51 protein-coding genes (1 of these 51 only partly in view) are annotated in these 56,868 nt (G+C 67.3%); 26 read left to right on the top strand and 25 right to left on the bottom strand.

What is annotated here, in order from left to right; translation table 11 throughout:
- Window positions 1-599, bottom strand: the 5' portion of a protein-coding gene (locus AC0CH3_RS08970; RefSeq protein WP_354303202.1) for a zinc-binding alcohol dehydrogenase family protein. Its footprint begins 415 nt before the window's first position; only the first 599 of its 1,014 coding nucleotides appear in the window; it begins with the start codon at window positions 597-599; its stop codon lies off the left edge, out of view.
- A gap of 148 nt (window positions 600-747) precedes the next feature.
- Between AC0CH3_RS08970 and AC0CH3_RS08965 the strand changes: the two genes are divergently transcribed.
- From AC0CH3_RS08965 to AC0CH3_RS08950, 4 genes are all read left to right on the top strand, one after another.
- Complete coding sequence (locus tag AC0CH3_RS08965; RefSeq protein ID WP_354303200.1) at window positions 748-1,956, top strand: toxic anion resistance protein; 1,209 nt, start codon at window positions 748-750, stop codon at window positions 1,954-1,956.
- 3 nt (window positions 1,957-1,959) lie between these two features.
- A complete protein-coding gene (locus tag AC0CH3_RS08960) occupies window positions 1,960-2,673 on the top strand; it encodes a hypothetical protein (RefSeq protein WP_354303198.1) in 714 nt (237 codons plus the stop codon).
- A 145-nt stretch (window positions 2,674-2,818) separates the two neighbouring features.
- Complete coding sequence (locus AC0CH3_RS08955; RefSeq protein ID WP_056020323.1) at window positions 2,819-3,199, top strand: hypothetical protein; 381 nt, start codon at window positions 2,819-2,821, stop codon at window positions 3,197-3,199.
- Window positions 3,200-3,314: 115 nt separating this feature from the next.
- Complete coding sequence (locus tag AC0CH3_RS08950) at window positions 3,315-3,629, top strand: DUF3297 family protein (RefSeq protein ID WP_056022094.1); 315 nt, start codon at window positions 3,315-3,317, stop codon at window positions 3,627-3,629.
- A 75-nt stretch (window positions 3,630-3,704) separates the two neighbouring features.
- Here the strand turns inward: AC0CH3_RS08950 and AC0CH3_RS08945 are convergent, their stop codons facing one another.
- Window positions 3,705-6,452 (bottom strand): [protein-PII] uridylyltransferase, encoded by a 2,748-nt coding sequence (locus AC0CH3_RS08945; protein WP_354303195.1) that lies wholly within the window; start codon window positions 6,450-6,452, stop codon window positions 3,705-3,707.
- A gap of 98 nt (window positions 6,453-6,550) precedes the next feature.
- On the opposite strand from AC0CH3_RS08945, the gene AC0CH3_RS08940 reads away from it, so the two are divergent.
- A complete protein-coding gene (locus tag AC0CH3_RS08940) occupies window positions 6,551-7,840 on the top strand; it encodes a homoserine dehydrogenase (RefSeq protein WP_159512341.1) in 1,290 nt (429 codons plus the stop codon).
- 236 nt (window positions 7,841-8,076) lie between these two features.
- Here AC0CH3_RS08940 and AC0CH3_RS08935 read toward each other — a convergent pair whose 3' ends face one another.
- The 4 genes from AC0CH3_RS08935 to AC0CH3_RS08920 form a co-directional block, all read right to left on the bottom strand.
- A complete protein-coding gene (locus tag AC0CH3_RS08935) occupies window positions 8,077-8,520 on the bottom strand; it encodes a hypothetical protein (RefSeq protein ID WP_354303193.1) in 444 nt (147 codons plus the stop codon).
- Window positions 8,521-8,647: 127 nt separating this feature from the next.
- A complete protein-coding gene (locus AC0CH3_RS08930; RefSeq protein WP_354303191.1) occupies window positions 8,648-9,064 on the bottom strand; it encodes a hypothetical protein in 417 nt (138 codons plus the stop codon).
- A gap of 62 nt (window positions 9,065-9,126) precedes the next feature.
- Window positions 9,127-9,570 carry a CoA-binding protein gene (locus AC0CH3_RS08925; RefSeq protein WP_354303189.1) on the bottom strand — a complete coding sequence of 148 codons (444 nt, stop codon included), beginning with the start codon at window positions 9,568-9,570 and terminating at the stop codon, window positions 9,127-9,129.
- Between the two features lie 147 nt (window positions 9,571-9,717).
- Window positions 9,718-10,668 carry an Mrp/NBP35 family ATP-binding protein gene (locus tag AC0CH3_RS08920; RefSeq protein WP_354303187.1) on the bottom strand — a complete coding sequence of 317 codons (951 nt, stop codon included), beginning with the start codon at window positions 10,666-10,668 and terminating at the stop codon, window positions 9,718-9,720.
- 69 nt (window positions 10,669-10,737) lie between these two features.
- Between AC0CH3_RS08920 and hflK the strand changes: the two genes are divergently transcribed.
- The 5 genes from hflK to AC0CH3_RS08895 all read left to right on the top strand — a co-directional run bounded on the left by hflK (window position 10,738) and on the right by AC0CH3_RS08895 (window position 17,632).
- Entirely contained in the window at window positions 10,738-11,880 is a 1,143-nt protein-coding gene (gene hflK / locus AC0CH3_RS08915; RefSeq protein ID WP_354303185.1) for a protease modulator HflK, read from the top strand.
- A 23-nt stretch (window positions 11,881-11,903) separates the two neighbouring features.
- On the top strand, window positions 11,904-12,743 hold the full coding sequence (gene hflC, locus AC0CH3_RS08910) for a protease modulator HflC (RefSeq protein WP_443019376.1): 840 nt from the start codon (window positions 11,904-11,906) through the stop codon (window positions 12,741-12,743).
- A gap of 117 nt (window positions 12,744-12,860) precedes the next feature.
- Window positions 12,861-14,414, top strand: a complete 1,554-nt coding sequence (locus AC0CH3_RS08905) for a Do family serine endopeptidase (protein ID WP_056020346.1) — start codon at window positions 12,861-12,863, stop codon at window positions 14,412-14,414.
- A 109-nt stretch (window positions 14,415-14,523) separates the two neighbouring features.
- Window positions 14,524-16,173, top strand: a complete 1,650-nt coding sequence (locus AC0CH3_RS08900; RefSeq protein ID WP_465237786.1) for a helicase HerA-like domain-containing protein — start codon at window positions 14,524-14,526, stop codon at window positions 16,171-16,173.
- A gap of 226 nt (window positions 16,174-16,399) precedes the next feature.
- A complete protein-coding gene (locus AC0CH3_RS08895) occupies window positions 16,400-17,632 on the top strand; it encodes a M20 metallopeptidase family protein (RefSeq protein WP_354303181.1) in 1,233 nt (410 codons plus the stop codon).
- A 148-nt stretch (window positions 17,633-17,780) separates the two neighbouring features.
- On the opposite strand, the gene AC0CH3_RS08890 is transcribed toward AC0CH3_RS08895, so the two are convergent.
- Complete coding sequence (locus AC0CH3_RS08890; protein WP_465237785.1) at window positions 17,781-18,737, bottom strand: isopenicillin N synthase family dioxygenase; 957 nt, start codon at window positions 18,735-18,737, stop codon at window positions 17,781-17,783.
- Between the two features lie 178 nt (window positions 18,738-18,915).
- Between AC0CH3_RS08890 and AC0CH3_RS08885 the strand changes: the two genes are divergently transcribed.
- The 6 genes from AC0CH3_RS08885 (at window position 18,916) to AC0CH3_RS08860 (ending at window position 23,799) form a co-directional block, all read left to right on the top strand.
- Window positions 18,916-20,172: a multidrug effflux MFS transporter gene (locus AC0CH3_RS08885; protein WP_354303177.1), complete on the top strand. Its 1,257-nt coding sequence runs from the start codon at window positions 18,916-18,918 to the stop codon at window positions 20,170-20,172.
- A 74-nt stretch (window positions 20,173-20,246) separates the two neighbouring features.
- Window positions 20,247-20,588 carry a hypothetical protein gene (locus AC0CH3_RS08880; protein ID WP_056020361.1) on the top strand — a complete coding sequence of 114 codons (342 nt, stop codon included), beginning with the start codon at window positions 20,247-20,249 and terminating at the stop codon, window positions 20,586-20,588.
- 76 nt (window positions 20,589-20,664) lie between these two features.
- On the top strand, window positions 20,665-21,315 hold the full coding sequence (locus AC0CH3_RS08875; protein ID WP_354303175.1) for a hypothetical protein: 651 nt from the start codon (window positions 20,665-20,667) through the stop codon (window positions 21,313-21,315).
- Window positions 21,316-21,573: 258 nt separating this feature from the next.
- Complete coding sequence (locus AC0CH3_RS08870) at window positions 21,574-22,239, top strand: outer membrane protein (protein ID WP_056020366.1); 666 nt, start codon at window positions 21,574-21,576, stop codon at window positions 22,237-22,239.
- A gap of 250 nt (window positions 22,240-22,489) precedes the next feature.
- Window positions 22,490-23,296, top strand: coding sequence for a thermonuclease family protein (locus AC0CH3_RS08865; protein ID WP_354303173.1), 807 nt, complete (start codon window positions 22,490-22,492; stop codon window positions 23,294-23,296).
- Between the two features lie 230 nt (window positions 23,297-23,526).
- Window positions 23,527-23,799, top strand: coding sequence for a type II toxin-antitoxin system RelE/ParE family toxin (locus AC0CH3_RS08860; RefSeq protein WP_354303171.1), 273 nt, complete (start codon window positions 23,527-23,529; stop codon window positions 23,797-23,799).
- Window positions 23,800-24,560: 761 nt separating this feature from the next.
- Here the strand turns inward: AC0CH3_RS08860 and AC0CH3_RS08855 are convergent.
- The 3 genes from AC0CH3_RS08855 to AC0CH3_RS08845 are packed head-to-tail and all read right to left on the bottom strand — an operon-like array spanning window position 24,561 to window position 26,142.
- Entirely contained in the window at window positions 24,561-25,616 is a 1,056-nt protein-coding gene (locus tag AC0CH3_RS08855) for a ribonucleotide-diphosphate reductase subunit beta (RefSeq protein ID WP_465237784.1), read from the bottom strand.
- A 36-nt stretch (window positions 25,617-25,652) separates the two neighbouring features.
- Window positions 25,653-25,928, bottom strand: a complete 276-nt coding sequence (locus tag AC0CH3_RS08850; RefSeq protein WP_056020382.1) for a hypothetical protein — start codon at window positions 25,926-25,928, stop codon at window positions 25,653-25,655.
- A 10-nt stretch (window positions 25,929-25,938) separates the two neighbouring features.
- Complete coding sequence (locus tag AC0CH3_RS08845) at window positions 25,939-26,142, bottom strand: hypothetical protein (protein WP_056020385.1); 204 nt, start codon at window positions 26,140-26,142, stop codon at window positions 25,939-25,941.
- 56 nt (window positions 26,143-26,198) lie between these two features.
- On the opposite strand from AC0CH3_RS08845, the gene AC0CH3_RS08840 reads away from it, so the two are divergent.
- Window positions 26,199-26,447 (top strand): DUF2171 domain-containing protein, encoded by a 249-nt coding sequence (locus tag AC0CH3_RS08840; protein WP_056020388.1) that lies wholly within the window; start codon window positions 26,199-26,201, stop codon window positions 26,445-26,447.
- Window positions 26,448-26,904: 457 nt separating this feature from the next.
- On the opposite strand, the gene nhaA is transcribed toward AC0CH3_RS08840, so the two are convergent.
- Window positions 26,905-28,305 carry a Na+/H+ antiporter NhaA gene (gene nhaA, locus AC0CH3_RS08835; protein ID WP_354303166.1) on the bottom strand — a complete coding sequence of 467 codons (1,401 nt, stop codon included), beginning with the start codon at window positions 28,303-28,305 and terminating at the stop codon, window positions 26,905-26,907.
- A 114-nt stretch (window positions 28,306-28,419) separates the two neighbouring features.
- Here nhaA and AC0CH3_RS08830 point away from each other — a divergent pair, with 114 nt between their 5' ends.
- From AC0CH3_RS08830 to AC0CH3_RS08815, 4 genes are all read left to right on the top strand, one after another.
- The gene (locus AC0CH3_RS08830; protein WP_354303164.1) at window positions 28,420-29,022 is read left to right on the top strand and encodes a hypothetical protein; all 603 of its coding nucleotides are present in this window, start codon (window positions 28,420-28,422) and stop codon (window positions 29,020-29,022) included.
- An 82-nt stretch (window positions 29,023-29,104) separates the two neighbouring features.
- Window positions 29,105-29,308, top strand: coding sequence for a DUF5818 domain-containing protein (locus AC0CH3_RS08825; RefSeq protein WP_056020395.1), 204 nt, complete (start codon window positions 29,105-29,107; stop codon window positions 29,306-29,308).
- Window positions 29,309-29,419: 111 nt separating this feature from the next.
- The gene (locus tag AC0CH3_RS08820; protein ID WP_354303162.1) at window positions 29,420-31,228 is read left to right on the top strand and encodes a DUF885 domain-containing protein; all 1,809 of its coding nucleotides are present in this window, start codon (window positions 29,420-29,422) and stop codon (window positions 31,226-31,228) included.
- Window positions 31,229-31,422: 194 nt separating this feature from the next.
- Window positions 31,423-33,690 carry a GAF domain-containing hybrid sensor histidine kinase/response regulator gene (locus AC0CH3_RS08815; protein WP_465237783.1) on the top strand — a complete coding sequence of 756 codons (2,268 nt, stop codon included), beginning with the start codon at window positions 31,423-31,425 and terminating at the stop codon, window positions 33,688-33,690.
- Window positions 33,691-33,711: 21 nt separating this feature from the next.
- On the opposite strand, the gene AC0CH3_RS08810 is transcribed toward AC0CH3_RS08815, so the two are convergent.
- Together AC0CH3_RS08810 and AC0CH3_RS08805 are read right to left on the bottom strand one after the other, a co-directional pair.
- The gene (locus AC0CH3_RS08810; RefSeq protein WP_457325877.1) at window positions 33,712-34,755 is read right to left on the bottom strand and encodes a cache domain-containing protein; all 1,044 of its coding nucleotides are present in this window, start codon (window positions 34,753-34,755) and stop codon (window positions 33,712-33,714) included.
- 135 nt (window positions 34,756-34,890) lie between these two features.
- Window positions 34,891-35,439 (bottom strand): peptidoglycan L,D-endopeptidase MepK, encoded by a 549-nt coding sequence (locus AC0CH3_RS08805; protein ID WP_235532316.1) that lies wholly within the window; start codon window positions 35,437-35,439, stop codon window positions 34,891-34,893.
- Between the two features lie 196 nt (window positions 35,440-35,635).
- On the opposite strand from AC0CH3_RS08805, the gene AC0CH3_RS08800 reads away from it, so the two are divergent.
- Window positions 35,636-37,066 (top strand): L,D-transpeptidase family protein, encoded by a 1,431-nt coding sequence (locus AC0CH3_RS08800; protein WP_354303158.1) that lies wholly within the window; start codon window positions 35,636-35,638, stop codon window positions 37,064-37,066.
- Window positions 37,067-37,141: 75 nt separating this feature from the next.
- Here AC0CH3_RS08800 and AC0CH3_RS08795 read toward each other — a convergent pair whose 3' ends face one another.
- The 10 genes from AC0CH3_RS08795 to AC0CH3_RS08750 all read right to left on the bottom strand — a co-directional run bounded on the left by AC0CH3_RS08795 (window position 37,142) and on the right by AC0CH3_RS08750 (window position 50,582).
- Window positions 37,142-39,022 (bottom strand): ribonucleoside-diphosphate reductase subunit alpha, encoded by a 1,881-nt coding sequence (locus AC0CH3_RS08795; RefSeq protein WP_457325880.1) that lies wholly within the window; start codon window positions 39,020-39,022, stop codon window positions 37,142-37,144.
- A 472-nt stretch (window positions 39,023-39,494) separates the two neighbouring features.
- Window positions 39,495-42,149 (bottom strand): EAL domain-containing protein, encoded by a 2,655-nt coding sequence (locus AC0CH3_RS08790; protein ID WP_465237782.1) that lies wholly within the window; start codon window positions 42,147-42,149, stop codon window positions 39,495-39,497.
- 102 nt (window positions 42,150-42,251) lie between these two features.
- On the bottom strand, window positions 42,252-43,250 hold the full coding sequence (locus tag AC0CH3_RS08785; RefSeq protein WP_333996083.1) for an inorganic phosphate transporter: 999 nt from the start codon (window positions 43,248-43,250) through the stop codon (window positions 42,252-42,254).
- 165 nt (window positions 43,251-43,415) lie between these two features.
- Window positions 43,416-44,534 carry a DUF47 family protein gene (locus AC0CH3_RS08780; RefSeq protein WP_056020419.1) on the bottom strand — a complete coding sequence of 373 codons (1,119 nt, stop codon included), beginning with the start codon at window positions 44,532-44,534 and terminating at the stop codon, window positions 43,416-43,418.
- A gap of 100 nt (window positions 44,535-44,634) precedes the next feature.
- Window positions 44,635-45,258, bottom strand: coding sequence for a glutathione S-transferase (locus AC0CH3_RS08775; protein ID WP_354303152.1), 624 nt, complete (start codon window positions 45,256-45,258; stop codon window positions 44,635-44,637).
- A gap of 108 nt (window positions 45,259-45,366) precedes the next feature.
- Window positions 45,367-47,535: a TonB-dependent receptor gene (locus AC0CH3_RS08770; RefSeq protein ID WP_354303150.1), complete on the bottom strand. Its 2,169-nt coding sequence runs from the start codon at window positions 47,533-47,535 to the stop codon at window positions 45,367-45,369.
- Window positions 47,536-47,711: 176 nt separating this feature from the next.
- A complete protein-coding gene (locus AC0CH3_RS08765; RefSeq protein WP_056020426.1) occupies window positions 47,712-48,080 on the bottom strand; it encodes a hypothetical protein in 369 nt (122 codons plus the stop codon).
- Complete coding sequence (locus AC0CH3_RS08760; RefSeq protein WP_354303148.1) at window positions 48,080-48,493, bottom strand: hypothetical protein; 414 nt, start codon at window positions 48,491-48,493, stop codon at window positions 48,080-48,082. The genes AC0CH3_RS08765 and AC0CH3_RS08760 overlap by 1 nt, the downstream gene beginning before the upstream one ends.
- Window positions 48,494-48,566: 73 nt before the next feature.
- Window positions 48,567-49,295, bottom strand: a complete 729-nt coding sequence (gene gloB / locus AC0CH3_RS08755; RefSeq protein ID WP_465237781.1) for a hydroxyacylglutathione hydrolase — start codon at window positions 49,293-49,295, stop codon at window positions 48,567-48,569.
- Window positions 49,296-49,427: 132 nt separating this feature from the next.
- Window positions 49,428-50,582: an acyl-CoA dehydrogenase family protein gene (locus tag AC0CH3_RS08750; RefSeq protein ID WP_354303144.1), complete on the bottom strand. Its 1,155-nt coding sequence runs from the start codon at window positions 50,580-50,582 to the stop codon at window positions 49,428-49,430.
- 158 nt (window positions 50,583-50,740) lie between these two features.
- Between AC0CH3_RS08750 and AC0CH3_RS08745 the strand changes: the two genes are divergently transcribed.
- On the top strand, window positions 50,741-51,757 hold the full coding sequence (locus tag AC0CH3_RS08745) for a fumarylacetoacetate hydrolase family protein (RefSeq protein WP_354303142.1): 1,017 nt from the start codon (window positions 50,741-50,743) through the stop codon (window positions 51,755-51,757).
- A gap of 12 nt (window positions 51,758-51,769) precedes the next feature.
- On the opposite strand, the gene AC0CH3_RS08740 is transcribed toward AC0CH3_RS08745, so the two are convergent.
- On the bottom strand, window positions 51,770-52,171 hold the full coding sequence (locus tag AC0CH3_RS08740; RefSeq protein WP_354303140.1) for an MmcQ/YjbR family DNA-binding protein: 402 nt from the start codon (window positions 52,169-52,171) through the stop codon (window positions 51,770-51,772).
- A 152-nt stretch (window positions 52,172-52,323) separates the two neighbouring features.
- Between AC0CH3_RS08740 and AC0CH3_RS08735 the strand changes: the two genes are divergently transcribed.
- Genes AC0CH3_RS08735 through AC0CH3_RS08725 form a run of 3 tightly spaced genes read left to right on the top strand, consistent with a single transcriptional unit; the run spans window position 52,324 to window position 56,053 of the window.
- On the top strand, window positions 52,324-53,631 hold the full coding sequence (locus tag AC0CH3_RS08735; RefSeq protein WP_354303569.1) for a thiamine pyrophosphate-dependent enzyme: 1,308 nt from the start codon (window positions 52,324-52,326) through the stop codon (window positions 53,629-53,631).
- A 56-nt stretch (window positions 53,632-53,687) separates the two neighbouring features.
- A complete protein-coding gene (locus tag AC0CH3_RS08730; RefSeq protein WP_031394420.1) occupies window positions 53,688-54,695 on the top strand; it encodes an alpha-ketoacid dehydrogenase subunit beta in 1,008 nt (335 codons plus the stop codon).
- Window positions 54,695-56,053: a dihydrolipoamide acetyltransferase family protein gene (locus tag AC0CH3_RS08725; protein ID WP_354303138.1), complete on the top strand. Its 1,359-nt coding sequence runs from the start codon at window positions 54,695-54,697 to the stop codon at window positions 56,051-56,053. Before AC0CH3_RS08730 ends, AC0CH3_RS08725 begins: the two co-directional genes overlap by 1 nt.
- A gap of 19 nt (window positions 56,054-56,072) precedes the next feature.
- Here AC0CH3_RS08725 and AC0CH3_RS08720 read toward each other — a convergent pair whose 3' ends face one another.
- Complete coding sequence (locus tag AC0CH3_RS08720; RefSeq protein ID WP_354303136.1) at window positions 56,073-56,744, bottom strand: peptidylprolyl isomerase; 672 nt, start codon at window positions 56,742-56,744, stop codon at window positions 56,073-56,075.
- Window positions 56,745-56,868: the final 124 nt, after the last annotated feature.

Below are 56,868 nucleotides of genomic sequence, written 5' to 3'. Positions count from 1 at the left end.
ATCACGTGATGCGCGCCGAGATCCTCGACCCAGCTGCGCGTTTCGTCGCGCGAGGCGGTAGCGATCACGGTCAGGTCGGTGAGTTGCCGCGCGAGCTGGATCGCGATCGAGCCGACTCCGCCCGCGCCGCCGATGATCAGGATCGCGTTCGCCGCACCGGGCACCGGCTTGCGCACGTCGAGCCGATCGAACAGCGTTTCCCACGCGGTGATCGACGTCAGCGGCAGCGCCGCCGCCTGCGCCCAGTCGAGCGACTGCGGCTTGTGGCCGACGATGCGGTCGTCGACGAGGTGATATTCGGCGTTGGTGCCCGGCCGGTCGATCGCGCCTGCATAGAAGACGGCATCGCCGACCGCGAACCCGGTCACCGCATCGCCGACCGCGACGACGGTCCCGGCCGCGTCCCAGCCGAGCACCTGCGGCGTGCCATCGGGATCCGCGCGGCGCTGGCGGATCTTGGTGTCGACCGGGTTTACCGACACCGCCTTCACTGCGACAAGCAGGTCGCGGTCGGTCGCTTCGGGCTTGGGCAGGTCGAGATCGACGAGCGACTGCGGATCGTCGATCGGGAGCGAGGTGGTGTAGCCGATGGCGCGCATGCTGTGTCTCCTGGAATATGGGGACAAAGCCGCCGACGCCCCTCCCTGGTTCCACGCAGCGGTTGGCAAGCGGGGTGTATTATCTATATACGCCACTTGAACGCGGCGCGGGTTGCAGCCACCATGCGCTATCGAACGGAGACACTTGATGGCCACGACCCCGGAAACGCTGACTGAGCCGAGCCTGGTGCTGACGCCGCCCGATCCGGTGCCGACCGTCGCCGCCGCCAAGGCCGCCGGGCTGGTGCCCGTCGATGCCGGCGTGAAGTCGCAGCTCGACGAGCGCGTGTCGGGGTTCGTCACCGATCTCGTCGCGCAGGACGTGAATTCGCCCGAATTCGGCAAGCGCGTCGACGCGATCACCGCGATGGGCGCCAAGGAAATCCGCGAGGCGGCGGGCCAGTCGAACCGGTTCCTCGATCGCCCGGTCAAGGCGATGGATCAGGAAACGGGCGTCGGCAAGGATCTGGCCGAGCTGCGCCGCGTCGTCGAGGATCTCGATCCGGGCAAGAAGGGCAACCTCACCGCGCCGCAGAAGCTGTTCGGGATCATCCCGTTCGGTGGCAAGGTGCGCAATTATTTCGACGGCTATAAATCGTCGCAGACTCACATCGCGCAGATCCTGAAGAGCCTGTCGTCGGGCAAGGACGAGCTGCTGATGGACAATGCCGCGATCGACACCGAGCGCGCGAATCTCTGGGCGGCGATGGGTCGGCTCGAGCAGATGATCCATCTGTCGAAGACGATGGACGCGAAGCTCGAGGACGTCGCGAACGAGCTCGATCATAGCGATCCGGCCAAGGCCAAGGCGATCCGCGAGACGGCGTTGTTCTATACGCGCCAGCGCACGCAGGATCTGCTGACGCAGATGGCGGTCACCGTGCAGGGTTATCTCGCGCTCGATCTGGTCAAGAAGAACAATGTCGAGCTGGTGAAGGGCGTCGATCGCGCCTCGACCACGACCGTGTCCGCGCTGCGCACCGCAGTGACGGTGGCGCAGGCGCTGACCAACCAGAAGCTGGTGCTGGAGCAGATCACCGCGCTTAACACGACGACCGCGAACATCATCGATTCGACCGGCAAGCTGCTGAAGTCGCAGACCGCGCAGATCCACGAACAGGCGGCATCGGCAACGATCCCGCTCGAGACGCTGCAACGCGCGTTCCAGAACATCTACGACACGATGGATGCGATCGACGTGTTCAAGCTGAAGGCGCTCGACAGCATGAAGACGACGGTCGGCGCGCTGTCGAACGAGGTCGACAAGTCGCGCGGGTATATCGCGCGGGCGGAAGGCGCGACGCAGGGGCAATTGGGCGGACCGTCGCCGAGCGCGTTCAAGCTGGAGGCGATGTAGGGCGTGAGCGAAGTCGACGACGCCATCGCGAGCGCCCGCGCCTCCTGGTCGCGGATCTCGGACGACCGGACGGGCGCCATCGTTCCGCGCGCGCCGTCGAGAGGACGCGCGCGCCAGACGCAGGCGATCGGCAAGCGGCTGACGCGGATCGTGGTGGCCGACGCGGTGATCCTCATCTCGGCGATGGTGATCGGGTGGATCGCGCCGCTGGGGATCGGTGGGGCGATGCTGGTGATGGCGTTGCTGGTCGCGGCGACGGTGCTGCTGGCGGTGTGGCCCGCGGACCGCGCGCCGACGCCCGAGCGGCTCGCGTCGGTCGAGATCAAGGGACTGCCGGCGCAGACCGAACGCTGGCTGGAGGCGCAACGTCCCGCCTTGCCCGCACCCGCGATCCCGCTGGTCGACCGGATCGGCCTGCGGCTCGAGACGCTCGCGCCGCAGCTCGCGCGCTTTGCCGATGATGCACCCGAGGCGATCGAGGTGCGCAAGCTGGTCGGCGAGCAATTGCCCGCATTTGTGAAGGATTACGAGAAGGTCCCCGCGTCGCTTCGGACGACGTCGCGCAACGGGCGGACGCCCGACGCGGAACTGGTCGCCGGGCTGTCGCTGATCGAACGCGAAATCGGCGAGATGACGGCGCGGCTCGCCGAAACCGACCTCGACAGCCTCGCGACGCGCGGGCGCTTTCTCGAAATGAAATACCGCGACGACCGCTGACGCTTCCGTACGCCAAGTCTCGCTAAACGCTGCGTGAACAACGCATTCCGGCGCGGTTCAGGCCGGGTGGGGCATGACCTGCAACACGGTCGCGGTTCATGCGTTTGGCTCGTGACGACCGGCGTAGAATGTCAGGAGGTTCGACATGAACGGTTTGATGAAGAAGGCAGGACTTGGCGTCGCGCTGGCCGCGACCGTGTTGACGGCGGCGGCCCCCGCCGACGCGCAGCGTTGGGGCCGTGGATATCGGGGCGGCGGCTGGGGTGGATACCATCACCGCGGCGGCGGCAATGCGGCGGGCGCGGCGGTGCTTGGCGGCATCCTGGGTCTGGGCGTGGGCGCCGCGATCGCGAGCAGCAATCGTCCGCGCTATTACGACCGCGGCTATTACGCGCCGCCGCCGGTGGCCTATTACGCCCCCCCGGTGCGCACCTATTACCGCGAGGACTATCGTCCGCGGTGCTGGAGCGAGTGGCGGACCGACCCCTATTATGGCGAACAGGTCCAGGTTCAGGTCTGTAGCTAAGGTCAGTTCGACGGTCGGCCTGTCGACCCGATCGAAGGACGCGGCGGCGTCGGGGTTATCCCGGCGCCGCTTTTTTGTGGCGTTGCGGCGGCGGTTGCCGCTAGACGCCGCGACCATGACCGACACGCCAGAGACACCCGCAACCGAACAGCCGACCGCGACGGGCGACACGCCCCCGGATCGCCTGTCGACCAACCATCGCAGCCCGTTCTTTCAGCAGGACCTGCTGGAACGCGGGATCGGCATCCGATTCAAGGACGGCGTGCGCCACGACGTCGAGGAATATTGCATTTCCGAAGGCTGGATCCGCGTCGCGCTGGGCAAGAAGGTCGATCGCAACGGCAATCCCCTAACGCTGAAGCTGTCGGGGCCGGTCGAGGCGTGGTTCGAGCGGCCCGCCGCCGGAACCGGCGAGGACGACGCCGCGTAAACCTGATCCGTCGTTCGGCAGCGGCGCGGTCGCGACCGCCGCCGAACGGCGATCCTGCCCGTCGCTGACGTCAGATCACGCGACGAGGTCGAGTTCCTCGCCGGCCGCCGCCGCGAGCAGGCGGCGTTCGAGCGTCTTCAGCCGGGCGGCGGCGGTGATGCAGTCGCCGGTCAGGTCGGTGATGTAGAAGGTGTCGACCGCGCGTTCGCCGTACGTCGCGACATGCGCGGAGTGGATCGTCACCTTCGACTGGAACAGCGCGTTGGCGAGCTGGTTGAGCAGCGCAGGCCGGTCGCGCGCATTGACCTCGACCACGGTGAAGCGGTTCGAGGCACGGTTGTCGATCATCACGTTGGGGACGATCTCGAACGCCTCGGCGCGCGCGCGCGGGAGCGGCTTGGCGACGAGCCGGTCGGCGAGCTTGCCGCGGTTAGCGAGCGCATCCTCGATCGCGGTCTTGAGCCGGGCGAGCTGTTCGCTGCCGTCGAACGGGCGGCCGAACGGGTCCTGGACGAGGAAATTGTCGACCGCCATGCCGTCGCGCGTGGTGTGGATCCGCGCGTCGATGATGTTGCCCCCCGCGACATGGATCGCGCCCGCGATGCGGTAGAAGAGCCCGGGATGATCCGCGGCATAGATCGTCACCAGAGTCGCGCCGCGGCCGGGATAGACATGCGCGTCGATCGCGAGCTGCGCGTCGCCCGTGCCGGCGAGGAAGCGCGCGTTGTGGACGAGCACGTCCTCGGGCTCGGCGATCCAATAGGCCTCGGGCATGCGGCGGACGAACGCGTCGAACTCCGCGTCGCTCCAGCCGAGATCGGCGTGGAGCGTCTCGTGCTTGGCGGCGATCCGTTCGGCGCGGCCCTTCTGCTTGTGGCCGAGCCGGAGCACCTCCTCGGCGGATTCATAGAGGTCGCCGAGCAGCTGGCGCTTCCAGCCGTTCCAGACGCCCGGCCCGACCGCGCGGATATCGACGATGGTGAGGATCAGCAGCAGCCGCAGTCGCTCGGGGCTCTGCACGACGTCGCAGAAATCGAGGATCGTCTTGAAGTCCGACAGGTCGCGCTTGAACGCGGTCGCGGACATCAGCAGGTGCCAACGGACGAGCCAGGCCACGGTCTCGGTCTCCGCCGCGCTCAGCCCGAAGCGCGGGCAGAGGCGTTGTGCGACCTCCGCGCCGAGGATCGAATGATCGCCGCCGCGCCCCTTCGCGATGTCGTGGAGCAGTACCGCGACATAGAGCACGCGGCGCGAGACGATCTGGCGGAAGATCGCGCTGGCGAGCGGATGGTCCTCCCGAAGCGCGCCATTCTCGATCCGCGCGAGCAGGCCGAGCGCGCGGATCGTGTGCTCGTCGACGGTGTAGTGATGGTACATGTCGAACTGCATCTGCGCGACGACGCGGCCGAAATCGGGCACGAAGCGGCCGAACACGCCGGTCTCGTTCATCCAGCGCAGGACGAGTTCGGGATCGCGCGGCGAGCTCAAGACGTCGAGGAACAGCGCGTTGGCGGTGGGGTCGTCGCGGATGTCGTCGACCAGCTTCACGTCGCGTGCGGCCGCGCGCATCGCGAGCGGGTGGATCTCGAGCGTGTTGCGGTCGGCGAGCTGGAAGATCTCGATCAGCCGGACCGGACTTGCACGGAAGAAGTCGTCGTCGGGCAGCGCCAGCCGGCCGCGATCGAGGACGAAGCCGTTCAGGCGGCGCGGGCTGCGGCGGATCGTCGGCAGCCCGAAGCGGCGGCCGCGCGCGGCGAACTTCTCGTCGAGATGCGCAAGGAAGACGCCGGTGAGGTCCCCGACGGTCTTCGCCTGGAGGAAGTAGAAGTGCATGAAGCGTTCGACCTTCGGCTTGCCCGGACGGTCGGAGAAGCGCATTCGATCGGCGATCTCGCGCTGGACGTCGAAGGTCAGCCGGTCCTCGGCGCGACCGGTGATGCTGTGGAGGTGGCAGCGGACCGCCTGGAAGAAATTGTCGGCGCGGTGGAAGAGGCGATATTCGGCCTTTGTGAACAACCCGACATCGACGAGCTGCGCCGCGCGCTGGACGTCGTAGATGTACTTGCCGATCCAGAAAAGCGCGTGGAGATCGCGCAGGCCGCCCTTGCCCTCCTTGACATTGGGTTCGACGACATAGCGCGTGTCGCCCATCTTGCGGTGGCGCAGATCGCGCTCGACGAGCTTGTCGGCGATGAACGCGCGCGCGGTATCCGCCTGCACCTCGGCCTTGAACCGGCGCGACGCCTCTTCGTAGAGATCCATGTCGCCGGTGACGTAGCGCGCCTCGAGCAAGGCGGTGCGGACGGTGATGTCGGCCTTGGCTTGGCGGATCATCTCGTCGAGCGAGCGGCTGGACTGGCCGAGCTTCAGCCCGAGATCCCAGAGCGTGTAGAGCATCGATTCGATGATGCGCTCGACCCGCGGGGTCTGCTTGCCGGGCGTGAGGAAGCCGATATCGACATCCGAATGCGGCGCCATCTCGCCGCGGCCATAGCCGCCGACCGCGATCAGCGTGAGCCTGTCGTCGGGGGTTGGGGCGGGCGCGGGGTGCAGCCGGGTGGTGGTGAAATCGAACAGCAGGCGGAGCAGCTGGTCGGTCAGATAGGCCTGCGCGCTCGATACCTCGAGCCCGCGGCTGGGATGTTCGGCGAGCCGCTTGGCGACCTCGACCCGGCCCGCGTCGAGCGCGGCCTTGAGCAGGATCGTCGCCTGGCGGCCGAGCGCGACCGGATCGGTCTCGTCCAGCGCGGCGATGGTGTCGGCGACCGCGCGGCGATCGATGATCGCGCGGCGGTTGGGCAGGTGATCGAAGCGGCCGGTCATGCGGGACCAGATAGGGCGGCCGGACGGGTTCGTCATCCTGATTGCGGGATTGGCCGTCGGACCCTAGGTCTTCGCGCGGGTTTGGCGAAAGGAAGACGATGAGCGAAGCGTTGCGCGTGGGACTGGCGGGCCTGGGAACCGTGGGGGGCGGCGTCATCCGGCTGCTCGACGCGAACCGCGAGCTGATCGCCAGACGGGCCGGGCGCGCGATCGAGGTCGTCGCGGTGTCGGCGCGCGACCGCTACAAGGATCGCGGCGTCGATCTGACGCGGTTCGCCTGGGTCGACGATACCACCGCGCTGGCGCAGCAGGCCGACGTCGATGTCGTCGTCGAGCTGATCGGCGGATCGGACGGCCCCGCGCTGACGCTCGCGCGCTCGACGCTCGCCGCGGGCAAGTCGTTCGTCACCGCGAACAAGGCGATGCTCGCGCATCACGGCTATGAGCTGGCGACCGCGGCGGAGGCGGCGCGCGTCGCACTGAAGTTCGAGGCGGCAGTCGCGGGCGGGATCCCGGTGATCAAGGGGCTGCGCGAGGGCGCGGCGGCTAACGCGATCGGGCGCGTCTATGGCATCCTCAACGGGACGTGCAATTTCATCCTGAGCAAGATGGAGGCGGAAGGGCGCGATTTCGCCGAGATCCTCGCCGAGGCGCAGGCGCTGGGCTTTGCCGAGGCGGATCCGAGCTTCGACATCGACGGGGTGGATGCCGCGCACAAGCTGTCGATCCTCGCCTCGATCGCGTTCGGGACGCGGCCGGCGTTCGACACGGTGGCGGCGAGCGGCATCCGGCACCTGCTGGGCGCGGACATCGCCGAGGCGGCGGCTTTGGGCTACCGCGTGCGGCTGCTCGGGCTGGCGGAGGACGGGCCGGACGGGCTGTTCCAGCGCGTGCATGCGCATCTGGTGCCGGTCGACCATCCGCTCGCGCACGTCACGGGGTCGCTGAACGCGGTGGTCGCGGAGGGCAATTTCGTCGGGCGGCTGCTGTTCCAGGGCGCGGGCGCGGGCGACGGGCCGACCGCGAGCGCGGTGGTCGCGGACCTGATCGACATCGCGCGCGGCGAATACGGACCCCCCTATGCGATGCCGGCGGCGTCGCTGGTCGCGGCGGCGACCGCGGACAGCGGCGAGCGGCGGGGCCGCGCCTATCTGCGTTTCACGGTCGCGGACCGGGTCGGCGTGTTGGCCGAGATCGCCGCGGCGATGCGCGACGCGGGCGTCTCGATCGAGAGCCTGATCCAGCGCGGCGCGATGGCGGACGGCAGCGTGCTCGTCGCGATCGTGACTCATGAGGGGCCGGAACGGTCTGTCGCGCAGGCGCTGGAGAAACTGCGGGGGTCGCAGAGTCTGGTTGGCCAGCCGTTGTGGATGCATATTCTGGGGTAATTTAGGGGGTGGGGTGATGGCCTCCGCCGCCGTCATCCTGACGAAGGTCAGTATCCAGGGTGGCGGATGGCTGCGCTGTGTGGCTCTGGATCCTGACTTTCGTCAGGATGACGGGGTTGTGGGTGGGGATGACGGCCCCTCCCTTCCGTCATCCTGGGCTTGACCCGGGACCCAGGGCCGCGAGCGTTGCGCGGTTTGGCTCTGGGTCCTGACTTTCGTCAGGATGACGGGGCGGGTTATGGCCTGGCGGGGGCCGGGGGTGCCGGATCCGTCAGGTCGATCGCGATGCGGCCGGTCTTGTCGGGTTTCTTCGCAAACGCGCTTTTGGCGAGCGCGACCGCGCCAGCGACGAGCGGGGCGATCGGCGGGCCGAAACCGGACTGGCAGCCGCGCTGCGTCGCGGCGCAGGGCGTGCCATCGAGCTCGAGGGCACGGATCGCGGTCATGTTCGGGTTGGAGGCGACGGGCCGGTCGGGCGGGCCCCAGTCGGGGAGCGGGAGGCGCGCACCCGATTCGGTCCCGGGTGCGCAGACGACGATCGTCTTGTCGCCCTCCTTCACCACCGGGCAGTCGGGGGGATTGAGGATCGACCAGCGCTTCTCGGTCGGGGCGGACGACACGGGCGTAGTGGCAGGTGTGGCGCCGGCCTGTATAAGCGCGAGCAGCGTGACCAGAATCATGCAAGGTACCTCATCGGTCCGCGGTGATCGTGACGGAACACGGTTATCAACCCTATACGGCGGTTTGGCCGCCGTCGACTGTCCGACGGTCAGCGGGTATCCGCGGGCGGGCATCAGCGGGCCGGCATCACGGGGCGGGCGTCCGCATCCCGCCGGCGGCGACGCTGCCCGAGCCTTCGCCGGGACCGAACGCGACCGTCGCGCGGACGCCGGAGGCACCGCCGCCGACCAGAAACGGGCCCATGTCCTCCATCGGCGTGCGGGCATGGACGAGCGCGGCGCGCCCCTCCGCCACCATGTCGCGGCGGTCGGCGGTGTGCGTGGCCAGCGGCACACGGAACCGGTCCGCCTGGCGCAGGCCGCACACGGTGATGTCGGTCACGCCGGGATTTATGACGCAGCGCTGTTCCGCCGCCATCCGGGTGCGGGCACGGACGATCAGGTCTTCGTGCGGGGCGGGGTCGGACGCTGTCGTTGACGCCGGCAGGGCAATTGGCGGGACTGCGGCAAGCGTCTGGACCATCGTCAGCAGGATCGCGAGCATCGATACCGTCCTCGACCATCAATAACGGGGAGACTGGTCATGGGACCCCGCGCGGGCAAGCCTCAGTCGGTCGGATCCCGATCTATTGTGGCGACGCCGAGGCGCGGGATCTCGATCACGGGGCAGCGGTCCATCACGACCTGAAGGCCCGCGGCTTCGGTACGTGCGGCGGCGGCGTCGTTGATCACGCCGAGTTGCAGCCAGACCGCCTTCGCGCCGATTGCAATCGCCTGGTCGACGGCTTCGCCCGCCGCGGCGGAATTGCGGAAGATGTCGACGATGTCGATCGGGTCGCCGAGCTGGCCGAGTTCGCGGAAGACGAACTCACCATGGACGTGCTCGCCGGTGATCTGCGGGTTGACCGGGATGACGCGGTAGCCATGCGCCTGGAGCTTTGCCATCACACCGTAGGACGGGCGGTCGGGGCGGTCGGAGGCGCCGACCAATGCGATCGTCCGTGCGCCCTCGAGCAACGTCTTGATATCGGCGTCGGCGGTCAGAGGCATCGGCTCGTCCTCTTGGTGGAGTGCGCCGCGGACGGGTCGATACATGGACCGGTCGGGCGCGTCTCGAGAAACCTGGTCCGCTCGTGCCGTAGCTCTACGCGCCAGGCACGACCGGTAACAGCACAACGGCGCGGGCCCCAAAACGTTTCACATTTTTCCAATCCATGCGACGACCTGAGCGGCGAGGGCGGCGAAAATCACGTCGTCGGGCTCGGCTGCGGGGGGCGTTCCCGCGTCGGAGGCGGTGCGGATCGACAGCGTGAGCGGCACGCGACCTAGGAACGCGATGCCGAGCTCGCGCGCGGCCACCTCTGCGCCGCCGTGGCCGAACGGGTCCGAGCTCTCGCCGCAATGCGGGCAGACATACCCTGCCATGTTCTCGACCAGCCCGATGATCGGGATGCCGGCCTTCTCGAACAGGTCGATCGCGCGGCGCGCGTCGATCAGCGCGAGATCCTGCGGGGTCGAGACGATGATCGCGCCTGCGGGGCGGTATTTCTGCACCATCGTCAGCTGCACGTCGCCGGTGCCGGGCGGCAGATCGAGCACCAGCGTGTCGGTCGCGCCCCAGTCCGCCTCGACCAGCTGGCCGAGCGCGCCTGCCGCCATCGGCCCGCGCCACGCGAGCGCGCGACCGGGATCGACGAGCTGGCCCATCGACAGGAGGGGGACGCCGTAGGGGGTGGGGACGGGGTCGAGCACCTTGTCCTTGGCGGTCGGGCGGGTGCCCTCGACCCCCATCAGCCGCGGCTGCGACGGGCCGTATATGTCCGCATCGACGAGGCCGACGCGGCGCCCGGCGCGGCTCAGCGCAATCGCGAGGTTGGCGGACAGCGTCGACTTGCCGACCCCGCCCTTGCCGCTGGCGACCGCGATCAGCCGGCGGGTGGTGCGTTCGGCGGTCATCACGATGCGGACGTCGGTGACGCCCGGGCCGGTCGCGGCCATGCGGATCGTCGCCTCCAGCGCGTCGCGTGCCTTGGGGTCCAGTCCGGTGGCGTCGACGACGATGCCCAGCCGCTCGCCTTCGAGGCGTACCGTGGCGCGCGGTCCCGCCACTGCGGCGATCGCCGCCTTTACCGCTTCAATTTCGATCATCCGCGTCAGATAGGCCCGTGGCGGCTGCTTGGCACTGTTTTTCCGCGGGTGCGCACCTATAAAGGTTAGATGACGATCTTCTCGCGCTGGTTCCGGCGTCCCCCAATTCTCGCCGTCGAAACGCCAAAGGGCCCCTGGGGCGGGTCCGGTGACGATGCTGGTGCCGAGGGCGGCGGGCCACGCAATCCCTGGGCGTTGCCGCCCGGCGGGCGCAAGGCGACCGCGAAGCCCAGCGCGCTCGACGAATTCCTGAAAAAGGCGCGCGGCAATGGCGGCGGCGGCGGCGGGGGCGGCGGCAATTTCGGCGGCCTGCCATCGGGCGCCAATGCGCGCGCGTTGTGGGCGATCGGTGCGGGGATCATCGTGCTCGTGTGGATCCTGTTCACCTCGTTCCACCAGATCGGGCCGCAGCAGCGCGGCGTGGTCACCTATTTCGGCAGATATGCCGGCACGCTCGATCCGGGGATCCGCCTGACCCCGCCCGCGCCGATCGCGAGCGTCGAGGTGGTCGATGTGCAGAATATCCGCACCGACAACTTCCCCGTTGGCGACGGTGAGAACCTGACGCTGACTGGCGATCAGAATATCATCGACCTCGCCTATTCGGTGCGCTGGGACATCGCGGATCCGCGGAATTACGTCTTCCAGCTGGCCGAGCCCAACAGCACGGTGCGCGCCGCCGCCGAGAGCGCGATGCGCGCGGTGGTCGCGACGACGACGCTGGAGCAGGCGATCGGCACGGGCCGCACGGTGATCGAGCAGCGCGTCGCCGAGCTGACGCAGCAGATCCTCGACGACTATAAGTCGGGTGTCCGTATCCAGGGCGTCGCGATCAAGCAGGCAGCTGCGCCGGCGCGGATCGTCGAAGACTTCAACGCGGTGACCGCGGCGCAGCAGGAGGCGATCGCCAACCTCAACCAGTCGCGCTCCTATGCGCAGCAGGTCGTGGCGCGTGCGCAGGGCGAGGCCGCGTCGTTCGACAAGGTCTACGAGCAGTATCGCCTGGCCCCCGAAGTCACGCGTCGACGGATGTATTACGAGACCATGGAAGCGGTATTGGCCAAGAGCGACAAGACGATCGTCGAGACCCCGGGTGGCGTCGTGCCGTACCTGCCGTTGCAGAATGGCAAGCGGCTGACCGACCCGCAGGCGCCGCGTGCGGCCGAGCCGACACCAACGCCGGTTCCCGCCCAGCAGGGGGCAGCGCAGTGAACGGCGTGAGCATCCGCAACCCGATGGTCGCGGGCGCGATCGCGCTCGTCCTGGTCATCCTGGCCGCCGCGACCTTCGCGATCGTCCCCGAGACCCAGCAGGCGGTGATCCTGCGGTTCGGGCAGCCGATCCGCACCGTCAACGCCTATGCGCCGAACCAGCCGTTCGGCGACACGGGCGCCGGGCTGATCGCGCGCGTGCCGTTCATCGACCGCATCGTGTGGATCGACAAGCGCGTGCAAGACATCGAGCTCGACAATACGCTGGTGCTGTCGACCGACCAGTTGCGGCTCGAGGTCGATGCCTATGCGCGCTACCGCGTCGTCGACCCGCGCAAGATGCGCAATGCGGTCGGCAGCGAGGAACGCATTCCCGACCAGCTGCGCCCGATCCTGGGGTCGGCGCTGCGCAACGAGCTCGGCAAGCGGCGGTTCGTCGAACTGCTCAGCCCCGAGCGGTCGGAACTGATGGACAATATCCAGAAGGGGCTGCAGCGAGTCGCGAGCCAGTACGGCGTCGAGATCGTCGATGTCCGGATCAAGCAGGCAAACCTGCCTGTCGGCCTGCCGCTCGAAAGCGCGCTCAAGCGGATGTCGAGCGCACGCCAGCAGGAGGCGATCACGATCCGTGCCGAGGGTCAGAAGCAGGCGCAGATCGTCCGCGCGCAGGCGGATGCCGATTCGGCGAAGATCTATGCGGAAAGCTTTGGCAAGGATGCCGATTTCTACGATTTCTACCGCGCGATGCAGTCCTACCGCCACACCTTCGGGGCGGATGGCGGCACGCCGCCGGAAGGATCGACGTCGATCATCCTGTCGCCCAACAACAGCTATCTGCGGGAGTTCGAGGGTCGCGGGCGCTAAGGCGCGCTCGTTGCCGTCGGCGGAACCTTTCCAGCTTCCCCCCTATTCAACCATCGTTCAGCACGTCTCGCCTAGCAGCGGTCTGTTTCGAACGATGAAACGAGAGGACAACATCTAGTGCGTTATGCCTACGCCATTACCAGTGCTCTTCTCCTAGGCGGCGCAACAGCGACGCTCGCGCTCCAGCCGGGCACCGCCCAGGTGGCGCAGAACGAACCCGGCGCGATCCAGGCGGTCTCGCCGAAGCCCGGCGCGCCGATGAGCTTCGCCGACATGGTCGCGCGGCTCCAGCCCGCCGTCGTCAACATTTCTACCAAGCAGACGATCGTCCAGAAACAGCAGGCCAATCCGTTCGCAGGCACGCCGTTCGGCGACCTGTTCGGCGGCATGGGCGGTGGCCCGCAGGGTGGCCCGCCGGTCAAGCGCGAGGGCGCGTCGCTCGGCTCGGGCTTCCTGATCTCGCCGGATGGCTATGTCGTCACCAACAACCATGTGATCTCGCCGGGCGCGCAGGGCGCGACGGTCGATTCGATCACGGTGACGCTGAGCAACAAGAAGGAATATGTCGCCAAGGTCATCGGCAAGGACCAGGAGTCCGACCTGGCGCTGCTCAAGATCGACGCGGCAGACCTGCCCTTCGTGAAGTTCGGCGATTCCAACGGCGCGCGCGTCGGCGACTGGGTGCTCGCAATCGGCGAGCCGTTCGGGCTTGGCGGCACGGTGACCGCAGGCATCATCTCGGCGATCAACCGCGTCACCGGGCAGGGCGGTGCGTATGACCGCTTCATCCAGACCGACGCGTCGATCAACCAGGGCAATTCGGGCGGGCCGATGTTCGACCTGAGCGGCAACGTGATCGGCGTGAACTCGCAGATCTTCAGCCAGTCGGGCGGCAATATCGGGATCGGCTTCGCGATCCCCGCGGCGACCGCCAAGCCGATCATCGCGACCTTCATGAAGGGCGGCACGATCGAGCGCGGCTATATCGGCGTCCAGCTGCAGCCGGGCGGTACGATCAACGAGGATACCGCCGCCGCGCTCGGCATCGCCAAGAACCAGGGCGAGCTGATCAACGACGTCACCGCGGGCGGGCCTGCGGCAAAGGCCGGTGTGCGTGCGGGCGACGTCGTCACGCGCGTCAACGGGCAGGCGGTCACGGTCGATCAGTCGCTCTCCTATCTCGTCTCGAACGTGAAGCCCGGCCAGACCGCGCGTCTCGACATCCTGCGCAACGGCAAGCCGGCGTCCGCCAACGTGGTCGTCGCACCGCGTCCGAGCGCGGAGAAGCTTGCCGCGACGCTGGGTGGCGACGCGCAGGGCTTTGGCAGCGAAGACGGTGACGACGACGATACGGGCAGCACGGCCGCTCCCACCGCGGGTGCGGCGCTCGGGATCGGCGTCCAGCCGCTGACGCCGGCGATCGCGCAGGCGGTCGGGGTCGACCCGACGACGCAGGGTGTGGTGATCGCGGTTGTCGCACAGACGAGCGATGCGTTCGGCAAGCTCAAGCGCGGCGACGTGATCATGTCGGTCAACGGCACGCCGGTGCGAACGGCCGCCGACATGCAGACCGCGGTGACCACCGCCAAGACCGCGGGGCGTCCGCAGGTCCTTCTCCAGGTCAAGCGCGGCCGTGGTCCGGCGCAGTTCCTGCCCGTCAAGATCAAGTAATCCCTCACCGGATTGCGGGATACGAAGGACCGTCGCCCCACCGGGCGGCGGTCCTTTTTCTTTGCGGCGCCCGGGGTTAGGATCGGGTGACGGGTAAGAGGATGAAAGCATGAGCGACGGCATTGTCATCGGCGCCAGCGTGGACGGCACGCAGCAGACGCTCGAGCTGAAGCGCGCCAACCGCCACGGGCTGATCGCGGGCGCGACGGGCACCGGCAAGACGGTGACGCTGCAGGGAATCATCGAGGGGTTCTCCGCGCGCGGCGTGCCGTGCTTCGTCGCGGACGTGAAGGGCGACCTGTCGGGGCTCGCCATGGCGGGGTCGCCGACCGCCAAGACGCACGCGGCGTTTTCCGAGCGCGCGAGGGCGATCGGCGATACCGGCTGGGCCTATGCCGACAACCCCGTGCAGTTCTGGGACCTGTTCGGCGAGCAGGGGCATCCGATCCGCACCACGATCAGCGAGATGGGGCCGCTGCTGCTCGCGCGGCTGATGGACCTGAACGAGGTGCAGGAGGGTGTGCTGACGATCGCCTTCCATGTCGCGGACAAGGAGGGGCTGCTGCTGATCGATCTCGACGATCTGCAGGCGATGCTGACCGAGTGCGCGGGGCGTGCCGACGAGCTGACGACGACCTATGGCAACGTCTCGAAACAATCGATCGGCGCGATCCAGCGGTCGCTGCTCCAGCTGCGCACGCAGGGCGCGGAGCATTTCTTTGGCGAGCCCGCGCTCGAGATGACCGATTTCATCGGTGTCGACGATCGGGGCAGGGGAATCGTCAACATCCTCGCCGCGGACCAGCTGATGGCGAGCGCGAAGCTCTATTCGACGTTCCTGCTGTGGCTGATGAGCGAGCTGTTCGAACAGCTTCCCGAGATTGGCGATCCCGACAACCCGGTCCTGTGCTTCTTCTTCGACGAGGCGCATCTGCTGTTCGACGAGGCGCCCAAGGCGCTGCTCGACAAGATCGCGCAGGTCGTGCGGCTGATCCGGTCGAAGGGGGTGGGCGTCTATTTCATCACGCAGAACCCGATCGACATTCCCGACATGGTCGCGGGGCAGCTCGGCAACCGCGTGCAGCATGCACTGCGCGCGTTCACGCCGCGCGACCAGGCGGCGGTGCGATCCGCGGCGGAGACGTTCCGGGCAAATCCGGGCGTCGATGTCGCGACCGCGATCACCGAGCTTAAGGTCGGCGAGGCTTTGGTGTCGCTGTTGCAGCCGGACGGGTCCCCGACGCCGGTCGAGCGGACGCTGATCCGCCCGCCCGCCTCGCGCGTCGGGCCGATCACACCGGTCGAGCGCAAGGTGATGATCGAGACCGATGCGATCGGCGCGAAATACGACACGGTTGTCGATCGCGAGTCGGCGGAGGAACTGCTGGCGGCGAAGACCGCGGAGGCGAGCGCCGCGGCGGCAGAGGCCAAGGCGACGACCGTGGCGGAAAAGGCGGCGGCGGCGCAGGCGAAGGTCGATGCGAAGGCGGCGCGGGAGGCGGAGCGCACGCGGGCGGCGGACCAGCGCGAGGCGGACCGGGCGCAGCGCGATGCCGATCGCGCGGCGGCGAACTCGCCCTGGACCAAGATGGCGACGTCGGCGACGCGTGCGGCGAGCTCGTCGATCGGACGGCAGGTGGCGAACGAGATCGGCAAGCAGGTGTTCGGGACGCGAAGCCGGTCGCGCGGTGGCGCGACTGGTGGCGGGCTCGTCGGGAGCGTGTTGCGCGGGGTTCTGGGTGGACTGTTTCGGGGGTGATTGGGGCGGGCGTTGCCGCTTCTGTTCTTGCCACCCCGGCGGAGGCCGGGGCCCAAATGGGGAGGTTGCGGTAACGGAGCGCCGTCCTGCATCATTGCTGTCCCCCGAATAGCCCGAGCGTTCGCCGAGGTGGTGGAGGGGGTGGGGTGCTGTGGTATAGGGCGACATCGGCACGGGCCGGGCGTTGGCCGGGCCTGTGCACCACGTCTTGCAGAGGTACCCGATCATGTCGCTCGATTTCGAATCCACCACAGACTGGGCCGCGATCGGCGAGGAAAGCCTCGACGCGGCAGTCGAGTTGCGCCGCGCGATCCATGCGGATCCCGAGGTCGGGCTGCACTGTCCGCGGACCTCGGACAAGGTAAAGGCGGCGCTGGCGGGGCTGCCGCTCGAGATCCGCGAGGGGACGTCCACGACCGGGTTCGTCGCGATCCTGCGCGGCGGGCGTGGCGGCGGCACTGCAGTCGGCAATGGCCGCACCGTGCTGCTCCGCGGCGACATGGATGCGTTGCCGATGCAGGAGGAGACGGGGCTGCCGTTCGCGTCGAAGATCGACGGCGCGATGCATGCGTGCGGGCATGATTCGCATACCGCGATGCTGGTCGGCGCGGCCAAGGCCTTGTGCGCACGGCGTGACGAATTGCCGGGGACGGTCGTGTTCATGTTCCAGCCGGGCGAGGAGGGGCATCACGGCGCGCGGCACATGATCGCCGACGGACTGCTCGATGCGCCGCTGCCCGAGGCGGGGTTCGCGCTGCATATCTCGCCCAACATGCAGATGGGGCATGTCGTCAGCCGGTCGGGCACGCTGATGGCGTCGACCGACACGCTGCGCGCGACGATCACCGGGCGCGGCGGGCATGCGGCGATGCCGCACGACTGCCTCGATCCGCTGCCGATCGCGTGCGAGATCGTCACCGCGCTCCAGACCTATGTCGCGCGGCAGGTGGCGGTGACCGATCCCGCGGTGCTGTCGATCACCAAGCTGAATGCCGGGAGCGCGCACAACGTCATCCCGTCGAGCGTCGAGATGCTGGGGACGATGCGGACGCTGTCCGAGCGAACGCGCGAGCAGGTGCGCGCGGCGTTCATCCGGATGGTCGAGGGGATCGCCGCGGCCCACGGTGCGGTGGGGACGCCGACGATCGAGGAGGGCTATCCGGTGACGGTCAACGATTCCCGCGCGACTGAGCTGATCAAGGCGGTGGCGACGACGATCGGCGGCGAGGGCGCGTATCAGGTGATGCCGCCGATGATGGGCGCGGAGGACTTTTCCTACGTGCTGCAGAAGCTGCCAGGGGCGATGGCGTTCATCGGCGCGGCACCCGAGGGGAGCGACCCGCGGACCAATCCGCCGCTGCACAATACGAAGATGACGATCGACGAGCGGGTGATGGCGCACGGGATTGCGGTGCACTGCGCGGTGGCGGAGCGGTTTTTGGCGAACGGCTTCGATTGAGCGGGCTTTGCCCTCCGCAAGCGCGGAGGGCAGACTGGGTCCCCGCCTTCGCGGGGAAACAGGCTTTGGGGGGGCACTTGCTCTTCGTGTTCTCCCGCGAAGGCGGCAGCCCAGTCTGTCCCCGCCTTTGCGGGGACAGGAGCGCCGGTTACTTCTTGATCAGGCCGATCTCGACGAGGCGTTCGTAGAGATAGTCGTGCGCGGTGATCGGGGTCGGGTAGCGGTTGGGGTTTTCCGCGGTGATCGTCGCCGGCAGCGTCTCGATCAGGAAATCGGGCGCGGGATGCAGGAAGAACGGCATCGAATAGCGCGAATGGCCGCGGCGCTCGGGGGGCGGGTTGACGACGCGGTGCGTGGTCGAGGGCAGGACGTGGTTGGTCAGCCGCTGGAGCATGTCGCCGACATTGACGACCATCGCACCCTCGGGTGGCTTGATCGACAGCCAGCGGCCGTTCGCGCGGTCGAGCAGTTCGAGGCCCGCCTCCTCCGCACCGAGCAGCAGCGTGATGAGGTTGATATCCTCATGCGCGCCGGCGCGGACGCCCTCGGCATCGACGGGGATCGGCGGGTAATGGAGCAGGCGCAGGACGCTGTTGCCATCCTTGACCGCGGGGTCGAACCAGTCGGGCGCGAGCTTCAGGTGGCGTGCGATCGCGGAGAGCAACTTGTCGCCCGCGGTGTCGAACGCCTTGAACAGGTCGAGGAACACCGGCTTGAAGCCCTCGGGCCGGGTCGGCCAGACGTTCGGCGACATCTGCGCCTCGTAGCGGTGGCCGGCGGGCAGCTCACGGCCGACATGCCAGAATTCCTTGAGGTCGACGACCTTGGCGTCCTTCGCGATCTCGGTCTTGAAGGGCGTGTAGCCGCGCGCGCCGCCACCGCCGGGCGCAAAATAGCCCCGCTTCTCGTCCTCGGGCAGATCGAACAGCGCCTTGGTCTCGGCCCAGGCCTGGTCGATCAGCTCAGTCGGGATGCCGTGATCGGCGACGATCGCGAAGCCGAAGCGTTCGAACGAATTGCCGAGCGCGGCGGCAAAGCCATCGGGGTCGCGCGCCTGATCGGCGAGGCTGAGCGTGGGAACCTGGGCGGCGGGGGTATCGAGCATGTATCGGTGTCCGGATAAGGGAGCACCGATATAGCGACGCGCGCGCGTGCTGCCAAATGCCGGCATGCCGAATGCGCGCGGCCGCAAACATCTGGGGTCGTTAGGTTCCTCACCTCGTACGCAGACACCGGGGCGCGGGTTACGCGGCGTTCGATAAGCGGGTAAGGGCGGCGGCATCATGACCGTCAATCCTCCCATGTCCGACGCGGAGGCGATGCGCGGGGCACCGATCGGCTTCGTCGAGTTCGTCGCGCTGGTCGCGGCGCTGATGTCGCTGACCGCGCTCGGAATCGACTCGATGCTGCCGGCGCTGCCCGCGATCGGCACCTCGCTCGGCATCACCGGCGCGAACAGCCGGCAGTTCATCGTCACCGCATTCGTGATCGGGTTCGGCGTCGCGCAGCTTGTCCATGGTCCGCTAGCCGATCGCTATGGCCGGCGGACGGTGCTGCTGTGGTCGCTCGGGCTGTACGCGGTCGCCAATGTCGCGTGCGCCGCCGCGGGGAGTTTCGTGCTGTTGCTCGTCGCGCGTGCTGCGGGCGGCGCGGTGATCGCCGCGGCGCGCGTCGCGACGATCGCGCTGGTCCGCGACTGTTATCACGGCCGCGCGATGGCGCGCGTCATGTCGATCGCGTTCATGGTGTTCATGATCGTCCCGATCCTGGCGCCGACATTCGGCTGGGCGGTGCTGCAGTTCGGCAACTGGCGCGCGATCTTCGGCGTGATCGCGGTGCTGACTCTGGGGATCATGGCGTGGTTCTGGATGCGGATGCCCGAGACGCTCGAACCCGACAACGTCCTGCCGATCACGCCGCAGCGGATCCTCGCCGACTGGCGGCAGACGCTCGGCGACCGGCTTTCGCTGGGATATACGCTGGCCGCGACCGCGCTGATGGGGTCGCTCTACGGCTATCTCAACTCGATCCAGCAGATCATGGCGGACGTGTTCCACCGGCCGAACCTGCTCGCGCTGATCTTCGCGACGACGTCGGTGACGATGGCGGTCGCGAACCTGATGAATTCGCGCGTGGTGATGCGGTTGGGGACGCGGTTGATCAGCCACGGTTCGCTCTGCGCGCTCGTGGTCGTGTCGATCATCCATCTTGCGGCGATCCTGATCGGGTGGGAGAGCCTGGTCAGCTTTGCGGTGTTCCAGGCGCTGACGCTCGGCTGTTTCGGGCTCGCGGTGTCGAACTTCTCGGCGATGGCGATGGAGAATATGGGGCGGATCGCCGGCACCGCGTCGAGCGTGCAGGGGTTCGTGAGCGTCACCGCGGGGGCCGTGATCGGCGCGATGATCGGGCAGGCGTTCGACGGGACCACCGTGCCGCTCGTCGCCGGCTTCCTGCTGGCGGGGCTCGTCGCGCTGGCGTTCGTCGCGCTGACCGAACGCGGCCGGCTGTTCCGGCCGGCGATTGCGTCCAAAGCGGCATAGCGAAGGAACCCGTCGCCCTCGCCCGCCGTTCCTCAGCCAAGACCGCACGACGCGGCCATAGCAGGAGCGAGAACATGGGCGGACACCAGATTCCCGGCATGGGCACGGGCGACGACGGGTATGACGAGGAAGGCTATGACGAGAGCCAGCGCGCCGAGATCCTCGAGGCGACGCGCAACGGCCCCGTCGACGGCGCGATCATGACCGATCTCAACCCCGATCTCGGCGACGACGATGCGGAGAGCGAGTCGATCGACGATCTCGACATGGATTCCGAAGAGGTTGGCGAGATCGACAGCAGCGTGTCGATGGACGAGGCGGACACGGATGAGGATGACGTCCAGGACGAACTGGACGACGGCAGCATCGACGATGACGAGCTCGACGACAGCGACGACGTCGCGTTGAAGCCCTGATCCCCCATTTTTCAATCGGCGGTGGCGCAGCGACGATCCCCGCGCCGCCGACCACGCTTCTTTATCGGAGCACAGTATGCGTACGGCGATCGTGAGCCGCCTCAACAGGCTGGCGTGGCGGCTTGGGCCCTGTGTGGTGCTGGCGACGCTCGGCGGATGTTCGGGCGGCTCGAACAGCGCCGCGCAGAAGGATGTCGACGTGACCGCAGCAGCGGCGCGGGCGCAGGCGGACATCGCCAACTACGCCGCGGTGAGCACCGTCGTGCACCCTGCGGCGCGACAGCCAACCGTGTCGGCCGCCGCCGCCGACATGATGCCCGAAGCCGCCCAGAAGGTCGTCCGCACCTATTTCCGGATGATAGCGCGGCACGACTATGCCGCGGCACGCGACCTGTGGGTCGATGACGGTCGCGCAAGCGGACTGGATCAATCCGCCTTCACCGCCGGCTATGCCCGTTTCTCACGCTACCACGCGCAGGTCGGAGCGCCCGGCAGCGTCAGCGCGGGGATCGGCGAGGTCCATGTCGCGGTGCCTGTCGAGGTGATGGGGACATTATCCGATGGCCAGCCCAAGCGTCTGCGCGGGACGGTTATGCTGCAGCGCACCAACGACGGAATCGAGACATCCGACGTGGAAGACCATCTCTGGCGAATCGAATCGACCAGCGTCGACCCGTCGATGCCGCCCGCCGCCCGACCACCGCAGGATCGCGCGCAACGCCGCTAAGTCCTTGCAACCCGCGGTCCACAGTCATGCCGGATCGCCGCCATGTTTCGGCCACATCGGCCTCGCTTTCGACCCGGTTGGTTCATCAGACTGTCAGGAACCGTTGCCCGGATGCCACAGCGCGGTTCAGTTCCACATTTCTGCTCTCGGCAGTGCAACATTTTCGTCATAGGCCGGTTTGGAGGGACCTGGAGTTAAGCGGGTCCCGGAGGGTCCTGGACAGCCGGACCCAGAACGAAACAAAAAGGTCTTTCGAATATGCGTAAGCTTTCCATCGCACTCGCCGTTGCCGCCGCAGCGCTTGCTGCCCCAGCATTCGCGCAGGACATGTCCGCTCCCGCCCCCACCGACAACAGCGCAGCACCCGGCGAAGCCGCTGCTCCGGACGGCTCGAAGGCGTTCGGTATCGAGCCGTATTTCGGCGTCATGGGCGGCTGGGAGCAGTTCGACAACGAGCGCGGCCACGGCATTCCGCAGGCACTGAACGCCAACGGCACGCTGCGCACCGGCTACAAGCCATCGGGTTCGCTCGTTCAGGGCGTTCTGGGCGTCAACGTTCCGCTGGGCCCGGTCTTCGTCGGTGCTGAAGGCAACGTGATCAAGGGTATCGATGGCAACATCGATTGGCAGTATGGCGCCGCTGGCCGTTTCGGCTTCCGCGCTGGTGACAGCGGCCTGATCTACGGCAAGGTCGGCTACCAGTGGGTCAACTTCGACCATTTCTCGGGCCGGTCGAACACCGTCGAGAACACCAACCGCGACTACAGCGCGATCACCTACGGCATCGGCGCAGAAGTCGGTCCGCAGAGCATCGGCCTGAAGGGCATCACGGGCAACGCAGGCTTCCGCATCCGCGCCGAGGTCAACACCTTCGGCGACGCGCAGAGCTTCCGTCCGATGCTCGGTATCGTGACGCACTTCTAAGCTTCGGCTGGAATTGTTCGAAAGGGGCGGGGCGCGACACAGGTCGCGCCCCGCCTTTTTTTGTGCGCAAAGCCCGTGACGTCGCGCCGGGCCGCGCCACCGTGACGCGGACCGGAACGAAGCCGGGACGGGACGGGAACGCCGCATTGCTGCGTTCCCGATGCGTTCTGGCGTGTTTCCGACTCCGCTCGGCGCAACCGGGTAGTCGATGCCAGTGACATCGACTCGCGCGCGCGTAGGCGCGGGGGCGATGGAGTATGTGTTTGATTTCATGCGTTTGCTCGGCGGAGATCGCGCCGGAGGCGGGCGTGCGAGTGGTGCGCGCCGACGCGGCGGGGTCAGCATCGCGCTACAGCTCCGGCTGGTGTTCTACGGCGTGCTGCTCGGGCTGATGATGCCAGTGATCCGCCAGATCGACTGGTCCGCGCTCGTACCGCCAGGGGTGCGGATCGACTGGCCGAGCGGGTTCGGGATCGCCTGGCCCGCGGGCGGGCTGCACGTCCCCGGCGGCTGGGGCCGGGCGAAGGACGCTGCGGTCGCTGCGGCGCCGTCGGTCTCGGGTATCACCGCAGGCGCGGCCGCGGCGGGGGCCGCGGCAGCCGGCGTGGCGGGGCGCGCGGTGGCGGCGGGAAGCGGGGCCGGCAACGGTGATGGCATTGGCGGTGCCGGCCTTAGCGGTGAGGGCCTCGGCGGTGGCGGCAAGACGGTGACCGCCCGCTTCACGATCTGCGGCCATGGCAAGCGGATCACCTGCATGGTCGATGGCGACACTTTCTGGCTGCGCGGCACCAAGGTCCGGATCGCCGACATCGACACTCCCGAAACGCATCCGCCGCGCTGCAAGGCCGAAGCGCGCGCGGGGAAGGCGGCGACGCTCAAGATGCAGGCGATGCTGAACGCGGGGCCGTTCACGCTGGTCCCGATCAAGCGCGACGTCGACCGCTACGGCCGCAAGCTGCGCATCGTCGAGCGCGACGGGGTGTCGCTGGGAGCGGCGCTCGTCCGCCACGGCCTCGCGCGGCATTATGGCGGCGGGAAGCGGTCGCCCTGGTGTTGAGGGGGCGTGAGGCCGCTTTTCGGACGACTTGTTTTGGCGTAACGTCGCGACGATGACCCGCGATAAGGCCCTGTTCGAAACCAGTGACCCTGCCGCGGAAGCGGAGGCCGATGCGCGTGCCGACTCCGATGTGCGTCATGGACGGACGATCAGCCATGATGCCGTGAAAAAGTGGCTCTCGTCATGGAACACCACCCGGCCGTTACCTCGCCCACGCGTTGGCGAGTAGGTTGCGCATCGTCTGGACGGACGATGCGGTCGCCAATCTGGAGGCGATCTTCACATATGTTTCGGCGTTCAACCCAGCCGCTGCCGGTGCCTTGGCCAACCGCTTGATCGCAGTTGCCGATAGTCTGGCGACATTTCCGCATCGCGGCCGCGATGTTGGCGGCGGGCGGCGGGAGATGACGACGGTCTGGCCGTATATCCTGCGCTATCGGGTGGACGGCGATACCCTGATCATCCTGCGGGTGCGGCATGGGGCCCGTGATGAGGAAGAATGAGCGCGGTGGCTAGTGGACGGCCGGTCGAGCGTGGCTGCGAGAAAAGGAAGTCGACTAAGATCGAGCGCAGGTTGGCGTAGAGGGGATTGCGGCGCCATGATCTTCGACGAAGAGGTGCCGCCCGATCTGTTCAGCTAACTGGCAAGAAGTCGCAGGCTCGTTACACTGCCCATTTTCGCCCTATCCGACCCCGTCATGGCGGACTTCGGAAGAAAGCAGCGTGCAGACTCTTAGATTAATTCAAGTGCCTACACGCTGCATTCTGCAGTTTTCCGCTTAGCGAACTTGTGCCCAGCGCTTAGCTTTTCTGGTTCTGCGACAGGACAGACGCGGCGAGAATGCGAGCTTGTGCGGGAGTTGCCCTCGCACCACCCAGCACTTTACCAGCGATTGAGGACGGGCCTTTGCCGCTGTCGCGGGGCGGGCCTTTGCCGCCTGATTTTTTAGCCATAGATATACGTATCCTAAAATTGACGGTTTCGTCATGGTTGGATATGTATGGCCCCGGCATGACGGCCGAGGCCTGCCGGTTTAACCGGCTAGTTTCTTAATATCGCCGTCACGCTAGCACCTGCCTTTCTAATAGTTGGTCTGGAGCTTAAAATCCGGTGCGGGGGAGGTGCGAACTCCCCCGTCCGGGCCGTCTGAGTCGGCCGAAGCCGGCCCATTCTCGTGCGGGGACTGGTCCCCTGAAATCCTTCACATATGCCGGTTGGCGGCAGTGGCAGTTAGCTTGATACTAACTCCCACTGCCGTGCGGCTTACTCTGCCGCCACGCCGACAGCCGAGAACATGTCGCGGCTGTCGCTGATGTCCTCGTTGGCGACCGGGCCCTTCTTTGCGGTCTGGCGCTTGTCGAACGAGTCCCAGACGTCGTTCCACTGGCCCTTGGTGGCGGCCTTCGAATATTCGGTGGCGCGCTGTTCGAAGAAGTTGGCGTGCTCGACGCCGTTGAGCATCGGCGCGAGCCACGGCAGCGGGTGCTCGTCGATCATGTAGATCGGCTTGAGGCCGAGCTGCGTCATGCGCCAGTCGGCGATGAAGCGGATGTACTTCTTGATCTCCTTGGGGGTCATGCCGTTGACCGGGCCCATCTCGAACGCGAGATCGATGAAATTGTCCTCGAGGCGGATCGTCGTCTGGCAGACGTCGGCGATGTCGTCCTTGACCGCCTTGGTGAGGCACTGACGCTCATGGCAGAAGGTGTGGAACATCTTGATGATGCCCTCGCAGTGCAGGCTCTCGTCGCGGATCGACCAGGTGACGATCTGGCCCATGCCCTTCATCTTGTTGAAGCGCGGGAAGTTCATCAGCATCGCGAACGACGCGAACAGCTGGACGCCCTCGGTGAAGCCGCCGAACATGGCGAGCGTGCGCGCGATGTCCTGGTCGTTCTCGACGCCGAAATTCTGCATGTAATCATGCTTTTCCTTCATCTCGGCATATTCGAGGAAGGCGCCGTACTCGCTCTCGGGCATGCCGATCGTGTCGAGCAGATGGCTGTAGGCGGCGATGTGGACCGTCTCCATGTTGCTGAACGAGGTCAGCATCATCTTGATCTCGGTCGGCTTGAACACGCGGCCGTACTTCTCGTGGTAGCAATCCTGCACCTCGACATCGGCCTGCGTGAAGAAGCGGAAGATCTGCGTCAGCAGGTTGCGCTCGTGGTCGCTGAGCTTCTGCGCCCAGTCGCGGCAATCCTCGCCCAAGGGGACTTCCTCGGGGAGCCAGTGGAGCTGCTGCTGGCGCTTCCAGAACTCGAACGCCCAGGGGTATTCGAACGGCTTGTACTGCTTGGAGGCGTGAAGGAGGGACATGGGATACTCCGAGAGAAACTGAAGATTATGAGCGAATTAGAAGCGGCTTGAACTGACGATCACGACGACGAGGAAGAGGATCGACGCGACCGGCGCGGCGATCATCAGCACGCGACCGCGCTGGCGGATCCTGGCGAGATCCATCGCGCCGGGGTTCCAGCCGGGGGTAGGGCCCCAGACGGTCCCGCCGAGGAACTCGCCCGACCATGGATTATGGTCGAGCCGGCTCCAGTGGCGGCCGATCATCATGTTCGCGGCGCAGATGCCCGCGACCGCGAGGATCAGCACGGCGGTGTTCATCGACATGTTCATGACCGGCGCATCACGGTTCGATGCTCCACTGCCACATCGCACCCGCGGACATTGCGAGCACGACCGCGGCCGATGTCAGCATGATGCCGATCATCCGGAACGCATAGACCTGTTGCTGCGTGACGTCGGTGCGGCGCAGGCGGAGCAGCAGGACGGTGCCGACCAGCCCCAGCACGCCCGCGACGACGAACATGATTGCGCTGCCATAGGTCATGCGACCAAGTTCCTCGACGTGCGTTCAGCACCCGACTCACACGCAGGAGATAGACCATGGTCGATGCAAGCCAGATCAAGGAACATGCCGAAGTCATCGGCGCGGACGGCGTCCATGTCGGAACCGTCGATCACGTCGATGGCGACCGCATCAAGCTGACCAAGAACGATTCGCCGCAGTCCGAGGACGGGCAGGGCGCGAAGCATCACTACATCTCGCTCGGCCTGGTCGCCGAAGTCGAAGGCGACAAGGTTCGCCTCAGCGCGACGGGCGCGAACGCGATCAATTTCGAAGAAAGCGAGTAAGGCGGCGCGGCATGCTCCCGCCGGGGGCATGCCGGACCGATTATTCCGTCGCGAGACGCGCGTCTCGGCAAGGGCGTTCCGGAGCAGTCCGGGGCGCCCTTTTGCGTAGAGCCTGACACGGACCGACGCGCGCTGACGCGGCGAAGCGATGCGAATCGCGACCGGGTTGGCGTCGGCAAGGCGGCGCCCCGACCGGCCCGCGAATCGCGGTAGGGAAGTGACGGAAAACTGCGGGATGCTGCGCATGTCGTCTCCGTCCTTGCTACGCGCTACCGGTGCCGTTTGGCGGTTTCTGCGGTGGCATCCGTCTACATGATCGGACGGGCTTTCGCTATCCTGTTTCTTTTTCGTTCGGCGACTTGAACCCAACGGGTAGTGCTGAAAGGCGGGTGGCGGCACTAGATAGGCGATGTTCGCGGCATCGCGGGTTTCGGCCGAAATACCCGTTCGCGGCAGCTCAGGACGGTGCGTCCTCGGCGGCGGCGGAGCGCAGGATCACATAGCCGATGACCGCCGACACGACCGACGCACCGAGGATCGCCAGCGACGCCATCTCCGTCCTCTGCGTATCGGGAAAGGCGAGATTGGCAATGAACAGCGAGATGGTGAAGCCGATTCCCGACAGCGCGCCGACACCCAGCACCATCCGCCATGTCACGCCGTCGGGACGCTGCGCCGCACCCGTCGTCACCGCGAGCCATGTCGCCAGCAGGAAGCCCAGTGGCTTGCCCAGCGCAAGCCCGGCGAACACGCCCATCCCGAGCAGCGATCCCGCCGCGTCCGACAGCAGGTCGGTCGAGAAATGGATCCGGACGGCGGACAGCGCGAACAGCGGCAGGACGACATACGACACCCAGGGGTTGAGCGTCTGGACGAGCCGTTCGGCGGGTTCGTCCGTCGCCTGGGCCATTTCCTCGATATAGCCGAGCTGCTTCTGCGCGGATGCCGTCGGCGCGCCCTCGTCGTCGCCGGGCTCCGCCCCATCCTTGGTCCTTGCCGCCGCGACGGCGCGCTTGAACCGGTCGATCGGCTCCTGGACGCGGTCGGCGAAGCGATCCTCGGACAGCCGCGAGCGCGTCGGTGACAGCAGCCCCAGCATGACCCCGGCGATCGTCGCGTGGATGCCCGACGCATAGGTCGCCGCCCATACGATCAACCCGAGTAGGACATAGGGGATCGGCGAGACGAGCCGGAGCCGCAGCAGCGCGAAGATCGCGGCATAGGCCAGCACCGCGGTGGTCACCATGCGGATGTCGATCGCCTCGGTATAGGCGGTGGCGATCACGAGCAGGCCGCCGACATCGTCGATCGCGGCAAAGGCGAGCAGCACCGCGCGCAGCGACGCGGGCAGACGGGTGGCGAACATGCCGATGATCGCCAGCGCGAACGCGGTATCCGAGGTGATCACCGTACCCCAGCCGCTCGCGGTATCGGTGCCGTGGTTGAACGCGAGATAGACGGCGACGGGCATGAGTATCCCGCCGATCGCGCCTGCCAGCGGGAAGGTCGCGGTGCGGATCGTCGAGAGCGACCCCTTGGTGAATTCGCGTTTCACCTCGGCGCCGATGATCAGGAAGAACAACGGTAACAGCGCCTCGTCGACCCAGTCGGCCAGCGGATGCGCCGCGCGGAACGTCCCCAGACGGATCTCGAGGACATTGTCCCAAAGCGCCTCATAGCCATGCGCCAGCGGCGAATTGGTGCAGACGAGCGCGATGATCGTCGCGATCAGCAACGGGCCGCCGACCACCTGGTCGGCCGCAAAGAACGGGGCGATCCGGTGCAGAAACGACGCGGCAACGGGCGAATGATGCGCACGCGCGGCAAGCTTGCCGGACAATCGGGGGGTCAGTGACATGGGGTTCCTAATCGCGGCGGTCAGGCCTGCGCTTTCGTGCTCAACGGAGGAACGACCCCGTGGTATCCCTTGGCTGTCTGCGCGCGGCTGTGCGCAGAGCGGGGTCCGGGATCGATGGCGCGTGTGACGAAACTGAAGGTGTACCGGACGGTCGCGGGATTCCACGACGCCTATGTCGCCGCGCCGAGCCAGAAGGCGGCGCTCGAGGCATGGGGCAGCGACCGCGACCTGTTCGCGCGGGGTATCGCCGAACTGGTCACCGACCCGGCGCTGACCGCCGAACCGCTGGCCGCGCCGGGCACCGTCGTGAAGCGGTCGCGCGGCACCACCGCCGAACAGATTGCGGCGCTGCCCGATCCGCAGCCAGACACACCGGAGCGCGATGCCTCGACGGGCAGAGCGCGCGCAAAAATGCCATCGCCCGGCTCGGCCGGGGCGAAGTCCAAATCCCCGCCCAAACCTCCGCCTCGTGCAAAGCCCAATCCGAAGCCGAGCGGAACCGCGCTCGATGCTGCCGAAGAGACGCTGGCGGCGGTCAAGGCGGACTATGCGGGACGCGCGCGCGCGCTGGCGGCACGCGAGGCGGCGCTGACACGCGAACGCCGGGCGTTCGACCGCGACCGGGCGGCGGCGCTCGACGCGGCGCAGACGGTACGCGACGACGCGCAGGCGCGCTATGATGCGGCGCTGCGGACGTGGCGGGCGGCGCGGGGATAGGGCGGGCCGGCGGTTTCGCGCCGCGGCACGTCTTGCACTGCGGGGATGGACCGCTATCGGGCAGGACGATGAAGGACATGCCATGACGACTATCGGGACCAAGGTCGACGAGACCGGCACGCTGATCCGCGACGGCGGCGCATTCTTCCTGCGTCGCGACCTGGGCGGCCGGTATCAGCTCGAGCTGCAGCGGACGCCGGTCGATCTTGTTGAGAAGCGCGTGCGGCTGGTCGGGACGCTGGTGGCGCCCGATCTCGTCAATGCCGATGGCGTCGCGCCGGCCTGAGCGATCACCGACGGCCTGGTTTCGGCCGCGCGGGTGCATGACGGGTGGACCCCCCGACCGACGATGCTACACCGCAGCCCTGGTCCCGGAGACCGGCACAGGGAGAAAAGCATGCATCGTCGTCGTTTCCTCGCAAGCGCGGCTGCCGCGTCGGTTCTGGGTGCGCTGCCGATGCGCGCAGGCGCAGCCGCGGGCGGCCGGGATGCCGCGCTCCGAACGATGCTCGACCGGTTCTTCTATGCGCGGCTCGACGAATCTCCCGAACAGGCGACACGTCTCGGGCTCGACACGGGAAGCCGCATCGCGCTGAGGGCGAAACTCGACGACCAGTCCGCGACCGGGCGTGCGCGTGAACTGGCGCGCGCGAAGGCCGAGCTCGCCGAACTCACGGCGTTCGGGACGCAAGGACTGTCGCGCGACGCGGCGCTCGACCACGAGATCGTGACCTATCAGCTCAGCCGCGCGACCGCCGGCGCCGCGCGCTTCACCTATGGCAGCAGCCTCGGCCGGTACGCGCCCTATGTCCTGAGCCAGCTGACCGGGCCGTACCGCGACGTTCCCGATTTCCTCGAATCGCAGGCGCGGGTGCGCGATGCGAGCGAGGCCGACGCCTATCTCGCGCGGCTCGCGGCGTTCCCCAAGGCGATCGACGACAGCAGCGAGCAACAGCGCAGCGACGCCGCACGCGGCGTGTTCGCGCCTGACTACATCCTCGACACGACGCTGAAACAGCTTGCCAGCGCAATGGAGGGCCCCGCGGATCGCACCGTGATGGTGACGAGCTTCGCCGCCAAGCTGAAGGCGGCGAACCTGCCCGCGGACCGCGTCGCCAAGGCGACCACGATCGTCGAGCGCGACGTGTTCCCCGCGCTGGAGCGGCAGCGCGCGCTGGTGGCAGGGTTGCGCACCAAGGCGGTCCATGACGCGGGATGCTGGCGGCTTCCCGATGGCGACGCCTATTATGCGGCGGCGGCGGAAGCGGCCACGACGGTGGCGATGACGGGGGACGAAATCCACCGGCTCGGTCTGGCGCAGGTCGCCGAGATCGGCGCGCGGATCGACACGATCCTGAAAGCGCAGGGCATGAGCCAGGGCTCGGTCGGCGATCGCCTCGTCGCGCTCAACAAGCGCCCCGACCAGTTATACCCCAATACCGATCCGGGCCGTGACGCGCTGCTCGCGCAGCTCAACCGCCAGATCGCGGCGATGCAGGCGCGTTTGCCCGAAGCGTTCAACACGTTGCCAAAGGCCCCCGTCGAGGTCCGTCGCGTGCCGCCGACGATCCAGGCGGGCGCGCCGGGCGGCTATTATCAGAACGCGTCGCTCGATGGGTCGCGACCGGCGATCTACTACATCAACCTGCGCGACACGTTCGACCGGCCCAAATTCGGGCTGGCGACGCTGACTCACCACGAAGCCGTGCCGGGGCACCATCTGCAGGTCAGCGTCGCGCTCGAGAGCACGCAGATTCCACTGATCCGGCGGCGCGGGTTCTTCAGCGGCTATTCGGAAGGCTGGGCGCTCTATGCCGAACAGCTCGCCGACGAGATGGGGATGTATGACGGCGATCCGCTGGGGCAGGTCGGCTATCTCCAGTCGCTGCTGTTCCGCGCGACGCGGCTGGTGGTCGACAGCGGCATGCACGCCAAGCGCTGGAGCCGCGAAAAGGCGACCGATTATCTGATCGCGACGACGGGGATCGCGCGCGGCCGCAGCCAGGGCGAGATCGATCGCTATACGGTCTGGCCCGGGCAGGCGTGCAGCTACAAGATCGGCCATACGATGTGGACGCGGCTGCGTGCCGAGGCGCAGAAAAAGCCCGGCTATACGCTCAAGGGCTTCCACGACATCCTGGCAAAGGGCGCGATGCCGCTCGCGATCCTCGAACGCGTGGTGCAGCGGGGCGATATCACCACGTGACATCGTGTCGCATGGCGCCGCACACCGAGCCCTGGCGGATAGCGATGTCAGATTGCGCATCGGATCATTGATCGACGTCAAGGCGCTGGGCTATCTGGCGTCGCAAGACCGCGGTGGCGGAAGTGCGTGTGGCAGTAGCCGGGGGGATCGTTCGTTCCGCCTGTCCGTTCGCTGTCGGTCGAAACGGGATGATGGTGGACACGGTGTTTGAGCGGACGGCGTTTTTGGGAGAGGCGGGACCGCTTGCCGTGCTGATCGGCGCGCGGGATTGGTCCGCCACGTCGCTGGGGCCGATCGAGTCCTGGCCGCAGCATCTGAAAACCGCGGTGTCGATCATCCTTCGGGCGCCGGTGCCGATGGCGCTGTTATGGGGTGAGGACGGTGTCCTGCTCTACAATGAGCGATACGCCGACATCGCGCAGGACAAGCATCCGGCGATCCTCGGCATGCCCGTGCGCGCGGCATGGCCCGAGGCACACGCATTCAACGACCATGTCGTGCGGGCCTGCATGGCGGGCGAGACGCTGAGCTATGCGCGGCAGGAAATGACGCTGTATCGGAACGGGCAGCCCGGCCTCGTCTATCTCGACCTCAATTATTCGCCCGTGCTCGACGGCAGCGGCATGCCGGCGGGGGCGCTGGCGGTGGTGGTCGAGACGACCGACGCGGTGCTGGCCGAGCGCAGCCTGCGCTGGGAGACGCATACGCTCGAGACGCTCAACGTCACGGGGGCGGCGCTCGCGGCCGAGCTCGAGCTGGAGCCGCTGATCCAGATGGTGACCGATGCCGGGGTCAAGCTGACGGGCGCGCAATTCGGCGCGTATTTCCACAATCTGATGGACGAGACCGGCGAGCGGCTGCACCTGTTCACGCTGGCGGGGGCGGAGCGGTCCGCGTTCGAGGCGCTGGGTCGTCCGCGTGCGACCGCGGTGTTCGGCCCGACCTTTCGCAACGAGGGCGTGATCCGGTCGGACGATATCCGCGCCGATCCGCGTTACGGGCAGAGCGCGCCGCATTACGGGATGCCGCCCGGGCATCTGCCGGTGCGCAGTTACCTGTCCGTCCCCGTCACGTCGCGGTCGGGGATCGTGCTGGGCGGGCTGTTGTTCGGCCATTCCGAGGTCGCGCGGTTCAATGAACGCCACGAGCGACTGCTTGTCGGCGTGGCCGCACAGGCGGCGATCGCGATCGACAATGCCCGGCTTTTCAAGGCGGTGCAGGACGTCAACGATACGCTCGAACAGCGCGTCATCGAGCGTACGGTCGAGCTGACCGAGGCGCACGAGGCGCTGCGCCAGGCACAGAAGATGGAGACGCTCGGCCAGCTGACCGGGGGGATCGCGCATGACTTCAACAATCTGCTGACGGTGATCCGCGGCTCGGCGGACCTGCTGAAGCGCCCCGATTTGAGCGAGGATCGCCGCAACCGCTATGTCGCGGCGATCGCCGACACCGCGGACCGCGCCGCCAAGCTGACCAACCAGTTGCTCGCCTTCGCGCGGCGATCGTCGCTGACGCCCGAGATCCTCGACGTCGGCGCCGTGGTGCGCGGGATGACCGACATGCTGTCGACGCTGTCGGGGTCGTTCATCGCGATCGAGATCGCGCTTGCCGAGACCCCCTGTTTTGCCAACGCCGATGCGAGCCAGCTCGAGACCGCGATCGTCAATCTGGCCGTCAATGCGCGCGATGCGATGGCCGGTCGCGGTGCGCTGACGATCCGCGTCGACCGCGCCGACGCGATCCCCGCGGTGCGCGGGCACGAGGTCCGGGTGGGCGACTTCGTGACGATCGCGGTCAGCGATACCGGCAGCGGGATCGACCCGGCGCATATCGACCACATCTTCGAGCCGTTCTTCACGTCGAAGGCGATCGGCCACGGCACCGGCCTGGGGCTGTCGCAGGTGTTCGGATTCGTCAAGCAATCCGGCGGCGAGGTGATCGTCGAGAGCCTGCCGGGCGCGGGCGCGACGTTCGTCCTCTACCTGCCCCGCCAGCCGATCGGCCTGCCCGAGACGTTGCGCGGTTCGGTGCCCGCGCCCGAGGCCGGCGGCCCGATCCGCGTTCTGGTCGTCGAGGACAATCCCGATGTCGGCCGCTTCGCGATCTCGGCACTGTCCGATCTGGGGCATGACGTCGTCTTTGCGGGGCATGCCGAGGAGGCGTTGCAGCTCCTCGCGGCGGCGATGCCCCCCATCGAGGTGGTCTTCTCCGACGTGATGATGCCCGGCATGAACGGCGTCGAGCTCGGCCGGCATATCCGGCGGCATTTTCCCGCCGCGCGCGTCCTGCTGACCAGCGGATATAGCGACGTGATTTCGAAGGAAGGCGCGCATGGCTTTGCGCTGCTGCGCAAACCCTATTCGATGGCCGAACTCGCCGAGGCGCTGCGCGGGATCATCGGGACCGGGATGGATGGCAGTCCTCCGGCGGCCGCCGCCGCTGGCGAATGGCCGGCCTGACGATCGCCCGGATCGCGGTCGCTATCGACGGCGTTGCGCCAGGCTCGCCGCGATCGCCTGCTCGGTCGCGACATGTTCTTCGATGATGCAGCACAGCGCGAGGTCGGCGATGGCCCGGTCTGATACGGACTCCACCCGCGCCTGCGCGATGTTGAGGCCGTCCGAAGCCTTGACGGTCGTGGCCGCCGCCTTCGTCGCATGCGGATGCGAAGCCTGCCACGCATAGTTGCCTGTCGTGGCGACGACCTTGCCCGCATGATCGACGATCGAGGCGACCGCGTTGGTCGCGGTCCGGTTGACGACGTTCATGATCGCGCCCGCCTGACCCTCGAAGTCGAACTCGAGGTAGCACACGCCGATCGTCGTGCCCTCCGCGCGGACCGGGGCGACGTAGATCAGGACGTGGCGATCGTTCGACCAGGGATTCCGCCAGACCGCATCGGTCATCCATTCGACCGCGGCGGGCGCCGCCATCGCGCGCTTGAACTGCGCGTAGCCGTTGAAATTGACCTCGCGCACCGCGGCGTTGTCGTGCGCGCAGACCGCGACCTCGCCATCCGCGTTCACCGCGAACGCGTTCAGAAAATAGGGAGAACAGCCGAGCAGCGCGCGAAGCCGGTCGAGCGCGCGCGTCTCGATCCGCGCCGCGCCGCGATCGACGAGCAATGCCTCGACGATCGAGTAATCGGTCGCGAGCATGCGGATATCGATCGAGCGATCGTAGAGCGTGCGCGCCAGCGTGTCCGCGATCGATTGCGCCAGATCGGCGAGACGCCCGCCCTCCATGTCGCGGGCGAGGTCGTCGGCGAGCTCTGCGCCGTGTTCGAGGTGACCGAGCACGTCGTCGCGGAATGTCGCGGCAGCCGAGCGCGCGGCGCCGGCAAGCGATTTCACCTCCTGCGCAACCACCGAGAAACCACGTCCGGCGTTACCCGCGCGCGCTGCCTCGATCGTGGCATTGAGCGCGAGCAGGTTGGTGCGGTCCGCAATGTCTTCGGCCTGTTTGGCGTGGGACGAAACCTCTGCGCTGAGCGCGTTGAGCAAGGAACGTATACGACGCGGCATGGACGGCTTTCGTAAGAAGTCTGCCGCCGTTACCGTATGTTATCGTGTCCATCTAGGTCCGATATGGGGCTTTTTCGGCAATTCTGCCGATCCGGCCATCGGGGGGGCAGCGACCGCCAGCGCGCGCGCTCGGTCTCAGCTCCAGTGCCGCACCGCGCCCGTGTCGACATGGACGAACCCGTCACGCGGGTAATAGCCGACGCCGCCGCCGTGCAGCGACATGGCCGCGCTGCGCAGCCGGTCGAGCCGGATCCCGGGGATTGCGATGTCGGTCGCCTTGCCGAGCATGTGCTGGCTCTTGCTCGCGACGCCGTGCGATCGTGCATGGAGCGCCCCGTTCGTCTTGGGACTGCGATAGGCGGAGACGAGGCGCAACGGCTTGTGCGGTGCGACGTCGAGGCGATCGCGCACCTGGACCAGCAGATCGAGCAGCTTCGGGTCCATGGTCCGCGTCGCGCCGGTGCGCCAGTCGCGCATCGCATGATTGAGTTCGGCAAGCCCATCGGCGCGGTAGCGGCCATTGGCGAAGAAACAGGCGTCGTACCGCTCGCCCGTGTTGGCGTTGACGAAGGCGAGCCGGCGTTCGGGAGTCCGGGCGGACACGCGTTCCGACAGCGCGGCCATCGCAAGCGCGGCAGTTCCGCCGCTGATCAGACCACGGCGCGTAAGAAGAGTGTGAGACAAATCATAATTCCGGTGAATGGCAGAGCCCGGGCTTACACCATGATGTCGTAAAAGTTTCCTTTAGACACAGTCGCTTGTCGCAGCGGACCAACCGTCTGCCCGATTGCGTGTCGATGATGGTCGCATGGGAGGGCGCGCCGCGTCGGGAGCCGACTGCGCAGCGGTGCGTTTTCCGGACAGGTCTTGGGAGTATGTCATGCGTTCACCGTGGGGAAAATCACTCATGCTCGGGCTGCTGCTGTCCGCATGCAGCGTGGAGATCGGGGCGGACCAGAACGCGACCGCCAACGCGGGAGAGGCGGCGGCGCCCGCACGCTGGAGCGACTCGACCGCGGGGCAGCTGCGCAAGGCGATCGACGCGCGCGGCATCCACGCGCTCGATCATGTGGATTTCGGCGCGCCGCCGAAGGACGATGCCGCGCTGACCGCACAGGCGCTGCGCTTTGCAGCCGCGCTCGGGCGCGGCGCCACCGACCCGACGAAATTATACGAGGTCTATACGGTCCCGCGGCCGGCGCCCGATATCAAGGCGGGGCTCGCGGCGGCGCTGCGCGCGGGCGACCTGACGGCGTGGCTCGAAGGTCTTGCCCCGCAGGATGCGAACTACCGGAAATTGTCCGTCGCGTACCGCAAGCTCCAGCGGCAGCCGGATGCGCCGGCGGCGGCGATCGTCACCACCGGCGAGGCGATCGAGCCGGGCGGGACCGATCCGCGGATACCGTCGATCGCGCGCGAACTCGTGATCCTCGAATATCTCGACGCCGGGCTGGCGCAGGGCGACCGCTACACCCCCGACATGGTTGCGGCGGTCCGTCGGATGCAGGCGGACTATGCGATGAAGCCCGACGGGATCATCGGCAGCGAGGCGCTCGCGATCCTCAACATGTCCGACGTCGACCGGTCACGGGCGATCGCCGTCGCGATGGAGCGGCTGCGCTGGCTCGAGCGCACGCCGCCGGCGACGCGCATCGACGTCAACCTTGCCGCGGCACGGCTGACCTATTGGCGGGAAGGCAAGATCGTCGACAGTCGCAAGGTCATCGTCGGTGAGCCCGACACCGAGACCCCGCAGCTGGGGTCGCCGATCTTCCGCCTGGTGGCCAACCCGACCTGGACGGTCCCGCGGTCGATTCAGAAAAAGGAGATTGCCGGCAAGGGGGCGAGCTATCTGAGGGCGAACAACATGGTCTGGAAGGATGGCTGGATCGTCCAGCAGCCGGGCCCGAAGAACTCGCTCGGCCTGGTCAAGTTCGACATGCAGAACGACCACGCCATCTACCTCCACGACACCCCCGCAAAGCCGATCTTCGCGATGGTGCAGCGGCAGCGCAGTCACGGCTGCGTCCGGGTGGAGGACGCGCTGGGGTTCGCCGAGATGCTCGCGACCGATGCCGGCCTGCTCGAGCAGTGGCACGCCGCGCGCGCCACGGGGAAGGAGACGTTCGTGAAGCTGCCGCGGCAGATCCCGGTCCGGATGCTCTATCAGACGGTATTGTTCGACGATGCGGGCGAACCGATCGTCCGCAACGACCCTTATGGCTGGGACGACCGTGTCGGCGCGGCACTGGGGTTCAAGGCAGGCCGGGCGCTCCGGGTCGAGAGCGGCGCGGTGGACGTCGGGCCCTGACCTGACCGGAGCGCGTGAGGAGAGGACGGCTCGAATCAGATCGAGCCGTCCTCCGCGATCACGCCGTGCGCGCCGTCACTGGCAGGCGAGGCACTCGTCGTAATCCTTCGATTCCACGTCGATCTGACGCAGGTCGATGGTGTTGTCGGTCTCGACTCCCCCTGCGAACCCGGCGCGCTGCACCGACTTCGAGCGCAGGTAGTAGAGCGACTTGATGCCAAGCTCCCAGGCGCGGAAGTGAAGCATGAGAAGGTCCCACTTTTCCACGTCCGCCGGGATGAACAGGTTCAGCGACTGCGCCTGGTCGATATACGGCGTGCGGTCCGCGGCGAGCTCGAGCAGCCAGCGCTGGTCGATCTCGAAGCTGGTCTTGTAGCAGTCCTTTTCCTCGACCGAGAGGAAGTCGAGATGCTGGACCGAACCGCCCTGTTCGAGGATCGAGTTCCACACCGCGTCCGAGTTCTTCGACTTCTCGGCGAGCATCTTCTCGAGATACGGATTCTTGATCGAGAAGCTGCCCGACAGCGTCTTGTGCGTGTAGATGTTCGCCGGGATCGGCTCGATGCACGCCGACGTGCCGCCGCAGATGATGCTGATCGACGCAGTCGGCGCGATCGCCATCTTGCAGCTGAACCGCTCCATCGCGCCGGTATCGGCGGCATCGGGGCAGGGGCCGCGCTCGATCGCGAGCTGCATCGAGGCTTCGTTGGCTTGGCTGCTGATGTGCTTGAACATCCGCAGGTTCCACGACTTGGCCATCGCGCCCTCGAACGGGATGCCGCGTGCTTGGAGGAAGCTGTGGAAGCCCATGACGCCGAGGCCGACCGAGCGCTCGCGGCCCGCCGAATAGGCGGCGCGTTCCATGCCGGGCTCGTGACGGTCGATATAGTCCTGCAGCACGTTGTCGAGGAAGCGCATGACGTCCTCGATCAGACCCTTCTCGTCCTTCCACTGATCCCAGGTCTCGAGGTTCATCGACGACAGGCAGCACACCGCGGTGCGGTCGTTGCCGAGATGGTCCTTGCCGGTGGGCAGCGTGATCTCCGAGCACAGGTTCGAAGTCGAGACCTTGAGCCCGAGCTCGCGGTGATGCTTCGGCATCGCCTTGTTCACGTGATCGGCGAACACGATGTACGGCTCGCCGGTCTGGAGACGCGTCTCGACGAGCTTCTGGAACAGCGAGCGCGCATCGACGGTCGCGCGGATCGCCTGGTCCTTGGGCGACCGCAGATGCCATTCCTCGCCGTTGCGCACCGCCTCCATGAAGTCGTCGGTGATCAGCACGCCGTGGTGCAGGTTGAGCGCCTTGCGGTTGAAATCGCCCGAGGGTTTGCGGATCTCGAGGAATTCCTCGATCTCGGGATGCGAGACGTCGAGATACACCGCGGCCGACCCGCGGCGCAGCGAGCCCTGCGAGATGGCGAGCGTCAGCGAATCCATGACGCGGACGAACGGGATGATGCCGCTGGTCTTGCCGTTGAGGCCGACCGGCTCGCCGATGCCGCGGACATTGCCCCAATAGGTGCCGATGCCGCCGCCGCGCGAGGCGAGCCAGACATTCTCGTTCCAGGTGTCGACGATGCCGCCGAGGCTGTCGGGAACCGAGTTGAGATAGCAGGAGATAGGCAGGCCGCGACCGGTGCCGCCGTTCGACAGAACGGGGGTGGCGGGCATGAACCAGAGCTTCGAGATCGCGTCATAGAGACGCTGTGCGTGGCCGGCGTCATCGGCATAGGCCGACGCGACGCGGACGAACAGGTCCTGATAGCTCTCGCCCGGGAGCAGATAGCGATCCTTCAGCGTGTCCTTGCCGAACTCGGTCAGCAACGCGTCGCGGCTGTGATCGACCTCGACCGGGTAGATCTGCGCGCGCACCGAATGGCTGTCCTGCGCCTGGCGCGGCGCCTTGGCGGCTGCGGGCGTTTCGGTGGTCTGTTCGATCGTGTCGGTCGTCATGTCGCTATCCCGGCTGCTGTCTCTGAAATCCAAAGGACCGCTCCTAATGTTCTGTTTTCGTTCGAATCGGGAGCAAGCCCCATGCTATCACCGCGCGGCCCGGGAGGAGAACAAAATATGATCATGCGTGCTGCGTAAAGCAGCGGATCGATCACCGCGGCGGCTTTGGCAGCGCCGCGTCGTTCTACCAGAGATGGGGCCTGTCCGTCGTTCTAGCCCCAACAGATTGTGCCAAAGCGCCGCGTCATGCAAGCGGGTCTGGCGCGCGATGGCGATGTTTCGACGATCGCCGCGGGGCTGAGCGGCGGATCGCCGGCCGCGACGCGTGGACTTGAGCCGGTTTCGCGATACGCAAGGATTTAAGTGAGCGCGCGAAAAAATTTCGTCGCAAATGGGGCGGTGGTATCCGCCTACCGCTGCCCGCTCACCCCTGGCGTCAGCGGATCCGGGGGCGCTGACGTGGCAAAACGCGTCAGCCCGTGCGGCGCAGCCCGCGCGAGGCGGGGGGCGGGCCGAGATGTTCGAGGTCGATCGGATGATCGAACGCGATTCCCGCCTTGCCGTCGCGCGCCCAGCAGATGCGCGCACCGACACGCTGATTCTCCACCAGCTCGATCGCGAGCATGATCCGGACGGCGTCGCCGCGAATCGAGAGGCCGTCGATCATCGCGCCGCTCGTCGAGATGTCGCGGATGCGGATGTCGGCGGTCGCGCCGTCGATCGTGACCCGTGCGGACCGGAGCATCCGGACGCGCGGCGCGCGGCTCGTCTTGAACCCCGCGGCGGTCGCGACGCCCGCATCGACGCCGAGCTGGAGAAGCACCTCCTCGGCGGGTACCGGGCGACCATAGACATAGCCCTGGATATGGCTGCACCCCAGGTCGCGGACGAGCTCGATCTCGTCCTGCAACTCGACGCCTTCCGCGGTCGTCTCCATGCCGAGCGTGTCGGCGAGCATGACGATCGCCTTGATGATCGCCGCGTTGCGGTTGCCGGGCTCGGCGGCGCCCTTCACGAACGACTGGTCGATCTTGATCTTGTCGAACGGCGCGGTGCGCAAGTAGCCGAGCGAGGAATAGCCGGTGCCGAAGTCGTCGAGCGCCAGACGGACGCCGATGCCTTTGAGCGCCTTGAACATCTGGTCGGACGAGGCGGTTTCGTCGAGGAACACGCCTTCAGTGATCTCGAGCTCGAGCCGGTTCGCGGACAGGCCCGATTGCGCGAGCGCGCTGGTGACGAGCGAGGGCAGAGCGGGATTGGCGAACTGGATCGGCGAGACGTTGACCGCGACGCGGACATCGGCGGGCCAGCGCGCCGCGGCGGCGCAGGCGGTGCGCAGGACCCAGGTGCCGATCGCCTCGATCAACCCGCATTCCTCGGCGATCGGGATGAAATCGGCGGGTGACACCATGCCGCGCGTCGGATGCTTCCAGCGGATCAGCGCCTCATAGCCGACGATCCGCGTCGTGTTCGTACTGACCACGGGCTGATAGCAGAGGTGGAACGACCCCTCCGACACCGCCGCACGCAGATCGTCCTCGAGCTGTTTGCGCGACTTGGCACCCGCAAGCATCTCGTCCGAATAGAAGCGGTGGACGCCGCGGCCATCCGCCTTTGCGGCGTAGAGCGCGAGGTCGGCGTTGCGGACGAGCGTCTCCGAATCGCGACCATGTTGCGGCGTGAGCGCGATGCCGATCGAGCAGCCGATCGAGACCGACGCGCCGCTGATGAAATAGGGTTGCGAGATCGCGTCGATCAGCTCGCGCGAGAGCGTGCCCAACGTGTCGCGGTCGTCGATACCGGGAACGACGAGCTGGAACTCGTCGCCGCCCAGACGCCCGACGAGCCCGGTGTCGCCGACCACGCGCTGCAGTCGCTGCGCGACCTGTTTCAACAGCAGGTCGCCGGCTTGGTGCCCGAGCGTATCGTTGACGGCCTTGAACCGGTCGAGGTCCATGAGGAACAGCGCGGTCGGACGATAGGGGCCAGCCTTTTGCGCGAGCGTCTTGTCGAGCGACAGCCGCATCCGCTGGCGGTTGGCGAGCCCGGTCAAGCCGTCGAACAACGCCAGCCGGTTGATCTCGGCTTCCGCCCGGCGCTGCTCGGTCAGATCGGAGCCCGAGCCGATGAACCCCTGGAAACGGCCGATCTCGTCGATGACCGGACGGCCCGAGATCGACCACCAGCGCTCGGCCGACGAGTCGCACGCGGCGCACACCGAATAGTCCGAGAAGGAGGTGCGCGACGAGATATGGAATGCCAGCGTCCGCTCGGTCCCCGGCTGGTCGCTGTCCATCCGGAATATGTCGGTCAGCAGGCTGCCGACGACAGCGGTCGCGGCGGGTTCCCTGCCCTCCTGCGCGTCGTCGGCGGCGCAGGCGGTCAGCGCGTCGGCGACCTTGGCGGACATATAGGTGATGCGGCCGCGCCGGTCGGCTTCCCACAGCCAGCCTGCGCCCTGTTCCTCGAACTCCGCCATGAGCTTCATCGCGCGGCGGCCCTCGCTGGCGTCGTCCGCCTGATCGAGCGCTGCGTGATAATCGACCCGCGCCATCCGGTGCGCCGCGAAGACCAGCGCGGCAAAGGCGAGAACCGCCATGCCGAACGCGACGTCGAGGCCGGACACGATCCCGAGCAGCACCACCAGACCTGCGCCGAAGCCCAGCGATGCGGCACGGACGGGCTGGATCGTGATCGCGGTGATGATCAGCGCGGCGATCACGGTGACGAAACTCGCGAGCTCCCATCGTCCGGGGGGCAGATCCGTGGTCACCCACAACAACGCGACAAGCGCCGCGGTGAGCCCTGCGATGCACACCGCCAGCACGGCATGACGCCGGTGGATCGGCCATCGCTGCAGCAGCGGCGCGCGCAGCAATGCGAGGATCGCGAGCGACAACAGCGCGACCAGCGCGACGTTCACCACGGTCGCGACGACCAGCCCCGGCAGGCTGACGAACACGACGCCAAGTATGAACGCGCACGCGGTCAGATGCGCGAGCGCGGCGACCGGCCACACGGTCGCCGACAACAGGAGCCGGGCATGCTGCGCGGCACTGATCTGTTCGTGATCGTTCTCGTTCAGGCCGAACAGGGTGGTGATCGAGGCCTGGGGGTGATCACGCACAGGGAGAGGGGGAAATCGCCAGGACATGATGCCGTATAGCGCGCGAGGCGTTGCACAATTGCTTATCGATCATGCTTAACGGACCGGCCTCGCCGCCAGGAATCAGGTGAACAGCCCCGTCAGCCAATAGGTCCCGGCACCGATCGCGGCGGCGGCCGGCAACGTCACGGTCCACGCGACGATGATGTTGCTGGCGACGTTCCAGCGCACCGCGGACAGCCTCCGCGCGGCGCCCACGCCGACGATCGCGCCGGTGATCGTGTGCGTCGACGACACCGGCACGCCCCAGAAGGTCGCCGCGAACAGCGTGATCGCGCCGCCGGTCTCCGCGCAGAAGCCCTGCGCGGGCGTCAGCCGGGTGATCTTCGACCCCATGGTGTGGACGATTCGCCAGCCGCCCGACAGCGTGCCGAGCGCCATCGCCGCCTGGCACGACAGCACGACCCAGAAAGGCACGTGGAACTCGCCGCCGAGCAGCCCCTGCGAATAGAGCAGCACCGCGATGATCCCCATCGTCTTCTGCGCATCGTTGCCGCCGTGGCCGAGCGAATAGAGGGCGGCGGAGATCAGCTGGAGCTTGCGGAAGCGCTTGTCGACGCCGAGCGGGGTGAGCCTGAGGCTGGTCCAGGCGACGAGCAGGACGAGCAGCAGCGCGAGCAGAAGTCCGACCGCGGGCGAGACGAAGATCGCGCTGACGGTCTTGATTACGCCGCTCCAGACGATCGCGCCGAAGCCGATCTTGGCGACGCCCGCGCCGAGCAGCCCGCCGATCAGCGCGTGGCTGCTGCTCGAGGGGATGCCGAGCACCCAGGTGATGACGTTCCACGCGATCGCGCCGATCAGCGCCGCGAAGATCACCTGCGCGTCGATCACCTGCGCATGGACGATGCCGGTGCCAACGGTCTGCGCGACGTGCAGCCCGAAGACGGCAAAGGCGATGAAGTTGAAGAATGCCGCCCAGAGCACCGCGTATTGCGGTTTGAGCACGCGCGTCGAGACGACCGTCGCGATCGAGTTCGCCGCGTCGTGCAGTCCGTTGAGGAAGTCGAACAGCAGCGCGATCCCGATCAGCCCGATCAGGACGGGGAGCGAGAGGATCATGCGGTGATGCCTGTCGGTGCCACACTACCACCCCGGCGCAGGCCGGGGCCCAAAAGCGAAGGCCGCGGTAACGGTCCGCAGTCCGCAGTTATTGCCGTCCCCCAATTGGGCCCCGGCCTTCGCCGGGGTGGCGCTTTCGGGGAAGTCTCGGGCCGAAACGACGCTTCACGCATGGTCGATGACGAGCCCCTGGATCTCGTTGGCGACGTCCTCGAACCGGTCGACGATCTTTTCGAGGCTCGAATAGATTTCGCGGCCGATGATGAACGCCATCGGGTCGGCATGGCTCTTCGATGCGGCGAACAGCGCGCGCAGCCCGGTGTCGTGGATGTCGTCGGCATGACCCTCGATCTGGATCAGCCGCGCGGTCAGGTCGTGCAGCCGGCCGGCGTTGCTGCCGAGCGAGCGGAGCAGCGGGATCGCCTCCGCGGTGATTCGCGCGGCCTCGACGATGATTCCCGCCATGTCGCGCATCTCGGGCGCGAAGTCGGTCACTTCGTACAGCGCGATCGCGTTGGCGGTACCGTTCATCTGGTCGATCGCATCGTCCATCACGCCGATCAGGTCGGTGATCGCGCTGCGGTCGAACGGCGTGACGAACACGCGGCGGACGTCCTGCAGGACTTCGCGCGTGATGTCGTCGGCCTCATGCTCGCGGCGGACGATCTCGGCGATCTGGCCCTCGATCGAGCCCTCGCCGTGGAGCAGCCGTGCGAGCGCATCCGCGCCGGCGACGAGCGTCGCGGCATGCGCGTCGAACAGTTCGAAGAACCGTCCCTGCTTGGGCATGAGTGCCTGGAACCAGCCCAGCATTGGAAATCGCCTCCTCATTCGCGTCCGGAGCACCGGCATGACGCGTTGTTCGAACGCCACCGGAATCGGTGGCTCGCGGAATCCTCTGATCAGAGCCTTCAGCTCTGGTTCGTCGACCGCGGCGGCGGCCTTATCAGGCGGAAACCACCGTGTCTCGCGCTGATCCCGCTCGGGCCATTCGCCGACCTGCTCGACGAATTGCAGCGGATACACGGTGACGATCGTCGGCCGCAGCCGCCCCGTGCGACGACGCTTGTCATAGACGAAATCGCCGACGGGCGTGGGACAGGGGATACCGCGTATGCCCGCTTCCTCAAAGGCTTCCTGCGCCGCGGCCTCGTGCGAGGTGAGGCCGGTGATCGGATTCCCCTTGGGAATCACCCAGCGCCGCGTCTCGCGCGAGGTGATGAGCAGGATCTCGGCGCGTCCGTCGACGGTGATCCGATAAGGGAGTGCAGCGATCTGGCGGATCGTCGGGGTCCTCGTGACGAGAGAATTGGATCGTTTCGCATGCGCGGGCGACGAGCGCCAGCCTCTCGGTTTCGGGGGCAGCGCCTCTGTAAGGTACCGATCAGGCAGGAAAAGCCATGGGTGTCGCCTGCGGAGCCCAGGGTTCGAACTTCGGCATGATCGCGGCGAAGACGGGGCTCGCCAGATACCTCTCCAGCCAATCGCGCAGCGCGGGCAGCGGCAGCGCGTCGAAATAGCCGGGATCGGTCGCGGCGAACTGCCGCACGAACGGTGCGATCGCCATGTCGGCGAGCGCGAACCACGGCGTGACGAGGTGGCCATGTGCCTGCAGACGCGTGTCGAGCGCCGCGAGGATGTCGGTGGCGGCGGCGCGGTGCGCGAGCCTGTCCGATCCGTGACGCTCTGGATATTTGTAGCGGTCGAGATGGTGTTTGAAGATGCCGTCGTTGATCGCGATCAGCGCCTGGTCGTCGCCATCGAGCCAGTGCGCCGGATCGGCAACGCCCAGCGCCCAGCGCATGATGTCGAGGCTCTGGTTGACGACGCGGCCACCGGGCAGGACGAGGACGGGCACGGTGCCCTTGGCGGAGGCGGCGAGCAGCGCGGCGGGCTTGGCACGCAGCACGACCTCGCGGAGCTCGACCTGCACGCCGCTCGCCACCACCGCGCTGCGCGCGCGCATCGCATAGGGGCAGCGGCGGAAGCTGTAGAGGATCGGGCGCATCGATCGCGCTATACGATCGGTGCGGGCCGCCAGCTACCCCGTGCCCCCGCGACGCGCCCAAGCGTGGTGGGTCGCGGGGGAGACACCCCCCCCCGCGACCAGACACCTTCAGAGTCCGAAGCGCAGCGTTGCGCGGATGTCGCGGCCGGCGAGCGGGGCGAAGTCCTTGAGGAAGCTCGCATGGCGGCGCGCCTCGACATCGAACAGGTTGTTCGCGCTGACCAGGATCGAGGTCTTGCTGTCCTTGCCGAACGGACTGAACCCGATCGTCGCGTTGACCATCGTATAGTCGCGCGTCGTGGTCTCGAACGCGGCGATGCGGTCCTGTTCGAAAACGTGCTCGATCTCGAGCCGGCCGTTGACGCGGTCGCCCTGCGCCTCGATCCCGCCGAGCACGCGCATCGGCGGGATGCGGGGAACGGGGCCGTCGTCGACGATCGTCGCGCGGACATAGTCGCCGAGAAGATCGGCGTTGATCAGATAGCCACCGATCTGCGCGACGCGGACCGACGCGTTGGCCTCGAACCCGTAATAGCGCGCATCGGCCTGCTGATACTGGAAGCAGGGCAGATCGACCTCACGGCCCGACGGGTCTGCGGCAAGCTGGCAGATGTCCTGCGCGACCTGGTTCTCCGAGATATAGTTCGAGAACCAGTTGTAATAGGCCGACGCGTCGAAGCTGAAGCCGTCGCCATGCGCGTGGAGCGTGCCTTCGAGACCCCAGCTCTTTTCGAGCCGGAAGTCGGGGCTGCCGAATTCATATGCCTGCGTCCCGGCATGCCCGCCATTGGCGAACAGCTCCTCAGCGGACGGTGCGCGTTCGGTGCGCGAGACGTTCACCCCGACCCGCACCGCGTCGGTAAGGCCATAGGATCCGCCGAGCGAGCCCGACACCGCGTCGAAGCTGCGCGTCCCGCGGAAGAAGCGGAGATCGTCGAGCGGCGTCTTGGCGTCGAGCGCGGTGTGCTCGTAGCGCAGCCCGCCTTCGGCGCGGAACGCGCCGGCGCTGTATTGCTGAAGCGTGAAGAGGCCGGTCTGGTTGGTCTCGTTGCGCGGCAGGAACGCCTCGTCGCCATTCACGTCGAACAGGCGGTTGAAATATTGCACGCCCGACGCACCCTGCCAGCCGCCACGATTGGCCTGGACGAGTTCGATGCGACCTTCGGTGCCGTTGTTGAAGAAGGCGGTGCCGACCCCGCCATCGGGCTCGAGCTCGAAGTGGCGATAGGTCGCGTGGCCCGCGCGGATGCGGATCCTGTCGAGAAACCCGCCGCCGGTGTTGATCTCGCCGCGCAGATCGAACCGGTTCTGGACGACGTCGAGCCGGGGCGCCTCCTGTTCCTGACCGACTTCGGTCGCGTAGCGGATGGGGACGCCGTAGAGGCTGTCGTAATGGCTGTACGAGATGCCGAGATTGCCCGTGTCGGTGATGACCGAGGCGCCGACGCCCGCGGTCCAGGTCTCCGACTGTGTGTTGGGAAGCTTGCCGCGGAGCGATGCCGACCGGGCAAAGTCGATCGGCTCGTCGGTGTCCTGCGGCAGGCCGACCTGGCTGCGTGCGGCGGCGCGCGCCTCGGGTGACAGGATGTTGCCGCCGGTGCGCAGGTTGCCCGACTTCAGATACGAGCCGTCGGCATGGAGCACGAGATGCTCGCCGACCGCGACGTCACCCGCGCCGCCGCCCGAGCGTTCGTTGGCGGCCGATCCGTAGCTGGCGATGCCGTTCACGCGGTAGCCGTTCTCGGGCACGGTGCGCGGAATGCGCGTGTCGATGACGTTGACGACGCCGCCGACCGCGGACGATCCGAACAGAAGCGCGGAAGGGCCGCGCAGCACCTCGATCCGCTCGGCGAGCAGCGGATCGATGATCACCGCGTGATCGACCGAGGTGTTCGAGACGTCGATCGAGCCGATCCCGTCGGTCAGCACGCGGATGCGCTCGCCCTGGAAACCGCGCAGGATCGGGCGCGACGCGCTCGGACCGAACGAGGTCGCGGAGACGCCCGGCTGGCGCGCGAGCGTCTCGCCGATCGTCGGGCGCAGGTTGCGCGTCAGTTCGGCGCCGGACAGGATCGAGGTGCCCTGCAGGACGTCGGTCTCGCTCTGCCGGACCGGGGCGGTGACGATGATCTCGCCGCGGCTCGCTTGCGCCGCTGGGGCGACGGGCTTCGGCGCGGGCCTGGCGGCGGGCGTTTCGAGCGTCTGCGCGGTCGCGGTGGGTGATGCGGCGAGCGCGGTGGCGATCGCCAGTGCGCTGATCCCGAAAACAGTCTTCATCGATACGCTCCTACAACCCGGAGCCGTCGTTTAGCCTCGATGATGTATCATATCAAAGATGTTGTTCGCGGGTGCGGCATTAGGTGCGTCGCTGTGGCAATGTTGCAACATATCATTGGCAGGCGGCGAGTTGCGCGAGTGACAGGGCCTGCCGCCTGTCATCCGTTCGGCCGCGCCTAGGGACGGTCGGGTTTGTCATAGGGCGTGAAATTCCCGAACCGGCAATAGCTCGAGGGGATCGTCATGCCGTAGGAGAGGAGGCGGAAGCGGTCGTTGCGGCAGAGCTGTCCGCCATAGACGTCGACGATGATGGTCGCGGGCGGGCGCAGCGCCTCGCAGGACCCGATCGGCACGGCGCGCCAGACGCGCTTGCCCGACTGGCGGTAGAGTATCGTCTTGTCGTCGAGGATCGTCGGTCCCTGGACGCGGGCGAGATCGATGCAGGCGACGGGTGGCCCCGCGATCCGGCCGGCGAGCGGATCGTCGCGCGACGCAACAAGCGCGATGCCGGTCGCCAGCAGCGCTGCGATACGCCGGCCGCGCATCAGCGCTTCCGATAGGGGACGAACTCCCCAAAGCTGCAGCTCCCCGTCATGAAGCGGCTTGCGGTGTCGATCGTCGTGGCGATGTCGCCGCGACAGGTCTGCCCCGTGGGGGTGCGCGTGATCAGGATGTTGCGGTCGAGATCCGCGCAGCCACCGGTCGTGTCAGTCCGGTAGATGAGCGAGTTGCTTACCCGGTAGAGCAGCGTCGGGCCGTAGCTGGTCACCTGCGGGTTGCCGAACTGTGGCATGCAGCTGGTGGGCTTGCCCGGGGTCAGCCCGGCGAGCCTCGCCTCGAGCTTCTGCTGTTCCGTCTTGAGCCGCTGGTCGATCGCGAGCTGTTCGCGCGGGGTCGGCGTGCACGCGGCCGCCACCGTCAGGACTGAGAGGGACAGGATCCGGCCGATGTTGCGCATGCGATGCTCCTTCGTCCCCCATATAAGGGTGCGCCCGCGGAATAGCTTGCCCTGCGGCGCGTACCCTGCTGCATCAACCCTTGAACGCGTCTTTGGCTGCGCGATAGTCGCCGAACTGCGCGGCGGATGTGGCCCGGAGGAACGGGTTGGTCGCCCTTTCGAGTGCGATGGTCGTCGGGACGGTCGCCTCGCCGCGTGCCCGCGCGGCATCGACGTCGATCATGCGACGCGCGATCGCGGCATTGTCGGGCTCTGCGACCAGCGCGTAGCGGCCGTTCGACTGCGTGTATTCGTGCCCGCAGAAGACCGCGGTCTCGTCGGGGAGCGCCGCATAACGCTGCATGTTGGCGAACATGTCGGCGGGCGTGCCTTCGAACAGGCGGCCGCAGCCCATCGCGAACAGCGTGTCGCCGGTGAAGATCACCGCGTCGTCGGCAAAGTGGAAGGCGATGTGGCCCTGCGTGTGTCCCGGCACGGTCATCACGCGCGCGACATGCGCGCCGAGCGAAACGGTGTCGCCTTCGCCGACCCGGACGTCGAGCGTCGGGATCTTCGCGGCCTCGGCGTCGGGGCCGGTGATGGTCGCGCCCAGCGCCTTGATCGCGGCGTTGCCGCCGGTGTGATCGGGGTGCCAGTGCGTGGTCCACACATGGTCGATCCGCCAGCCCCGATCGGCCGCCGCCGCAAGCACGGGATCCGCCTCGCCAGGGTCGATGGCGACCGTCTCGCCGCTCTCGGGGTCGTGAACGAGCCACGCGTAATTGTCGCTGAGGACGGGGACGCGGACGATGTCGAGGGGCATGTGGGGGCTTTCGAAGGCGATTGCGCGGTCCGGCATATGGGGGTGGCGGTGCGGTGCGGGCAAGGTTGCGGGGAGGGGCGCTCCGATACGTCCTGGATGCGTGGCCCGGCATTACGCGTCGACGGCGTGGCGCTACAGCTTGCGGCCGATCACTTCCTTCATGATCTCGCTGGTTCCGCCATAGATCCGGCTGACGCGCGCCGCGCGCCAGCTCCGGGCAATCGGATATTCGTTCATATACCCCGCGCCGCCATGCAGCTGAAGGCACTGGTCCATCACCTCCCACTGCAGTTCGCTGTGCCACAATTTGGCAGCGGCCCCCTCCTCGTTGGTGAGCGCCCCCTTCAGGTGCCGCGCGATCGCCCAGTCGAGATGCGCCCAGCCGACCTGCAGCTTCGCCTTCAGTCCCGCGAGCACGAAGCGGGTGTTCTGGAAATCGAAGACGACGCCGGCAAACGCCTTGCGATCCTTCGTAAAGGCGACGGTGTCGTCTAACGCCTTTTGCGCCGACGCCTGGACGCTGATCGCGATCGACAGGCGTTCCTGCGGCAACTGGCTCATCAGATACGTAAAGCCCTTGCCCTCCTCGCCGAGACAATGCGTGATCGGCACGCGGACGTCGTCGAAGAACAGTTCGGAAGTGTCGGCTGCTTCCTGACCGATCTTGTCGAGATTCCGGCCCTTGCGGAACCCCGCGCGGTCGCTCTCGACCAGGATGATCGACATGCCCTTCCATGCGGGGATCGCATCGGGATCGGTCTTGGCGACGACCAGCGTCAGGTCGGTATTCTGACCGTTGGTGATGTAGGTCTTCGTGCCGTTGAGGACATAGTGGTTGCCGTCCTTCCGCGCGGTGGTGCGGATCGCCTGCAGGTCGCTGCCGGTGCCGGGCTCGGTCATCGCGATCGCGGTGATGACCTCGCCCGAGACCATCCGGGGCAGCCACTGCGCCTTTTGCTCGTCGGAGCCATAATGTTCGAGATAGCCGACGACGATATCGGATTGCAGCGAGAAGCCGGCGGGGACGCCCGCATAGGCCATCTCCTCGTCGACCACCGCGTTATAGCCGAAATCGAGCCCGGGCCCGCCATAGCGTTCCGCCACGCTCGGGCAGAGCATGCCGATCGCGCCCGCCTTGCGCCAGAAGTCGCGCGGGACGAGCCGGTCGGCTTCCCACGCGGCGACATGCGGCACGCCTTCGCGTTCGAGGAAGCTGCGCACCGTCCGGCGGAACGCCTCATGATCGTCGTTATACGCGAATCGGCCAGCGAGCGTGTCGAGCGTCATGGCAATCCTCTCGATCGTCCGGCGTGTGTCCGCCGTTTGCCGAAGCGTGCTGGCGATCGGCCGGAGCGTCAAGTCGTGCGGCGTTCGGCCAAGCGCGCCACTCGACTTCCGCGCTGCCCCGGGCGTAGGAAGGCGAAAACAACGAGAGGATCCGCCGCATGAAACTCGCCAGCCTGAAGGACGCAGATCCAGCCCGGGGCCGTGACGGCCGGCTTGTCGTCGTGTCGAACGACCTCGCCTGGTATGCCGATGCGACGCATATCGCGCCGACGCTGCAGGCGGCGCTCGACGACTGGGACCGGCTTGCGCCGATGCTCGAGAATCTGTCGACCGATCTCGAGCACGAGATGATTCCGATGCGGCGGTTCCACGAGCATGACGCGGCGTCGCCGCTGCCGCGCGCCTATCAGTGGGCGGATGGTTCGGCCTATGTGAACCATGTCGCGCTGGTCCGGCAGGCGCGCGCCGCCGAGATGCCCGACAGCTTCTGGCACGATCCGCTGATGTATCAGGGCGGGTCGGACGGGTTTCTGGGGCCGCGCGACCCGATCCCGCTCGCCGACGAGAGCTGGGGCTGCGACATGGAGGGCGAGGTCGTTGTCGTCACCGGCGACGTGCCGATGGGCGCGGGCCGCGAAGAGGCGCTGGCGGCGGTGCGGCTGGTCGGGCTGACCAACGACGTGTCGCTGCGCAACCTGATCCCGGCCGAGCTGGGCAAGGGATTCGGCTTCTTCCAGTCGAAGCCCGCCAGCGCGTTTTCACCGGTGTTCGTGACGCCCGAGTCGCTTGGCGACTGGTGGCAGGACGGCAAGCTGCACCGCAAGCTGATGGTCGACCTGAACGGCCAGCCCTTTGGCCGCGCCGAGGCGGGCGAGGACATGACGTTCGATTTCGGCACGCTGATCGCGCATGCCGCCAAGACGCGGAAGCTGGGCGCGGGGACGATCGTCGGGTCGGGCACCGTGTCGAACCGCGGCGCGGATGGCGGGCCGGGCAAGCCGATTGCAGAGGGCGGGGTCGGCTATTCCTGCCTGGCCGAAGTGCGGACGATCGAGACGATCGCGGGCGGCGCGGCGGTGACCCCGTTCCTTAAAAAGGGCGATACGGTGCGGATCTGGGCGGAGGACGACAAGCATCGTCCGATCTTCGGCGTTATCGAGCAGACGGTGGAATAGCGCGCGCGCCGGCTAGGGGCGCTCGCCATAGGCCTTGCGCTGAGCGGCGGTAGCGCGGTCCCACCAGGCGCGGGCGAGCAGATCAGCGATCCGCTCGCCCGCGCCGGTGCCGTAGCGGACCAGCACCGCCGGCCAGCCGTCATAGTGATCGGTCTGCCAGAAGGTCGCGGGGTCGGTGTCGAGCAGGATCTCCTTCTCGTCGAGGCCGATATGGAGCACGAAGCTGCCGGGATCGGGCGCGGTGGTCGACGCGAGCGTCTTGCCGCGGAACCTGAGTGCGGGCCGGCCGTAGCTGGTCCCCGGCTCGACACCCGGCAGCGTGCATCCGATCGCGACGACGGCGTCCCAGTCCTGCAGCATGTCGCGCTGTCCCTCCCCCTGTCTGCCCGTGTCTGCCTGCGTCCGCAGGCTCATGCTATCGCATTGATCGCACGGCGTTGCACGCGGCCGGTGCGAATGCGGCAACCGGGCAAAACTCCCTCTCGCCAATGCCGTTGAAATTTTATAACAAGGCCGCGAAGAGCGATCCGGCGCGTACGCCGCCGGGCGATGGAGATGGAGTGACGATGGCCAGCGAGCACCCTCGCGCCGATTCGCAGCCGCTGCGCAATCTACCCGGATTGACGCTGCATGTGCCCGAACCGAAGTTTCGACCCGGCGATCCGGTCGATTTCGCCGAAGTCGACGTGCCGCCCGCGGGGCAGGCACGGCGCCCCGACACCGCGGACAAGGCGAGCGATTTCACTGATCTCGCCTATACGCTGGTCCGCGTTCTCGACGACGCGGGCCATGCGGTGGGGCCATGGGATCCCAAGCTTTCGCCCGATATGCTGCGGCGTATGCTGCGCAGCATGGCGCTGCTCCGCGCGTTCGACGAACGCATGTTCCGTGCGCAGCGCCAGGGCAAGACGAGCTTCTACATGAAGGCGCTGGGCGAGGAGGCGGTCGCGGTCGCGGCGGCCTATGCGCTCGATTACGAGGACATGTGCTTCCCCTCCTATCGCCAGCAGGGGCTGCTGATCGCGCGGGGCTGGAGCCTCGTCGACATGATGAACCAGATCTATTCGAACACCGCGGACCGGCTGGGCGGCAAGCAGTTGCCGATCATGTATTCGGTCAAGGAAGCCGGGTTCTTCTCGATCTCGGGCAACCTCACGACGCAATATCCGCAAGCCGTGGGCTGGGCGATGGCGTCGGCGGCCAAGGGCGACACGCGGATCGCGGCGACGTGGTGCGGCGAGGGATCGACCGCGGAGGGCGACTTCCATTCGGCGTGCACCTTTGCCGCGGTCTACCGCGCGCCGGTGATTTTCAACGTCGTCAACAACCAGTGGGCGATCTCCAGCTTCTCCGGGTTCGCCGGCGCCGAGGCGACGACGTTCGCCGCGCGCGCGGTCGGCTATGGCATTGCCGGGCTTCGGGTCGACGGTAACGACGCGCTGGCCGTGTACGCAGCCACTGAATGGGCGGCCGAGCGGGCGCGGACCAACCAGGGGCCGACGCTGATCGAGCATTTCACCTATCGTGCGGAAGGTCATTCGACCTCGGACGATCCCGGCCAGTATCGCAGCGAGGGCGAGCCCAATGCATGGCCGCTCGGCGACCCGATCAAGCGGTTGAAGGACCACCTTATCGCGATCGGCGAATGGGACGATGAGCGTCACGCCGCGCAGGACAAGGAGCTCGCCGAGCAGGTCAAGGCCGCGCAGAAGGAGGCCGAGAAGAACGGCATCCTCGGCCACGGGCTGCACCAGCCGCTCGAATCGCTGTTCGACGGCGTATTCGAGGAACTGCCCTGGCATCTGAAGGAGCAGCGTCAGCAGATGCTCGATGAAGAGACGGCAAGCGGCCGTCCATGGGATCGCAAGGCATGAGCGACATGATCGACGCAACCGAGTCCGAAGCAGCGGACGGCGGCGAAACCACGCGGATGAACATGATCCAGGCGATCAATTCCGCGATGGACATCATGATGACGCGCGATCCCGACGTGATCGTGATGGGCGAGGATGTCGGCTATTTCGGCGGCGTGTTCCGCGCGACCGCGGGGTTGCAGGCGAAACACGGCAAGACGCGCGTGTTCGACACGCCGATCACCGAATGCGGGATCATCGGCGTCGCGGTCGGCATGGGCGCGTATGGCCTGCGCCCGGTCCCCGAGATCCAGTTCGCGGATTACATCTATCCCGCGCTCGACCAGCTCGTGTCCGAAGCCGCGCGGCTGCGCTATCGCTCGGCGGGCGAATTCACCTCGCCGATCACGGTACGCTCCCCCTTTGGCGGCGGCATCTTCGGCGGGCAGACGCACAGCCAGAGCCCCGAGGGGCTGTTCACGCACATGTCGGGGATCAAGACGGTGATCCCGTCGACGCCCTATGACGCGAAGGGCCTGCTGATCGCGGCGATCGAGGACAATGACCCGACGCTCTTCTTCGAGCCCAAGCGCATCTACAACGGGCCGTTCGACGGATATTGGGATCGCCCGTCGCAGAACTGGTCGAAGCACCCGGCCGGCGAAGTGCCGACGGGCTATTACAAGATCGAGCTCGGCAAGGCGAAGATCGTCCGGGCAGGCGAGGCGCTGACGATCCTCGCCTACGGTACGATGGTGCATGTCTGCGCGGCGGTGATCGCCGAGACGGGGATCGACGCCGAGATCGTCGACCTGCGCACGCTCGTGCCCCTCGACATCGAGACGATCGAAGCGTCGGTGAAGAAGACCGGGCGCTGCATGATCGTCCACGAGGCGACGCGGACCAGCGGCTTTGGCGCCGAGCTGTCGGCGCTGGTGCAGGAGCGGTGCTTCTATCATCTCGAGGCACCGATCGAGCGCGTGACCGGGTTCGACACGCCATATCCACACAGCCTGGAATGGGCTTATTTCCCGGGGCCGGTTCGTATCACCGAGGCCCTCAAGAAGATCATGAAGGACGCATAATGGCTCGCTTTACCTTCAAGCTGCCGGATATCGGCGAGGGCATTTCGGAAGCCGAGATCGTCGCGTGGCACGTCGCGGTGGGCGACCGCGTCGAGGAGGACTCGCCGATCGCGGACATGATGACCGACAAGGCGACCGTCGAGATGGAGTCGCCTGTCACGGGCGTCGTCGTCGAACTTGCGGGCGAGGTCGGCGATCAGGTGTCGATCGGGGCCGCGCTGGTGGTGATCGAGACCGATGCGGTCGACGCCGGGGGCGAGGTCGTGGCCGCGCCGCTGACGTCGGCGCAGGCGGAGACGGCTGAGCAATACGAGGCGGAGAATCCGGGGGTCGAGGAAGTCGCAACCGAAACTCCCTCTCCCCTTCGGGGAGAGGGTCGGGGTGAGGGGCAGCCCCGGGCGGAAACGCCGGTGCCTGCTCCAGCCCCTCACCCCAGCCCTCTCCCCCAAGGGGAGAGGGAGCAGAAGGGGAACGCTAGCGCTCAGAGCGAGCCGCAGGCGCATGCCCTGGCGTCGCCCGCGGTGCGCGCTCGTGCGCGGGATCTCGGCATTGACCTCGCCTCGGTGAAGACCGAGTCCGACCGGGTCCGTCATGCCGATCTCGACGCGTATCTGCGGTACGGCGCGGGTCAGGGCTATCAGGCGCCAGGCGCGAGCCGCGCGCGCGCGGACCAGCCGATCAAGGTCATCGGCATGCGGCGCAAGATCGCGGAGAACATGGCCGCGTCGAAGCGCGCGATCCCGCATTTCACCTATGTCGACGAGATCGACGTCACCGCGCTGGAGGCGATGCGCGCGGATCTGAACGCCAATCGCGGCGGGCGGCCCAAGCTGACGATGCTGCCGCTGATGATCGTCGCGATCTGCAAGACGATTCCCGACTTCCCGATGCTCAACGCGCGCTATGACGACGAGGCGGGCGTGGTGACGCGGCACGGGGCGATCCATCTGGGCATGGCGGCGCAGACCGATGCGGGGCTGACCGTGCCCGTGATCCGCGACGCGCAGGACCGCAACGTCTGGCAGCTCGCGACCGAGATCGGCCGGCTTGCCGAAGCCGCGCGTGCGGGCAAGCTCGCGCCGAACGAGATGGGCGGCGGGACGATTACCGTCACCTCGCTCGGGCCGCTCGGCGGGATCGCGACGACGCCGGTGATCAACCGGCCCGAGGTCGCGATCATCGGGCCGAACAAGATCGTCGAACGCCCGGTGTTCAAGGGCGACGAGGTGGTCCGCGCGAAGCTGATGAACCTGTCGATCAGCTGCGACCACCGCGTCGTCGACGGCTGGGATGCGGCGAGCTTTGTCCAGGGGCTGAAGAAATATCTCGAGACGCCGGTCCTGCTCTTCGCGGACTGAGGTCCCGGACCGTGGGGCGTCAGCGCGGCCGTGGCGGGGTGGGGCGCGTCTTCATCAGCCATGGTCGCGGGCCGCTGGTCGGGCGGGGCGTGCCGTCGAGCCGCTTCGCGCTGATCAGCGCGACGCGGTTGAGGATCATCTGGCCCTTGAACGCGTCGAGCCCGCCACCGGTCGGCTTGGCGAGGATGCGGCGGACCGTGTCCATGCCGCCGACGACATGGCCGAACGCCGCATAGCCCAGATAGCCCGGGCGCGCGTCCATCGCGGGGGTCGGGCCCACGGTGATGAAGAAATTGCCGCCCGCCGAGCCGGGCTCGCTGCCGCGCGCCATCGAGATCGTCGCATCGAGATGGCGGATGCCCGTCTTGGTCGTCGTCTCGAGCGGGAAGGCGGGCAGGATTCGCCGCGCGTCGGTGCGGATGCCGCCCTGGACGAAGCCGAATTTCGGCGCCTTCTTGCTGCGTGCGGCACGGTAGAAATCGGTGCCGTCGAAACGGCCGTCATCGACATAGGCGAGAAAGTTTTCGCTCGTCTTGGGCGCGCGGCGCGTGTCGAGCGCGAGCGTGATAGGGCCTTCGGAGGTCGTGAGCCGGACGCGGACAATACCGGGTTTGGCGGGGGCTTGTTTCTGGGGGGCGGCGACGACCGGGGCGGCCAGCAGCGCGAGCGCCGGGAGGAACAGGAAACGCATACGCGGGGCACGACCTTGTCATTCTGAACAGGGGTCGCCCTCTATACCCCCCGTCATCCTGACGAAAGTCAGGATCCAGAGCCCTGAGCGCTGTGGCCGGTCACTCTGGATCCTGACTTTCGTC

It is taken from the genome of Sphingomonas sp. AC449 (assembly GCF_979253475.1).
The sequence above is the reverse complement of the archived record's forward strand: the minus strand, read 5'-3'. Positions and strand labels throughout refer to the sequence as shown.

Bases quoted from the DNA above. Each gene is read 5' to 3' on its own strand.
- AC0CH3_RS08880 (WP_056020361.1), top strand. From the start codon at position 20,247: ATGGGCGGACACCAGATTCCCGGCATGGGCACGGGCGACGACGGGTAT.
- AC0CH3_RS08830 (WP_354303164.1), top strand. From the start codon at position 28,420: ATGGCGCGTGTGACGAAACTGAAGGTGTACCGGACGGTCGCGGGATTC.
- AC0CH3_RS08795 (WP_457325880.1), bottom strand. From the start codon at position 39,022: ATGACGACCGACACGATCGAACAGACCACCGAAACGCCCGCAGCCGCC.
- AC0CH3_RS08935 (WP_354303193.1), bottom strand. From the start codon at position 8,520: ATGATTCTGGTCACGCTGCTCGCGCTTATACAGGCCGGCGCCACACCT.
- AC0CH3_RS08925 (WP_354303189.1), bottom strand. From the start codon at position 9,570: ATGCCTCTGACCGCCGACGCCGATATCAAGACGTTGCTCGAGGGCGCA.
- AC0CH3_RS08900 (WP_465237786.1), top strand. From the start codon at position 14,524: ATGAGCGACGGCATTGTCATCGGCGCCAGCGTGGACGGCACGCAGCAG.
- hflC (WP_443019376.1), top strand. From the start codon at position 11,904: ATGGTCGCGGGCGCGATCGCGCTCGTCCTGGTCATCCTGGCCGCCGCG.
- AC0CH3_RS08855 (WP_465237784.1), bottom strand. From the start codon at position 25,616: ATGTCCCTCCTTCACGCCTCCAAGCAGTACAAGCCGTTCGAATACCCC.
- AC0CH3_RS08800 (WP_354303158.1), top strand. From the start codon at position 35,636: ATGCGTTCACCGTGGGGAAAATCACTCATGCTCGGGCTGCTGCTGTCC.
- AC0CH3_RS08920 (WP_354303187.1), bottom strand. From the start codon at position 10,668: ATGATCGAAATTGAAGCGGTAAAGGCGGCGATCGCCGCAGTGGCGGGA.
- AC0CH3_RS08765 (WP_056020426.1), bottom strand. From the start codon at position 48,080: ATGCGCGGCCGGCGTATCGCAGCGCTGCTGGCGACCGGCATCGCGCTT.
- AC0CH3_RS08820 (WP_354303162.1), top strand. From the start codon at position 29,420: ATGCATCGTCGTCGTTTCCTCGCAAGCGCGGCTGCCGCGTCGGTTCTG.
- AC0CH3_RS08850 (WP_056020382.1), bottom strand. From the start codon at position 25,928: ATGAACATGTCGATGAACACCGCCGTGCTGATCCTCGCGGTCGCGGGC.
- AC0CH3_RS08840 (WP_056020388.1), top strand. From the start codon at position 26,199: ATGGTCGATGCAAGCCAGATCAAGGAACATGCCGAAGTCATCGGCGCG.
- AC0CH3_RS08945 (WP_354303195.1), bottom strand. From the start codon at position 6,452: ATGACCGGCCGCTTCGATCACCTGCCCAACCGCCGCGCGATCATCGAT.
- AC0CH3_RS08810 (WP_457325877.1), bottom strand. From the start codon at position 34,755: ATGCCGCGTCGTATACGTTCCTTGCTCAACGCGCTCAGCGCAGAGGTT.
- AC0CH3_RS08740 (WP_354303140.1), bottom strand. From the start codon at position 52,171: ATGAGCCTGCGGACGCAGGCAGACACGGGCAGACAGGGGGAGGGACAG.
- gloB (WP_465237781.1), bottom strand. From the start codon at position 49,295: ATGCCCCTCGACATCGTCCGCGTCCCCGTCCTCAGCGACAATTACGCG.
- AC0CH3_RS08930 (WP_354303191.1), bottom strand. From the start codon at position 9,064: ATGCTCGCGATCCTGCTGACGATGGTCCAGACGCTTGCCGCAGTCCCG.
- AC0CH3_RS08825 (WP_056020395.1), top strand. From the start codon at position 29,105: ATGACGACTATCGGGACCAAGGTCGACGAGACCGGCACGCTGATCCGC.
- AC0CH3_RS08845 (WP_056020385.1), bottom strand. From the start codon at position 26,142: ATGACCTATGGCAGCGCAATCATGTTCGTCGTCGCGGGCGTGCTGGGG.
- AC0CH3_RS08965 (WP_354303200.1), top strand. From the start codon at position 748: ATGGCCACGACCCCGGAAACGCTGACTGAGCCGAGCCTGGTGCTGACG.
- AC0CH3_RS08870 (WP_056020366.1), top strand. From the start codon at position 21,574: ATGCGTAAGCTTTCCATCGCACTCGCCGTTGCCGCCGCAGCGCTTGCT.
- AC0CH3_RS08725 (WP_354303138.1), top strand. From the start codon at position 54,695: ATGGCTCGCTTTACCTTCAAGCTGCCGGATATCGGCGAGGGCATTTCG.
- AC0CH3_RS08865 (WP_354303173.1), top strand. From the start codon at position 22,490: ATGGAGTATGTGTTTGATTTCATGCGTTTGCTCGGCGGAGATCGCGCC.
- AC0CH3_RS08735 (WP_354303569.1), top strand. From the start codon at position 52,324: ATGGCCAGCGAGCACCCTCGCGCCGATTCGCAGCCGCTGCGCAATCTA.
- AC0CH3_RS08745 (WP_354303142.1), top strand. From the start codon at position 50,741: ATGAAACTCGCCAGCCTGAAGGACGCAGATCCAGCCCGGGGCCGTGAC.
- AC0CH3_RS08885 (WP_354303177.1), top strand. From the start codon at position 18,916: ATGACCGTCAATCCTCCCATGTCCGACGCGGAGGCGATGCGCGGGGCA.
- AC0CH3_RS08875 (WP_354303175.1), top strand. From the start codon at position 20,665: ATGCGTACGGCGATCGTGAGCCGCCTCAACAGGCTGGCGTGGCGGCTT.
- AC0CH3_RS08890 (WP_465237785.1), bottom strand. From the start codon at position 18,737: ATGCTCGATACCCCCGCCGCCCAGGTTCCCACGCTCAGCCTCGCCGAT.
- AC0CH3_RS08895 (WP_354303181.1), top strand. From the start codon at position 16,400: ATGTCGCTCGATTTCGAATCCACCACAGACTGGGCCGCGATCGGCGAG.
- AC0CH3_RS08785 (WP_333996083.1), bottom strand. From the start codon at position 43,250: ATGATCCTCTCGCTCCCCGTCCTGATCGGGCTGATCGGGATCGCGCTG.
- AC0CH3_RS08940 (WP_159512341.1), top strand. From the start codon at position 6,551: ATGAGCGAAGCGTTGCGCGTGGGACTGGCGGGCCTGGGAACCGTGGGG.
- AC0CH3_RS08720 (WP_354303136.1), bottom strand. From the start codon at position 56,744: ATGCGTTTCCTGTTCCTCCCGGCGCTCGCGCTGCTGGCCGCCCCGGTC.
- nhaA (WP_354303166.1), bottom strand. From the start codon at position 28,305: ATGTCACTGACCCCCCGATTGTCCGGCAAGCTTGCCGCGCGTGCGCAT.
- AC0CH3_RS08760 (WP_354303148.1), bottom strand. From the start codon at position 48,493: ATGCGCAACATCGGCCGGATCCTGTCCCTCTCAGTCCTGACGGTGGCG.
- AC0CH3_RS08955 (WP_056020323.1), top strand. From the start codon at position 2,819: ATGAACGGTTTGATGAAGAAGGCAGGACTTGGCGTCGCGCTGGCCGCG.
- hflK (WP_354303185.1), top strand. From the start codon at position 10,738: ATGACGATCTTCTCGCGCTGGTTCCGGCGTCCCCCAATTCTCGCCGTC.
- AC0CH3_RS08770 (WP_354303150.1), bottom strand. From the start codon at position 47,535: ATGAAGACTGTTTTCGGGATCAGCGCACTGGCGATCGCCACCGCGCTC.
- AC0CH3_RS08750 (WP_354303144.1), bottom strand. From the start codon at position 50,582: ATGACGCTCGACACGCTCGCTGGCCGATTCGCGTATAACGACGATCAT.
- AC0CH3_RS08775 (WP_354303152.1), bottom strand. From the start codon at position 45,258: ATGCGCCCGATCCTCTACAGCTTCCGCCGCTGCCCCTATGCGATGCGC.
- AC0CH3_RS08950 (WP_056022094.1), top strand. From the start codon at position 3,315: ATGACCGACACGCCAGAGACACCCGCAACCGAACAGCCGACCGCGACG.
- AC0CH3_RS08730 (WP_031394420.1), top strand. From the start codon at position 53,688: ATGAACATGATCCAGGCGATCAATTCCGCGATGGACATCATGATGACG.